Below are 57,170 nucleotides of genomic sequence, written 5' to 3'. Positions count from 1 at the left end.
GTTCGGGCAGATCTACCGCGCCCTGCAGCGGGCCGTCGAGCAGTCCGCGTAACCCTTAGGATTTCGGGCATGGTCGCCCTGGGTGTGGACTTCGGCACGTCGCACACCGTGGCCGTCGCCCGCTGGCCCGACGGCCGGGCCCGCCCGCTGCTCTTCGACGGCACGCCGCTGCTGCCCTCCGCGACGTTCTGGGACGACGGCGCGGTGGTCGTCGGCCGCGACGCCGTGCACAGCGCCCGCCGCGCGCCGGCCAGCTTCGAACCCAACCCGAAGCGCCGCATCGACGACGGTCACGTCTTCCTCGGCGACCGCGAGGTGCCCGTCCACGACCTGCTCGTCGCCGTCTTCCAGCGGGTCCGCGCCGAGTTCGTCCGCACCGCGGGCGGGCCGCCGGCGAGCATCACCGTGACGCACCCGGCCAACTGGGCCTCCACCCGCCGCAAGGCGCTCGCGGCGGCGGTGCGCGACGCCGAGCTGCCCGACGCGACCCTGGTGCCCGAGCCCGTGGCGGCCGCGACCTACTTCGTGCGCGTCCTGCGCCACCTGGTGCCCGTCGGCTCCGCCGTGGTGGTGTACGACCTGGGCGCCGGCACCTTCGACGGCAGCGTCGTCGCGCGGACCCCGGAGGGCTTCGAGGTGCTCGCCGTCGACGGCCGCGACGACCTGGGCGGCCTCGACTTCGACGAGGTGGTCCTCGCCATGATCGGCCGGACCCTGCCGGCGGAGCGCTGGCAGCGGCTGCTGGCCCCCTCGACCGTCGAGGAGGCCAGGGCCGCGCGGGCCCTGCGCGACGAGGTCCGCGAGGCCAAGGAGCGGCTCTCGCGCACCTCCTCCGTCACGGTCCTGGTGCCCCTGCTCGACGTCGACGTGCAGCTCACCCGGGAGGAGTTCGACACGGCGGCCCGGCCGCTCGTGGAGCGCTCCGTGCGGGTGCTGACCGAGACGGTCCGGCTGTCGCGGGTCACGCCCGAGCGGGTCGCGGGGATCTTCCTGGTCGGCGGGGCGAGCCAGATCCCGCTGGTCGCCACCGAGCTGCACCGGGCGTTCGGCACGCCGCCGGTGACGATCGAGCAGCCGGAGATGGTGGTCGCCGAGGGCAGCGTCCTGGTCGGCGCGCGGGTCGACAGACCCGCGGTCCCGGCGGCCCGGCCGCGGTCCTCGGGCGGCGCCGCCGGGCGGGCCGTGGTGCCGGCGGTCGCCGAGCCGGTCCCCAGGCCTTCCGGGGCGGTGCCGGCCGTGCCGCTTCTGGCTGCCGCGCCGGCGTTGTCTGCGGCCGCCCCGCCGGTCGTGGCTCCCGGGCCTGCGGTGGTGCCTGGCGCGCCGCCCGGGTCACCGGCCGGGCCGCCGGTGTCGCCCGCCGCCGGGCCGGCCGGGGTCGCGCCGGTCTCCGGCGGCCGGGCGCCGGTGTCGCCGGGTGCGGTGCCCGTCAGCCCCGTGCCGTTCAGCCCCGCGCCGCCGGCACGCCGGATGCCGCCGCCGCTGCCGTATCCGCCGCCGCCCCGGCCCGTGTACTACCAGCCGCCGCCACCGGCCGTGGTCTACGTGCCGCAGTACGTGCCGTTCGTGCCGCCCCCGCCGCGGCGGATCGCGCCCGGGACGGTCCGCTGGCCCGCGGGCTTCCTGACGCTGTACGGCGTACTGATGTACATCTCGACCGCCATCGCCGGCGTCGTGCTGATCGCCGCGAAGCTGCCCCGGTCGGACCTGCGGATGCCGGAGCGGGACTGGAACATCGCGCTGTACGGCACGCTGGCCACCCTCACGCTCGCGGTGCTGTTCACGCACGGCGCCCGGCGGCTGCGCCGGGGTGGCAACGGGCACCTCTGGTACCCGATGGCGCTGTGCCTGCTCGTCGCGGCGGGCGCGGCGTTCACCGCCTCCGAGTCGCACCAGCCGGCCTGGTTCCTGCTCGCCCTGGTCTATCTCGGCTCGGCGCTGCTGCTCCTGCTGCCCGGCGCGCGGGCCTGGGTCAGCCCGCCGCGCGTTCCGGCCCCGCCGAGCCCGTCAGTCGGCAACGCGACCGGAGCCGCCGAGGCGTGAGAAGAGTCGTACCCGGCGCCTAGACTTCGGGGCATGCCAACGCCAGGGATCCGGCTCGGTGTCGACTTCGGCACCTCCAACACCGTCGCCGTGGTGCGGTGGCCGGACGGGCGGTCCCGGGCGCTGCTCTTCGACGGCTCGCCGCTGCTGCCCTCCGCCGTCTATGCCGAGCCCGGCGGCACCGTCATCGTCGGCCGCGACGCCGTGCACAGTGCCCGGCTGGAGCCGGCCCGCTTCGAGCCCAACCCGAAGCGCCGCATCGACGACCGCACCGTGCTGCTCGGCGACCGCGAGATCCCGGTCAACGACCTGGTGGCCACGGTCCTGCGGCGGGTCCGCGACGAGTGGACGCGCACCGTCGGCGACGTCGCCTCCGAGGTGACGGTGACGTTCCCGGCGTCGTGGGGCGCGACCCGCCGGCTCGCCGTCGCCGACGCCGCGGCCGCCGCCGGTCTGGGCCGGGTGCGGCTGGTGCCGGAGCCGGTCGCGGCCGCCGCCTACTTCACCCAGGTCCTCGGCAAGGACGTGCCGGTCGGCTCGGTCGTCGTCGTGCACGACTTCGGCGCCGGCACGTTCGACGCCAGCGTCGTGGCCCGCACCCGCGACGGCTTCGAGGTCCTCGCGGTCGACGGCCGCGACGACATCGGCGGCATCGACCTCGACAACGCGATCGTCGCGCACATCGGCGCGATCTGCGAGCCGCAGGCGCCGCAGGAGTGGCAGCGGCTGATGAGCCCGCAGACGATCGAGGACCGCCGGGCGCGGCGGCTGCTGTTCGACGACGCCAGGGTGGCGAAGGAGCGCCTGTCCCGCCAGCCCGCGTCCGACCTGACCGTGCCGCTGCTCAACATCGACGTGCACCTCACCCGCGACGAGCTGGAGCGCCTCGCGCAGCCGCTGCTGGAGCAGACGGTCCGCGTCACGCAGGGCGTCATGCGCTGGGCGCAGCTGAGTGAGGGCAGCGTCGCCGGCGTCTTCCTGGTCGGTGGCTCCAGCCGGATGCCGCTGGTCGGCACGCTGCTGCACCGCGCCCTGGGCACGGCGCCCGTGGTCATCGAGCAGCCCGAGCTGGTGGTCGCCGAGGGCAGCATGCTGACCGGCTCGACGGAGATCCAGGCGACGGCCGAGCCGGCCCCGGGCCCGGCGACCGGCGTGATGCCGCGGGTGCCGGGCTTCGACTGGCAGCCGTCGGCGCCGACCTCGGGCGCGGGTCCGGCAGGTGCCGGGCCGTCGGGCGCCGGGGCACCGGGCGGCGGACCGGGTGGGGCCGGGCAGTTCGGCGCGGCGGCGGGTGGGGCCGGGCAGTTCGGCGCGGCGCCTGGCGGTGCTGGGCAGTTCGGTGCGGCGCCGGGTGGTGCGGGGCAGTTCGGCGCGGCGGCGGCCGGGGGACAGGTCGGTGCGGCGCAGCCTGGGGCGGGTTCTTCCGGGGCGGGTTCTGCCGGGGCGGGGCAGCCGGCCGGTGGGGGCGCCGCGGGGCAGTCGGGTGCGGGCGGGGCGGCGGATGCGCCGCTGTGGCCCGAGGCGGGCACGTTCGCCACGGAGCCGGCCGCGCCGATGTCCGGGGTGCCCATGTCCGGGCCGCCGGTCTCGGCGCCGCCGGCGGGCGGGTTCTCGACCTATCCGGCGTCCGCGCCGCCCGGCAACTACGCCGGCAGCCAGGCGTCGGCCCCGCCGGGCAGCTACGGCGTGCCGACCTCCGGGCCACCGGTCAACTACGGGCCGCCCGGCCACCAGCCGACGTCGGCCCCGCCGGCCTCGACGGGCTACGGCCAGCCGGGGCCGGGTCAGCAGGGTCACCGCCAGCCCGCCTCCACCCCGCCGGCCGGCTACCACCAGCCTTCGTCGGCGCCGCCCGCCAATTACCACCAGCCTTCCTCCGCGCCGCCGGCCGGCTACCACCAGCCGATGTCGGCGCCGCCGGCACACAACCAGCCGATGTCGGGGCCGCCGGCCGGCTACAACCAGCCCATGTCGGGGCCGCCCGCGCACAACCAGCCGATGTCCGGGCCGCCGGTGTCGGCGCCGCCGAACCGGGCCGGGGGGCGGGTGTTCGTGTCGGGTGGCGGGGTGCCGGTGGGCCCGGGCGCGCCGGCCGAGCCCGCGACCCGCTATGACGAGTACGGCACCCCGATCCGCCAGCAGCCGTCCGTCGAGCAGCAGCGCGTCCGGCAGCAGCGGGTCCAGCAGGGGCCGGCGTACCAGGACCGGCGGCCCGCCGAGCGGAGACCGGCCGAGCCGGTCCGGCGGCGGGGGCCGTTCGCCCGTGCGATGCTCACCTTGCTGGTGCTGGTGCTGCTGATCGCGACCCCGGTCGTCGCCGGGTATGTCTCCTTCTACCTGACCGCCGACCACTGGCCGCCGCCGGCGGACGCGTGGTTCGACTCCAACGGGCCCTGACACCGCGCCGGCACGGTGCGTGGTGCCGGCCCCGCGAGCCGGTGAAAGTGAGTAACATTCGCGTCGGTCAGAGCTGATCGAGGAGGGTGCATGACGCAGATCGACGGGCACGGCGGGGACCTGGCCCTCGCGGCGTTGCGGGGGTTCGGGGTCGAGGAGCTGTTCACGCTCTCCGGCGCCCACGTCTTCCCCCTGTACGACGCCGCCCACAAGACCGGCGTGCGGATCGTCGACGTGCGGCACGAGCAGTCGGCCGTCTTCGCCGCGGAGGCCGTCGCCAAGCTGCAGCGCCGCCCCGGCCTCGCCGTGCTCACCGCCGGCCCGGGCGTCACCAACGGCGTGTCGGGGCTGACCAGTGCCTCGTTCAACGGCGCGCCGGTCGTGGTGATCGGCGGGCGGGCGCCGCAGTTCCGCTGGGGCTCGGGCAGCCTGCAGGAGATGGATCACCTGCCGATCGTCCGGGCGGTGACCAAGCACGCGGAGACGATCTTCAGCACCGACGAGGTGTACGCCAGGATGCAGGCGGCGGCGCTGGCCGCGCTCACCCCCCACCGGGGTCCGGTCTTCGTCGACCTGCCGCTGGAGGTGGTGTTCTCCCAGGCGGACGGCGTCGAGGCGGCCGACGCTCCGGTGGTGCCGCACGAGGAGGCCGACCCCGAGGAGGTCGCGCGGGCGGTCCAGCTGCTCGCCGCCGCGCAGCGGCCCGTGATCATCGCGGGTTCCGACGTGTGGGCCGGTCACGCCACCGCGGCGCTGCGGGAGGCGGCCGAGGCGCTGCGCGTGCCCGTGTTCGCCAACGGCATGGGCCGCGGCACGCTGCCGCCGTCGCACCCGCTCGCGTTCTCCCGGGCCCGCAAGGCGGCGTTCGGCGGCGCGGACGTGATCGCCGTCGTCGGCACCCCGCTGGACTTCCGGCTCGGGTTCGGCGACTTCGGCGGGGCCCAGGTCGTGCACGTCACCGACGCGCCGTCGCAGCGGGCCGGGCACGTCACGCCGGCCGCCGCGCCGTCGGGTGACCTGCGCACGATCCTGGCGGCGTTCGCGTCGTACGGCGGGCTCGTCGCCGACCACGAGGAGTGGATCGAGGCGCTGCGGGCCGCGGAGGACGCCGGCCGGGCCCGGGAACAGCAGGCCCTGGAGGCCGACACCGACCCGATCAAGCCGAGCCGCGTCTACGGTGAGCTGCGCAAGGTCCTCGCCGACGACGCCGTCACGATCGGCGACGGCGGCGACTTCGTGTCCTACGCCGGCAAGTATCTCGAGCCGTCGCAGCCGGGCACCTGGCTCGACCCCGGTCCGTATGGCTGCCTCGGCACCGGCATGGGCTACGCCATGGGGGCCCGGGTGACGTACCCGGACCGCCAGATCTGCGTGCTCATGGGCGACGGCGCCGCGGGCTTCTCGCTGATGGACGTCGAGTCCCTGGTCCGCCAGCAGCTGCCGGTCGTGATCGTGGTCGGCAACAACGGCATCTGGGGCCTGGAGAAGCACCCGATGCGCAACATCTACGGCTATGACGTCGCCGCCGACCTGCAGCCGGGCCTGCGCTACGACGACGTGGTCAAGGCCCTCGGCGGCGCCGGCGAGACCGTGGAGAAGCCGGCCGACCTGGCGGGGGCGTTCGAGCGGGCGTTCGCCTCGGGCGTGCCGTACCTGGTCAACGTGCTCACCGACCCCGAGGACGCGTACCCGAGGTCGTCCAACCTGGCGTAGCGCCCTGACCGACATCCGGCCGCGGTGCCGGCGCCTGAGGAGGCGGCCGGCCCCGCGTGCCGCGGTGCGCGGTGGCCGGGTCAGGGCGGCGACCGCGTGCCCGCCGTGGGTTCCCACGACGGGCGTTGTCCGCGCGGACCTCACGGGCGGGAAACGGCCTTCCGGCGGAGCCGGGCAGTGCCGCGGAAGCCGAGCTGGTGTGCTGCGGTGTCGGCCCGTGGGGTCAGGTCACTCCAGGCCCAGGAGCCGGGGCAGCGACCCGATCGACCCGATCACCTCGTGCGCCCCCGCGGCCTGCAGCGCCTGGCGGTCCCCGGCGCCGGTCAGCACGCCGACGAGGAGGCCGGCGCCGGCGCGCTGGCCGGCGATCAGGTCCAGGGGGGTGTCGCCGACGACGAGCACGCGGCGGACGTCCTCGACGCCCAGCTTCAGCGCGGCGACCAGCATGAAGTCGGGGAACGGGCGGCCCCGGCCGGCGTCGGCGGGGGACAGCACCAGGTCGACCTGGCCCCACCAGCCCAGGGCGTCCATGATGGCTTCCTGGGTGGCGCGGGCGAAGCCCGTGGTCAGGGCGACCTTGATCCCCGCCGTGCGCAGCGTCTTGATGGCCTCGAGGGCACCGGGGATGGGCAGGACCGCGCCTTCGTCGACGAGCAGGCCGTACGCCTCCTCGAAGGTCTCGTTGGCGGCCTGGGCGCGCCGTTCGTCGCCGTCCAGCAGCAGGCGGAAGACCTCGATGCGGCTCTGGCCCATCGTCTTGCGCACGACGGCGAGCATCCGGTCGTGCTGCGGGGTGCCGGGCGCCACGCCCTCACCCGCGAAAGCGACCGTGAAGGCCTGCTCGACCAGGCCGTCGTCCCGCACCGTCGTCCCCGCCATGTCGATGCAGGCGAGCTGCCACGCTGTCATCGCGCCATATGAGCACGCCGATACGACAGGTTGGTGAACGGCGCAAAACGCTCAGAAGGCACCCTCCCGGCGCAGCTGCCGTGGCCTGCCGTCCGGGTCGTGGAGCGTGTTGTAGACCACACGCGCCCAGGTGGCGGTACGCGGGGGTACCCGCGGCGGGCGGTACGGCAGCAGACGGCCGGGCGGGCGGGGGCCGATACGGCCGCTGTCGTGCCACGCCTGCAGCGCCTTGGCGGAGGCGTCGAAGATCTCCTCGATCGGCCCGTCGGGCAGCTCGTCGAGCTCCAGGTGCTCCTTGCAGAGCCGTTCGCGCAGGCCGCGGGCGTAGTTGCCGGAGGGGTCCAGGACGGCGCAGGTGAGCTCCGAGTCGTGGGTCCACGAGCGCAGGGACACGTTGTCGGAGCCGGTCGTGACCCAGGTGTCGTCCACGACGCAGACCTTGGCGTGCACGTAGATCGGGACGCCCGCGGCGTTCTCCGGGCTGAACACGTGCAGCCGGTCGCCGCCCGCCTCGCGCAGGATCGACAGGGCGCGTTCCCGGCCGTACAGCTGCGGCATGCTGCCGATCTTGTCCGGCCGGTCCGGATGGCGCGGCACCACGGCGACGAGGTGCAGGCCAGGGTTCTCCCGCAGCGCGTCGGCGAAGCAGCCGGCGACCTTCGGCGACCACAGGTACTGGTCCTCCAGGTAGATCAGCCGCCGGGCCTTCCGGACCGCCTTGCGGTACCCGCGCGCGACGCTGAACTCGCCGTCCGGGGCGAACGGGTACCCGCCGCGCCGGTACGGGTACGTGCGCAGCAGCTGCACGCTGAGCTCGCCGGCCGGCGCGGGGTCGGGCAGCTGCGGCGGCAGCCGGTCGGGGTCGAGGTTCTCGTCCTCGACCTTGCCCTGGAACCAGTGCAGCGGGTTGCGCGACAGCGCCGACGGGTCCTCCCAGCGCTCCCGGAACGTGGTCTCGACCTGGCCGACCACCGGGCCGCGCAGCTCCAGCTGCACGTCGTGCCAGGGTGGCCGCTTGCCGTACTTCGGCGTGATCTCGATCGCCTGCGGGTCGCCCTCGTGGGCGGTGGTGTCCCGCCGGCCGTGACAGAGGTCGATGCCGCCGACGTACGCCCGGTCCAGCTCGGGCCGGCCGGGGTGGCGCAGGACGACCAGCTTCTGGTGGTGCGAGCCGCCGACGCGCACGCGCATGTCGCGCAGGCACTCGCCGCCCGCGGCCTCGATCTTGCGGGCGAAGCGCCGGTTCTCCGCCGCGCTGAACTGCAGCGCGTTCCAGTGCGACCGCCAGATCAGGCCCTTGACGCGCACCCCGCGGCGGGCCGCGTCGCACAGCACCTCGCCGATCGACGGGCCGTTGCGGCTCACCTTCTGGCTGGCGTCGCCGCGCCAGTCGGTGAACAGCAGCAGGTCCCCGCGTTCCATCCGTTCGATCGCGGCGTACAGCTCGGCGAAGTACTCCTTGCCGTCGATCAGCGGCCGGACGGCGTTGCCGTCGGTCCACGCGGTGATCCTGGTGTGCGGGTTGCCCCGCTCCTCGTCCGTGAGGAACCAGTCCTGGCTCATCGTGCGGCCTTCGCGTCCTCGAGGTCGCTGACGGGCTCCGGCGCGTCCTCCTCGCACGGCTGCTCCGCCAGGTCACAGTTGGGCTTGACCAGCCAGTACGCGGCACCGAGCCACAGCGCGGACAGCAGCGCGCTGCCGACGATGTCGGTCGGATGGTGCATGCCGCGGTACATGCGCGACACGGCGACCCACGCCGGCATCGCCACCGCCAGGGCGAGGAACGCCCACCGCCACCAGGCCCGGGTCCTCGGCATGACCAGCACGGCCGCGGTCGCCCAGATGAGGATCGTGGCGGCGACGTGGCCGGAGGGGAAGCTCGACGTCGGCATCGGCCCGTCCATGTTCTCCACGTCGGGCCGGGCCCGGTCGACGATCGCGGCGCTGGCCAGGAACAGGCTCAGCTCGCCGAACATGACCGTGAGCAGGAAGATCACCGGGCGCCAGCGGCGGATCGCGGCGAGGGACACCGCACCGATGGCCAGGCCGATCGCGAGGATCGCGTGGGTGTTGCCGACCTCGCTGCCGACGATGCTCACGTGCCCGAGCACGTCGCTGCGATTGGCGGCGAACCAGTGCGGGATCGTGGTGTCCCACAGGATGTTGCCGTTGCCGTCCTCGTACCGCGCCAGGGGCAGACCGACCACGACCAGCGCGCCGAACGTGAAGACCCAGGCGACGGCGCCGAGCGCGAGAGCGCGGGCGGTGCCGGACCGGTGCTCGTGCGGCTCGGTGGGGCGCAGGTCGTCGGCGGCCTCCGGCTCCAGACCCTCCTCGAGCGGCTCGGTGACGCGCCGGCCCTCGTGGGCCCGCAGCAGCTCGAACGCGGTGGCGCACAGGCCGATCCAGGCGATGCCCAGCGACCAGCCGCCGATCACGTCGGACAGGAAGTGCACGCCGAGCGCCAGGCGGCTGAAGCCGACCAGCAGGACGATCGCGCCGACGCCGATCACGGCCGCCCGGCGCCAGCGGGGGCGCAGCGCCGGCAGGAACACCAGCAGCAGCGCCGTGTAGCAGATCAGTGAGTTGAGCGAGTGGCCGCTGGGGAAGCTGTTGCCGCCGCCGTGCGCGACGGGCTGCTCGACGACCGGCCGCAGCCGGCCCACCGCCAGCTTGAGCGTCGGGTCGAGGATGAGCCCGCCGACGGTCGTCGCGACCAGGAACCCGGCGAGCTTGTACTGCTTGCGGACCAGCACCAGGGTGGTGCCGATCACGACCAGCCAGGCCATGACGCCGAAGCTGCCGAGCCGGCTGATGCCACCCATCAGCGTCACCAGGAAGTCACTCGGCGCGACGGCCTCGTTGAGCTCCTCGGCGATGCCCCGGTCGACGGACTCCAGGGGCACCCAGCGGACCCGTACCGCAATGATCAAAATGCTGAACAGCAGCGCTGCGCCGCCGAAGCCGGCCATGCGCCACAGGGCGGATCTCTGCGTCCTCACGTTTGCCAACATGCCCAGTCGGGGGAAAACGAGAAACATGACCCCCGCCGATACAGCGCACCGCGCCACGCAGAGCGACCTGTTCAGAACGTTGACCAAGGTCGGGTTCATCGGATACGGACTGCTGCACCTCGCGCTCGCCTGGGTGGCGGCGCAGATCGCGCTCGGCGAGGGCGCCCAGGAGGGTGACCAGTCGGGTGCCTTCCAGAAGCTCGCTGAGCAGCCGTTCGGCAAGGCCCTGCTCTGGTTCACCCTGGTCTGCCTGGTGGCGCTGGCCCTGTGGCAGGCGGCGCTGGCGATCTGGGGCCACCGCGACGTGCAGGGCAAGGAGCGGGTCTGGGAGCGGGTCGCCTCGGCCGCCCGGGTCGTCATCTACGCCGCCCTGGCCTGGACCGCCGGCCGGGTCCTCACCGGCTCGCCGTCCTCCAGCGCCGACAAGCAGCAGGAGGCCACCGCGGGGCTCATGGCCAAGCCGGCCGGCGCCTGGCTGGTCGGGCTGATCGGCCTGGGCGTCCTCGCGTTCGGCATCGGGATGATCTGGTACGGCTGGAAGCGCAAGTTCGAGCGCAAGCTGAACTTCGGCACGGCGGAGCCCAAGACCCGCAAGACCGCGATCAGGGCGGGGCAGATCGGGTACGTCGCCAAGGGCATCGCGTTCGGCATCGTCGGCGTCCTGCTGGTGCAGGCCGCGGTCACCAACGACCCGGGCAAGTCCCGCGGCCTGGACGCGGCGCTGCACACCCTCGCCGCCCAGCCGTACGGCAAGTTCCTGCTGCTCGCCGTCGCCCTCGGCGTCGCGGCGTTCGGCGTGTACTGCTTCTTCCAGGCCCGGTACCGCAAGGTGGGTACGTGAACGTTCCACAGCGCGCGGCGGTGATCGTCAACCCGTCGAAGGTCATCGACCTCGACGAGCGGCGCAAGGAGATCTGCGAGCTGCTCGCGGAGGCGGACTGGCCCGAGCCGCTCTGGCTCACCACGACCCCGGAGGACCCGGGGTGCGGCATGGCGGTGCAGGCGGTCGACGCGGGCGTCGACGTGGTCCTGACCTGCGGCGGCGACGGTACCGTGATGGCCGTCGCCTCCGTGCTCGCCGGCACCGACGTGGCCCTGGCGCTCGTGCCGTCCGGCACCGGCAACCTGCTGGCCACGAACCTCGGCGTCACCCGCGACGTGCGGGCCGCCGTCGAGGTGGCGATCCACGGCGACCGGCGCCGCATCGACGTCGGCATCGTCGACGGCGCCGACACCAGCACCGGCCACCCGGGCACGTTCACCGTGATGGCGGGCATGGGGTTCGACGCGGAGATGCTGGAGGCCACCCCCGACACGGCGAAGCGCAGGTTCGGCTGGCTCGCCTACGTCGCGGCCGGCGCGCGGAAGCTGCGCAGCAACCGGGTGCCGATGCGGATCCGGCTGGACGGCGGTCGCTGGATCCGCCGCCGGGCCCGCAGCGTGCTCGTCGCCAACGTCGGCCGCCTGCAGGGCGGGATCCCGTTGCTGCCGGACGCCGCGCCCGACGACGGCTGGCTGGACGTGGCGGTGCTGACGCCCCACGACATCACCGACTGGGTGAGGCTCGGGTGGGGCGTGATCATGCGCCGGGGCGGGAGCCCACAGCTGGAGACGTTCCGGGCGAAGAAGGTCGAGGTGCACACCGACCGCGAGCAGCCCCGGGAGCTCGACGGCGACGTCGTGGCCCCGGCCCGCCTGCTCGTGGCCCGGATATCACCCGCCGCGCTCCTGCTCTGCGTGCCGCCGGCTACCCCTCGTCCTCCCGCCGTTTGAGGTCCTCTTCCCAGCGGCGCAGCAGCTCGGCGTCGTCGCGGGCACGGCTGGTGTCGATGCCCCGCAGGAACTCGGGGTCGTCGTCGGGTGCGAGCGGCTTCGCCGGCCGGCGGCGCGGGCCGGCCGAGGCGACCCCCGCGTGCTGCTCGGTCGTGAGCGGCCGCCCCGCGAAGAACCAGGCGATCACGCCGACGACGGGCAGCAGCAGGATGACGAGGCACCAGAGGACCTTCGGCAGCCCTCGGACGTCGTCGCGGTCCGTGGACAGGCAGTCGATCAACGCGACCAGCGTTGCGACCAGCACGATGAGAAAGGGCAGTGCACGTCCCATGGCGCCATCATGACGCAGTGGAGCACCCTATGACACCAGCAAGAGGGTGCCCGTCACGCAGTACAGGAGGATGAGCCCGACGACGAGCGGCAGCGTGCGGCGCATCGGTCGGGTGAGCGAGCGGATTCTCACCCGGGTGAGGTGAACCGCGCCGGCCCACGTGAGACCGACCGCCGCGACCGCGGCGGGCGCGAAGGGCCGCGGCGCCTCGACCGCCGCCAGCCTGGCCAGCAGCAGCGCCAGCACGGTGAAGGAGACGCCGGTGCGCCGCCACGCCAGCATGGTCCGCTCCAGCTGCGCGCCGGGCGGGTCGTCGCGGGCCGGCGTCACAGGAACGTCGCCACGAGCAGGGCGACCGCGCCGATCGCGACGATGAGCGCGAGGATGCCGGGGAAGCGGGACGGCGGCAGCGCCTCACCCAGCCGCATCGCCCGTTCGCTGCGCGCCCAGTGGTCGATCGCGCGGACCGCGACCAGGCCACCGAGTGCGAACAGCGACACCGCGATCACCACCCGCAGCCGGTGCCCGGGCAGGAACTGCGCGACCGCGAGCCCGCCGCCGACCAGGGCGAGCGCGGTGCGCAGCCAGGCCAGGAACGTGCGCTCGTTGGCGAGGGAGAAGCGGTAGTCGGGCGTGGTGCCGACGGAGCGCACCTCCTGCGGATCGAACCAGCGTCGGATGATTGCCCACATCGACTTCATTGTCAGACTCCCTAGGTACAGTCGCGGCCGATGCTGCGAACAACTCTCGCCGGGCTGCGTGCCCACAAGCTTCGGCTGCTGCTGACCGCGACCGCCATCATGATCGGTGTCGGGTTCCTGGCCGGCACGCTGGTGTACGGCGACACGGCGAAGGCCGCGTTCTACGACGACCTGGCCAGGGCCGCGAAGCACGTCGACGTCTCCGTCGGCTCGTCCGGCTTCAGCGAGTCCGGCCAGCGGTTCGACCCCGGCATCGTGGCGCAGATCAAGGCCGTGCCCGGCGTGGCGCACGCCGACGGCCGGATGGCCGAGCGGCTGCCGATGCTCGACCGCGACGGCCGGCTGATCTCCTACCTGGGCCGCATCGGCTGGGCGCTGTCCACGCCCGGCGACGACTACCTGTCGATGTACGACATCGGCACCGGCCGGCAGCCGCAGCGCCTCGGCGAGATCGCGGTCGACGACACCACCGCGCGGATCTACGGGTTCCAGGTCGGCGGGAAGGTCTCCGTCGTCGGCCCCGACCAGAAGCCGGTCACGCTCGACCTCGTCGGGATCATGGACCTGGGCGCCAACAAGCGCTTCGCGGGCTTCACGGTCGCCGCGCTCACCCCCGAGGACATGCGCACGCTGACCGGCGCCGACGGTTACGCCCAGGTCGTGGTGTCCGCGCAGCCCGGCGTCTCGCAGCGGCAGCTCGCCGACCGGCTGGAGGCGCACCTGGCCGGCCGGGCCTGGGTGACCACGGGGGAGGAGCTGCGCGCCGACTACGCCGTCGCCGCCGCCAAGTACGTCGACGGCTTCCTGATCGTCATCTTCGGCTTCGGGCTGATCGCGCTCGCGGTGTCGGTCTTCGTCATCTACAACACGTTCGCGATCCTGGTCGCCCAGCGGATCCGGGAGCTGGCGCTGCTGCGCTGCGTCGGGGCGTCCCGGCGGCAGCTGTTCGGCTCGGTGATCCTGGAGGCCGTCGTCGTCGGCGTCGTGGCCTCCCTCGGCGGCCTGCTGGTCAGCGCCGTCGTCGGTGAGGGGCTGCTCATCGGCCGCAACGCGGTCGGCAGCGGCGTGCGGGTCGACCGGCTGATCATCACCCCCACCACGGTGCTGGTCGGCGTCTTCGCCGGCACGCTCTTCACGGTGGTCGCGTCGCTGCTGCCGGCCGCCACGGCCAGCCGGATCCCGCCGATCGCCGCGCTGCGCACGACCGCCCTGTCGGAGGTGGCGCCCGGTCGGCGGCTGCTGCGGATCGTGCTCGCCGCGGTGCCCGCCGCGGCAGGTGGGCTGCTCATGCTCGCCGGGACGCGGGTGCCGGGGTTCAGCGGCGTGCCGATCGTGTTCCTCGGCGCGATCGCGGTCTTCACCGGCATCGTGATCGCGGCGCCGCTGATCGTGTCGCGGCTGACCGCCTGGGCGGGCTGGCTGCCGGCGAAGCTGTTCGGCGCCGCCGGCCGGCTCGCCTTCACCAACGCGCTGCGCAACCCGAAGCGGGTCGCGGCGACCACCAGCGCACTCATGGTCGGCCTGGCCCTGATGAGCGTCTTCAGCGTGCTGCTGGCGACCGCCCGGGCCCAGGCCGAGCAGGAGCTGGACGAGAACTTCGCCGTCGACTACATCATCAGCGGCGTCTACACCCCGAACGGGCAGAGCCGGAAGGTGCCCCTCGCGGTGACGGCGACCCTGCGCGCCCGCGGCGAGCTGGCCGCGGTCGCCGCCGCCCGCAGCCGCGACGGCGACGTCGACGGGCGCAGCGCCGAGATCTGGTCGATGGAGCCGGGTGCGCTGGACACCGTCCTGCGCCCCGAGATCACCGCGGGTTCGGCGGGCGCGCTCAAGCCCGGCACCGTCGCCCTCAACCGGTTCTTCGCCGACGCGATCGGCGCGCGGGTCGGCTCCGAGGTGCGGGTCAGGTCGCTGACCCTCACCGTCGCCGCCCTGTACGACGACGCGCCCACCGACGGCCAGGCGCTGCTGGACTGGAGCGACTACAGCACCGTGTTCGGCCCCGGCGATCCCGACCAGGTGCTGGTCAAGGCCGCGGAGGGGGTCGCGCCGGAGGACTCGCGGGCGGCGGTCGACGCCTCGCTCAAGGAGGCGCCGCTCACCCAGGTCAGCAGCCAGGCCGAATGGCGGGCCCGGATCACCGGCACCCTCGACGAGCAGCTCGGCGTCTTCTCCGCGCTGCTGGGCATGTCGATCGTGATCGGGCTGACCGGCATCGCCAACACCCTGGCCCTGTCGGTGCTGGAGCGCACCCGCGAGTCGGCGCTGCTGCGGGCGCTCGGGCTGTCCCGGGGCCAGCTGCGCGGGATGCTGATGCTGGAGGCGATGCTGATGGCCCTCGTCGGCGCGGTCGTCGGCGTCGGCTTCGGCGTGCTCGTCGGCGTCTCGGCGTCGGTCGGGCTGATCCGCCAGTTCGGCCACGGGCATCCCGTGGTGCCGTTCGGGCAGCTGCTGCTCTACGTGGTCATCGCGGCCGTCGCCGGCGCGGTCGCCGCGGTGCTCCCGGCCCGCCGGGCGGCCCGCACGCAGGTCGCCGCGGTCATGGTGGACGACTAGTCGCCGGCGTCCGGCTACACGGGCATGTGCCAGAGGTCGCGGACGGTCTCGGTCACGCAGTGCTCGCGGGCGCGGCCGCAGGTGCACAGGTGCCCGTCCGGCTCCTCGCAGGGCCGGTGTGTGACCTTTTCCGCAGCGTGCCGGGCGACCGCCGCGGAGAGCGGCCGCGCGGGCTCGACGAGTCCGGTGTTCTGTGACATTTCCCCCACCCCCGCCTTCAGGGTGAACCGCCGGGTGACACTTTTCACGGCGCTCCGGAACCTACTCTTGAGTAACATCGCAGAGGCGAACCGGTTACCGCCTGGGATGAGCCGTAACGTGGGGCGCAAGTCGGCCGCGAAGGCGCGGCGACTGTCAAGCAGGAGGACCTCGGACCACGATGAAGATCGTCGTACTCGTCAAGCAGGTGCCGGACTCCGGCGCGGACCGCAACCTGCGCAGTGATGACAACACCGTCGACCGCGCGTCGGCCAGCAACGTGATCAACGAGATGGACGAATACGCCATCGAGGAGGCGCTGCGCCTCCAGGAGGCGCACGGCGGCGAGGTGGTCGTCCTGACCGTCGGCCCCGACCGTGCCACGGAGTCGATCCGCAAGGCCCTGTCGATGGGCCCCGACTCCGCCGTCCACGTCGTCGACGACGCGCTGCACGGCTCGTGCGCCGTCGCCACCTCGAAGGTGCTGGCCGCCGCCATCGCCCAGCAGGGTGCCGACCTGGTCATCTGCGGCGCGGAGTCGACCGACGGCCGAGTGCAGGTGATGCCGCACATGATCGCCGAGCGGTTGGGCATCGCGGCGCTGACCGGCGCCCGCAAGGTGACCGTCGAGAACAGCTCGGTCACCATCGAGCGGCAGACCGACGAGGGCTACGAGGTCGTCACCGCGTCGACCCCCGCCCTGATCAGCGTGTGGGACACGATCAACGACCCGCGCTACCCGTCGTTCAAGGGCATCATGGCGGCCAAGAAGAAGCCGCTGCAGACCCTGTCGCTGGGCGACCTGGGCATCGCCGCGGGCGAGGTCGGCTTCGACGGCGCGACCAGTGCCGTGGTCGAGCACAGCAAGCGGCCGCCGCGCCAGGCCGGCAACAAGATCGACGCGGGTGACGACGGCGGCAGCAAGCTCGTCGAGTACCTGGCCTCCGAGAAGTTCGTCTAAGGGAGATCGGAACCATGGCTGAAGTACTGGTCGTCGTCGAGGCCTCCCAGGGTGCCGCCAAGAAGGTCACCCTCGAGATGCTGACCCTGGCCCGGACGCTGGGTGACGTCTCCGCCGTCGTGCTCGGCGGGTCGGCGTCGGCGCTCGCCGACAAGCTCGGCGAGTTCGGCGCCACGAAGATCTACGCCGCCGAGGGCGAGGACCTCGACGGGTACCTCGTGGCCCCCAAAGCCACCGTGCTCGCGTCGCTGATCCAGCGGGTGTCGCCCGCCGCGGTCCTCATCGCCTCCAGCCAGGAGGGCAAGGAGATCGCCGGCCGGGTCGCCGTCAAGCTCGACAACGGGCTGCTCACCGACGTCGTCTCGCTGGACGCCGACGGGACCGCCACGCAGGTCGTCTTCGCCGGCTCGACCATCGTGAAGTCGAAGGTCACCAAGGGCCTGCCGATCGTGACGGTCCGGCCCAACTCGCTCACCCCGACCCCGGCGCCGGCCACCCCGTCGGTCGAGCAGGTCGAGGTCGCGCTGACCGACAAGGACAAGCTGGCCCAGGTCGTCGAGCGCAAGGTCGAGGCGAAGGGTGCCCGCCCCGAGCTGGCCGAGGCCTCGATCGTCGTCTCTGGCGGTCGCGGCGTGGGCAGCGCCGACAACTTCAAGCTGGTCGAGGAGCTCGCCGACCTGCTCGGCGGCGCCGTCGGCGCGTCCCGCGCGGCCGTCGACTCGGGCTTCTACCCGCACCAGTTCCAGGTCGGGCAGACCGGCAAGACGGTGTCCCCGCAGCTGTACGTGGCGCTCGGCATCTCCGGCGCCATCCAGCACCGGGCCGGCATGCAGACCTCGAAGACGATCGTCGCGGTGAACAAGGACCCCGAGGCGCCGATCTTCGAGCTGGCCGACTTCGGCGTGGTGGGCGACCTGTTCAAGGTGGTCCCGCAGGCCGCCGAGGAGATCCGCAAGCGCAAGTAGCACCCGGACCGCGATGAGGGCCGCCCACCAGCCGGTGGGCGGCCCTCAGCCTGTGCGGTGGGCCCGCGCCTGTGCGCGGGCCGCTGTCACGGCAGGGTGCCGCGCAGCAGGCTCTTGCCGGAGTGGGTCGCGTCGCCGTCGTGCGGCTCGGCGGAGATGTCGACGATGTTGAACTTGCGCAGGTCGAGCGAGCCGGGCACGGTCAGCTCCTGGTCGGCCTTCGCGCCCATCACGCCGAGCGCCTGCATCCGCAGGCCCGGGCCCTGCAGGCTGGTCGAGTCCAGCAGCCACGCCTCGTAGTCGCCGTCGGCCTGCGCCGGCATGCCCTCGGCGTGCACGACCAGCTTCCGCTCGCCGTCCACGGTCACCAGGCAGGCGAACCCTCCCGCGCCCGCGGGTGCGCCCGGCAGCGCCTCCAGGGACACCCGGGGCGCGCCGGCCGGGCAGGACGCCACGGTCGTCGCCGGCCGGTCGTCCCGCAGCACCAGCGCGGTGCCGGCCGCGGCGGCGATCCCGGCGACGGCGGCGGCGATCGCGGCGACGACGGCGGTGGCGCCCCAGCCGGGTGCCCGCCGTCCTGCCGCCTTTCGGGCACGCCGCCGCCCGACCTCGTCGATGCCGCCGTTCACGGCACCGTCCCCGGCCGGTGCCGGGCGCCCACCGTCCGTGGTCCTCGCCGGTGGATCGGTGTGCAGGGTCACCGCCGGCGGCGGGGTGCCCCGGTCGGTCGCCGCCAGCTCCGCCCTGATCCGCTGCCACACGTGCTCCGGCGGTGGAGGCAGCTCCCGCAGCCGCTGCGTCTGCCGGGCCAGGCCGGCCACGTCGCGCAGCTCGTCCATCTCGGTGCGGCACTGCCCGCACGCGTCGAGGTGGCCGGTCTCGTGCTGGTCGAGGGTGCCATCACCGAGCGCCAGAAGTACCAGCCGCTCGGGCTCCAAATGTGACACCGTCCACCTCCCATCGGCTGCGTAGTCTCGCCATCCCGCGGCGCAGGTGACTCTTCACCGTGCCCAGGGGCAGGCCCGTCACCGCCGCGATCTGCGGGTGGGTGAGGTCGTCGTAGAACGCCAGCTCCAGCACCCGCCGCTGCTCGCCGGGCAGCTGGGCCATCTCGTCGGCGACGACCAGGCGGTCCACCACCCGGTCCGGCGGCGCCTCCACGTCCTCGGCGGGTGCCATGCGGCGCACCGAGTCGGTGATCCGGTCGTCGCGGGCCATCGCGCGGATCTGGTCGACGACCTTGCGCCGGGCGATCCCCAGCAGCCAGCCGAGCATGGAGCCGCGCGCCGGGTCGAAGCCCTCCCGGCCGAGCCAGGCCGCCACGAACGTGGCCTGCGTGACGTCCTCGGCGTCCGTCGTGCTGGCCAGCCCGCGCGCGGCGAGGTGGAACACGGCGGGGCCGTAGCGCTCGTACGCCTGCCGCAGCGCACGCTCGTCACCGGCGCGGAACAGCGTGGTGAAGCCGTCGTCGCCGTCGGTCGAATGCTCGACGCTCGTCGAGCTCACGGTGGTTGCCGCCATCGCACAGGCACGTCCTGAAGCTATCGCATCTGACAGGGGACTTGCGCATACGTGTTCGGCGCGGACGGGTCCGGCGGATGCACTTCGTGGTCATTTCCACTCGGCGCATCCGCTTTCCGGACGGCCGGCGAATCCCTGGCCGTCAACACCACTTCCGACCAGGAGGAGCTCCAAAGATGCGCATTCGCAGGACGCTTGCCGGGCTCGCGGTCGCCGCGGCGGCCACGATCGGCGCCGGTGCGGTGGCCGCCACGCCGGCGCACGCGGCGGGGCCGTCGAAGGTCTCGGTCGTGCACGGCATCCCCGGCCAGCCGGTCGACGTGTACGTCAACGGCAAGAAGACCCTGGACAACTTCCAGCCCTCCACGGTCGCCGGCCCGCTGGACCTGCCGGCCGGCAAGTACGACATCGTGCTGGTGAAGCCGGGTGACCCGGTGAGCAGCCCGATCCTCAAGGTCGACCAGGCCGCGGTCCCCGCGGACGCCAACATCACCCTGGCGGCCCACCTGACCGCCGACGGCAAGCCGACCCTGACGCCGTTCGTCAACGACGTGAGCAAGATCGCAGCCGGCAAGGCCCGCCTGGTCGTGCGGCACACCGCGGCGGCGCCCGCGGTCGACGTGCGCGCCAGCGGCCAGCCCGTGTTCAAGAACCTGACCAACCCCAACGAGGCGAAGGCCGACCTGGCCGCCGGCTCGGTCAGCGCCGACGTCGTGCTCGCCGGCACCACCACCGTCGCGATCCCCGCGGCGAACCTGACCCTGGCCGAGGGCACCTCGACCATCGTCTACGCGGTCGGCTCCGCCGAGGGCAAGACGCTCGGGGTCGTCGCGCAGAAGATCGAGGGCCTGCACTCGACGCCGGGTGGCGTGCCGAGCGGCACCGGTGGCCTGCTCGAGCAGCCGACGCCGTGGGGCTGGTACGCGGTTGCCGCCGCCGCCCTGGTCGCCCTCGCGGGTGCCGGGACGGTCGCGATCCGCCGCCGGGCGCACGCCTGATGCACGGCAGGACGGGCGCGCCCCGGGGCCACGGCCCCGGGGCGCGCCGGGCGCTGGTCGTGCCGGCGGCGGCCCTGCTGCTGGCGCTGACGGCCTGCTCGCAGGACCCGCCGCCGAGCGTCGGCGGCGCGGCCGCGTCGGCGCTGGCGAGCTCTTCGGCGGCGCCGACCGGCGGGGTCCCGGTGCAGGCCGGGGCGCTGCCGAGCGCGGCGGCCACCGTCGCGCCGACGCGGCTGCGGATCGACCGGCTGAAGCTGGCCGCCCGGGTCGACGCGGTCGGCATCGACGCCGCGACGGGTGACTTCGCGGTCCCCCCGAGCGTGGACGAGGTCGGCTGGTACCGCTTCGGGCCGGGCCTGGAGGCGACCGCCGGCTCGATCGTGATCGCCGGGCACGTCGACAGCGCCGAACAGGGCAAGGGGGCATTTTTCAGACTGCGCGAATTGACGCCGGGGGATGCGCTGGTGGTGACGGGCAGTGACGGGGTGAGCCATACGTTCACGGTCGTGGCCAGGGAGATCTTCGCCAAGACGGCCGTCCCGCTGGAGCGATACTTCGCCCGGGACGGTGCGCCGAGGCTCACACTGATCACGTGCGGTGGTCCGTTCGACGCCAGGACCCGCCACTACCGTGACAACGTGGTGATCACCGCGCAACCGGCAGCGCGGTAAGGAGCGGGCGGCCGTTAGGCTTGGGTCCGATGTCGTACCTCGACCATGCCGCCACCACGCCGATGCTCCCGGAGGCGCTCGACGCCTTCGTGGCCGCGGCGCGTGCAGTCGGCAACGCCTCGTCGCTGCACGCTCCCGGCCGCCAGGCCCGCCGCCGGGTGGAGGAGTCGCGCGAGCAGATCGCCGACGCGCTCACCGCCCGCCCGTCCGAGGTGATCTTCACCGGTGGCGGCACCGAGAGCGACAACCTGGCCACCAAGGGCATCTTCTGGGCCCGCCGGGCCGCGGACCCGCGCCGCAACCGGATCGTCGCGAGCTCCGTCGAGCACCACGCGGTGCTCGACGCGGTCACCTGGCTGGAGCAGCACGAGGGCGCGGCGGTGACCTGGCTGCCCGTCGACGCGCACGGCCGGGTCTCCGCCGCCGACCTCGCCGCCGCCCTGGAGGGCGACGACGTGGCCGTCGCCACCGTCATGTGGGCCAACAACGAGGTCGGCACGATCCAGCCGGTCACGGAGCTGGCGGCCGTGGCGGCCGAGGCCGGGGTGCCGTTCCACACCGACGCCGTGCAGGCGGTGGGGCAGGTGCCGGTCGACTTCGGCGCCAGCGGCGCCGCCGCGCTCACCGTCAGCGGGCACAAGCTCGGCGGCCCGATCGGCGTCGGCGCGCTGCTGCTGGGCCGCGAGGTGGCCTGCACGCCGCTGCTGCACGGCGGCGGCCAGGAGCGCGACGTGCGCTCCGGGACCCTCGACGTGCCGGGGATCGTCGCCCTCGCCGTGGCCGTCGAGCTGTCGGTGCGGACCCAGAAGGAGACCGCCGAGCGCATCGGCCGGCTGCGTGACGACCTGGTCGCCCGGGTCGCCGCCGCGGTGCCCGGCGCGATCCTCAACGGTGACCCGGTCGGCCGGCTGCCCGGCAACGCGCACTTCTCGTTCCCGGGCTGCGAGGGCGACGCGCTGCTGCTCCTGCTCGACGCGCAGGGCATCGCGTGCTCGACCGGCTCCGCCTGCTCGGCCGGGGTGGCGCAGCCGTCGCACGTACTGATCGCGATGGGTGCCGGCGACGCCGAGGCGCGCTCGTCGCTGCGCTTCACCCTCGGGCACACCTCGACCGTCGCCGACGTCGACGCGCTCGTGGCGGCGCTGCCGGGCGCGGTGGAGCGGGCGCGGCGGGCGGGGGCGGTCAAGTCCCGCCTCTAGGTAGGCTTGCTCCGTGAGAGTGCTTGCGGCGATGTCGGGCGGGGTCGACTCGGCGGTGGCGGCCGCGCGGGCGGCCGAGGCCGGCCACGACGTGACCGGGGTGCACCTCGCCCTGGCCCGCAACCCGCAGACGTACCGCAGCGGCGCCCGCGGCTGCTGCACGCTGGAGGACGCCCGCGACGCGCGGCGCGCCGCCGACGTGATCGGCATCCCGTTCTACGTGTGGGACATGGCCGAGCAGTTCCACGAGTCGGTGGTCGACGACTTCGTCGCCGAGTACGCGGCCGGCCGCACGCCGAACCCGTGCCTGCGGTGCAACGAGAAGATCAAGTTCGCGGCGGTGCTGGACCGCGCGGTCGCCCTCGGCTTCGACGCGGTGGTCACCGGCCACCACGCCCGGCTCGGCGCCGACGGGCTGCTGCGCCGCAGCGTCGACTACGCCAAGGACCAGTCCTACGTGCTGGCGGTCCTGACCGCCGCGCAGCTGTCCCGGGCGATGTTCCCGCTGGGCGGCTCGACGAAGGCCGAGGTGCGCGCGGAGGCCGCCGCGCGCGGGCTCGCGGTCGCCGACAAGCCCGACAGCCACGACATCTGCTTCATCGCCGACGGCGACACCCGCAAGTTCCTCGCCGACCGGCTCGGCGACCGGCCCGGCGACATCGTCGAGGCCACCACCGGCGCGGTCATCGGGCAGCACAGCGGGGCGTATGCCTACACGGTCGGCCAGCGCCGCGGGCTGGACCTGCGCGTCTCGGCGCCCGACCGCAACCCCCGCTACGTGCTGTCGATCTCGCCGGCGACCAACACGGTGACCGTCGGGCCGTCCTCGGCGCTGGAAGTGTCCACCGTGGTCGGCTCGCGACCGGTGTGGCACGCGTCGTCGGGGTCGGTCGACTGTTCCGTACAGTTGCGGGCGCACGGCTCCGTGTTCCCGGCCTCGGTCGTGTACGACGGATCGTCGCTGACCGCGTCGTTGTCCTCCCCGGCGCGCGGGGTCGCCACCGGGCAGGCGCTGGTCTGCTACCAGCCGTCGCCCGACGGCGACATCGTGCTCGGGTCCGCCACCATCTCGGAAACCTCATGACATTTCCCTGGCCGGTGGGGTCCGCCACCGGGATCGGCTCCATGCCCGGCACCGACATCGCCGAGGCCCAGCGGATCGTGCTCGGCGAGCTGCCCGACCTGCCGCACCTGCCGGAGCTGCCGGCCCGCGGCCCCGGCGCCGACATGATCGGCCGGGGCGGCGCGCTGCTCACCGAGCTGCCCGTCGAGCTGTACGCCGGCCGCTGGCGCGTCGCCGCCCGGCCCGGCCACGACCTGCGGGTCGCCCGGGACTTCCTGGAGCGCGACCTCGACACGATGACCGAGCAGGCGGCGGAGTTCACCGGCACGTTCAAGATCCAGGTGCCGGGGCCGTGGACCCTGGCCGCCTCGCTGCAGCTGCCGATCGGCGGCGCGGTCCTGCGCGACCACGGCGCCAGCCGCGACCTCGCCGAGTCCCTCGCCGACGGCGTCACGGCGCACGTCGCGTCGGTGCGCGCCCGGCTGCCGCACGCCACGATCCTGCTGCAGGTCGACGAGCCGTCGCTGCCCGCGGTGCTGGCCGGCCAGGTGCCCTCGGAGAGCGGGTATGCGACCCTGCGCTCCGTCGACGTCTCCGTGGCGCGGGCCGCGCTCTCCACGGTCTTCTCCGCCGCCGGCGTGCCGGTCGTCGCGCACTGCTGCGCCCCGGACGTGCCGCTGGACCTGCTGCGCACCGCCGGCGCCACGGCGGTCGCGCTGGACCTGTCGCTGGTGACCTCGCCGGAGCAGCTGGACGCGCTCGGGCAGCAGCTCGACGAGAAGGTCGGGCTCTTCGCCGGGGTGTCCGGCCGGTCGCCCGCCACGGCCGTGCGGGACCTGTGGCGCAAGCTCGGCTTCCCGCTCACCTCGATGGCGGTGCAGGTCGTCGTCACGCCGCCGTGCGGGCTGTCCGTGCCGCCGGTGCCCGTCCTGCGCGCGCTCCGCGACGCCGGGCGGCGGCTCACCGACGATCTCTGAGCGGTTTTGTCGTACCCGGACGGTAAGTTCGGGGCATGAGCGACGCAGGGACCGAGCCCACCCTCGAAGCACGTGAGCGGCACGCCGAGCTGGCCCGCGAGCTGGACGAGCATCAGTATCGGTATTACATCCTGCAGTCGCCGGCCGTCGACGACTCGGTCTATGACCGGCTCATGCGCGAGCTGGAGGCGATCGAGGCCGAGTTCCCGGCGCTCGTCACCCCCGACTCGCCGAGCCAGCGCGTCGGCGGCACGTTCTCCACCGACTTCGCCGCCGTCCAGCACGCCGAGCGCATGCTCAGCCTCGACAACGCGCTCGACGACGACGAGCTGGCCGCCTGGGCCCAGCGCACCGAGCGCGACGCCGGCAGCCAGCCGCGCTACCTGTGCGAGCTGAAGATCGACGGCCTCGCCATCAACCTCACCTACGAGCGCGGCCGCCTGGTCCGCGCCGCCACCCGCGGCGACGGCCGCACCGGCGAGGACGTCACGCTCAACGTGCGCACCATCGCCGACGTCCCGGAGCGCCTCACCGGCACCGACCTGCCCGACCTGCTCGAGGTCCGCGGCGAGGTGTTCTTCACCCTCGCCGGCTTCGAGGAGGTCAACGCCGCCCAGGTCGCCGCCGGGGAGCGCCCGTTCGCCAACCCGCGCAACGCCGCCAGCGGCAGCCTGCGCCAGAAGGACCCGCGCATCACCGCGTCCCGCCCGATGCGCATGCTCGTGCACGGCTTCGGTGCCCGCGAGGGGTTCAACCCGGCGAGCCAGTCCGAGGCCTATGAGCTGATGCACGCCTGGGGCCTGCCGACCTCGTCGCGCTGGCAGGTCTTCGACGACCTCGCCGGCGTGCGCTCCTACATCGCCGACTACGGCGACCGCCGGCACACCATCGAGCACGAGATCGACGGCGTCGTGGTCAAGGTCGACCAGATGTCCATCCAGCGCCGCCTCGGCTCCACCAGCAAGGCACCCCGCTGGGCGATCGCGTTCAAGTATCCGCCCGAGGAGGCGATGACCAAGCTGCTCAGCATCGAGGTCAACGTCGGGCGCACCGGCCGCGTCACCCCGTTCGCCGTGATGGAGCCCGTCTTCGTCGGCGGTGTCACCGTCGAGCAGGCCACCCTGCACAACGCGCAGGAGGTCGTCCGCAAGGGCGTCCTCATCGGCGACACGGTCGTCATCCGCCGCGCCGGCGAGGTCATCCCCGAGGTCCTCGGCCCGGTCGCCGACCGGCGCGACGGCACCGAGGTCCCCTTCGTCATGCCGACGCACTGCCCGTCCTGCGGCACGGCCCTCGCTCCCGAGAAGGAGAGCGACGTCGACATCCGCTGCCCCAACGCCCGCTCCTGCCCGGCGCAGCTGCGCGAGCGGCTCTTCGCCCTCGCCAGCCGCAGCGCCCTGGACATCGAGGCACTCGGCTGGAAGTCCGCGGCCGCCCTGCTCGGCTCCGTCATCACCAACGAGGCCGAGCTGTTCGACATCGACGCCAAGCAGCTCGCCAAGGCCCCGTTCTTCGTCAACAAGGACGGTTCGCTCAGCAGCACCGCCCACCAGCTGCTCGCCAACCTCCAGGAGGTCAAGCAGCGCCCTCTCTGGCGGGTCATCGTCGCGCTGTCCATCCGCCACGTCGGCCCGACCGCCGCCCAGGCCCTGGCCAACGCCATCGGCTCGATGGAGACCATCGCCAAGGCCACCCCCGAGGAGCTCGCCGCCGTCGAGGGCGTCGGCCCCACGATCGCCCGCGCCGTCCACGACTGGTTCGCCGTCGACTGGCACCGCGAGGTCGTCGACCGCTGGGCCGCCGCCGGCGTGCGCATGGTCGAGGACCAGATCGCCTCCGGCCCCCGCCCGCTCGACGGCATCACGGTCGTCGTCACCGGCTCCCTCGAGCGCTACTCCCGCGACCAGGCCACCGAGGCCGTCACCTCCCGCGGCGGCAAGGTCTCCGGCTCCGTGTCGAAGAAGACCCACTTCGTCGTGGTGGGCGAGTCCCCGGGCTCCAAGGCCGACAAGGCGGCCACCCTGAAGGTCCCGATCCTCGACGAGGCCGCCTTCGAGGTCCTCCTCACCGATGGCCCGGACGCCGCCCGCGCCCTGGTCCAGCCCGCCGCGGAGCCGTCCGCGGAGCCGTCCGCGGAGGCTTCGGTGGAGCCGTCCGCGGGGCTGGCCGAGGGGGCTTCAGCGGAGCCGTCCGCGGCGGCTTTCGTGGAGGAGCCTTCGGCTGGGGAGCCTGCGCCGGAGCCGGCCGCCTGACCGCTCGGCTCCGGGGTAGCTGAGCTCGCCGGCGCGTTTCCAGCGGCATGCCGGGCTCGGGTTGTTGGCGGTCGCGCGTGTTGCGCGGTCTGCCGCACCCGCCGTCCGGCCGGGCTTCGCGGTTGCCCGCTCTGTGGTTGCCGGGCTCTGCGGTTGCTCGCCCTGTGGTTGCCGGGGTCTGTGGTTGCCGGGCTCTGTGGTTGCCGGGCTCTGCTGGTGCGCCCTGCGCCGGTTGGCGACTATCGGCGAGTCCTGTGCCGCCACCGGCGACTGTCACCGTTGCCGACTGCCGCCGACCACTTCCGCCCACCACCGACTGCTGGCGGCCGCCGACCGTCGCCGACCGCTGGCCGCCGCCGCATCGCTGACCGTCGCCGACTGCTGCGCCCGCCAACCGCCGCAGTTGCTGACCGCTGCCGTCCACCTCCGGCTGCCGTCCACCTCCGGCCGTCCACCGCCGGCCGTCCACCGCCGGCCGTCCACCTCCGGCCGTCCACCTCCGGCCGTCCACCTCCGGCCGTCCACCTCCGGCCGCCGACCGCCGACCGTCCGGCCGCCGACCCTCCGGCCGCCGACCCTCCGGCCGCCGCAGTTGCTGATCGTTGCTACCTGCCGCCGTCGTCGACTGCCTCAGTCGCTGACTGCTGCCGTTGCCGATCGTCGCCGACCGCCGCTGGCCGCTGGCGAGTCATGTGCCGTTGGCCGGTCGTCGGCGCGCGTGTCCGGGCGCCAGCGTGCGTATCCGGTCGGACCGTCGCTGGGCGTTGTCCGGTTCCTTGGGTTCGCGTCTGCCCGGGCCGTCGGCTGCATCGGGCGTTGGGGCAGGTGCCGGCGGCCGCTGACGTTCGGTTCCGCAGTGGCGAGGTTCGCGGACGAGCCCGTTCGACGGGCCGTCGTCATTCCCGGTCCCGGGTCTGCTGTCTGATCTCCTCGCCTGGGACCGCCCGGCTGCCCGAGGATGCACCGTCGACCGCCGCAGTTGCTGACCGTTGCCGACTGCCGCTGTTGCCGGCCGCCGCTGGTCGCTGGTGAGCGCTGTGCCGTTGCGGTCGTTGGCGAGCGCGTCTGGGCATCGGCGCGCGTATCCGGTTGGACCGTCGCTGGGCCGTCGTCATTCCCGGTCCCGGGTCTGCTGTCTGATCTCCCAGCCCGGGACCGCCCGGCTGCCCGAGGATGCACCGTCGACCGCCGCAGTTGCTGACCGCCGCTGTTGCCGGCCGCTGGTGAGCGCTGTGCCGTTGCGGTCGTTGGCGAGCGCGTCTGGGCATCGGCGCGCGTATCCGGTCGGGCCGTCGCTGGGCCGTCGTCATTTCCGGTCCCGGGCCGGCTGCGCTTGATGCGAAGAATCGCCGTCGTCGAACCTCGCTCGTCCTTTCGAAGGCCGCCCAAAGCTGCCCTGTGACCCGGGTGCTTTCCGTTAGGAAATCGACGCTCAACGTAACGGATGGGCGGTGACGGAACGTTTGGGAATCGCTACGCAGGGGGTGGACACGGCGGTGGGGACGATGGGATGGTCGCCCGGACGGACGAATGGCGGGCGTTTTGTGCATCGATTCAGCATCCTTTCCGGTTTCGGTGGCCGTTCAGGGTGCAGGCTCGCAGGGCGTCTCGACGGAGTGGTCGGCTGCACCCGAGCGGGGGAGTGGATGGAGCAGAGCGCGCTGCGCAACATCGCGCCGCCTCGGCACGCTCATCGGTTCTTCGCGTACGTGGCGGTGGTGGTCGGCACCGGGGCGGTGCTGCTCGCGGTACACCTGCCGGGAGGATTTCCGGACAGTCTGCCGGTGGCGTTCTGGGTCCTCGCCGGCTGCGCCGTGGTCGCCGACACCAGGCCGTTCGTGCAGGTGGGGCGGGACGACGCGCTGCTGACGTTTCCGTCGGTGTGCTTCACGTTCGCGATCCTGCTGGCGTTCGGGTTCGCGCCCGCGGTGCTGGTGCAGCTGGCGGCGGTGGTGGTCACCGCGGGCTGGTTGCGGCACACGGTGTGGCGGGCCGCGTTCAACGCCGCGCAGTACTTCGTCTCGTTCGCGGTGGCCGACCTGATCGTCGAACGGTCGCACCACGTGGGCTGGATCATCGTGGCCGCGGTGGCGTGGTTCGTGGCGAACAACCTGCTGGTGTCGACGGCGGTGTGGCTGCGGTTCGGCAAGGGGTGGCGGGCGCGGTTCGTGCAGGCGGTGCGGGTGGACGCGCTGGCCACCGGGGCGCTGCTGCTGGCGGCGCCGGGGCTGGTCGCGGCCGCGGCGGTCGACGTGCTGATCATCCCGTTGGCGCTGGTGACGCTGTACGCGGTACGCCGGATGAGCGTCCTGTCGGCGCAGCGGGCCCTGGAGGCGCGGCGGGACCCGCTGACCGGGCTGGCGAACCGGGCGGGGCTGGAGCGGGCCGTCGCGCACCGGCTGCAGGAGCACGCGGAGCGGGCGGCGAACCAGGAGACGGCCCGGCGGCTGGCGCTGCTGCTGCTCGACCTCGACGGGTTCAAGCAGGTCAACGACTCGCTCGGGCACGAGGTCGGGGACCGGCTGCTGGTCGAGGTGGCGCGGCGGCTCGGGCAGCGCGCCGACGCGGAGGTCGGGCGGCTGGGCGGCGACGAGTTCGCGGTGGTCGTGCCGCACCTGCGCGACGTGGCCGAGGCCAGGGCGCACGCGGAGCGGATCATGGACGTGCTGCGGGAGCCGGTGCTGCTGGACGGGCTGCCGATCGACGTCGGCGGGTCGGTGGGCGTCGCGGTGTACCCGGAGCACGGCACCGACTTCGCGGAGCTCATGCAGCACGCCGACGTCGCCATGTACGACGCGAAGGGCCGCGGCGACAATCTCGCCGTCTACGCGCCCGAGGCGGACCACAACTCCCCGGAGCGGCTCAGCCTGCTCGCGGATCTGCGCAGGGCGCTGGAGAACCCGCAGGACGAGGGCATCGCGCTGTACTACCAGCCGCAGGTGGAGCTGGCGACCGGCGAGGTCGTCGGGCTGGAGGCGCTGCTGCGCTGGGAGCACCCGGCGCGCGGGCTCGTGGACCCGGAGGAGCTGATCAAGGTCGCCGAGCACAGCTCGGTGATGCGGCTGCTGACGTTCCGGGTGATCGAGGACGTGATCGACCAGCTCGCCGCGTGGGGTGAGGCCGCCGGGCGGGTCCGGGTCGCGGTCAACGTGAGTGTCCGCGACCTGCACACCGGCGAGATCGCCGACCTGATCGCGGAGAAGCTGCGGCAGACGGGGATCGAGCCGGAGCGGCTGGAGCTGGAGATCACGGAGAGCGCGCTGATGGCGGACCCGCGGCGGGTCCTCGCCACGCTCGCCCGGCTGGAGCGGCTCGGGATCGCGATCGCGCTGGACGACTTCGGCACCGGGTACTCCTCGATGCTGCACCTGCGCCGGCTGCCGCTCAAGGAGGTGAAGATCGACCGGTCGTTCGTGCTGGGGGTGGCGAGCGACCCCGACGACGCGGCGATCGTGCGGTCCATGATCGACCTGGCGCGGGCGCTCGGGCTGCGGATCGTGGCCGAGGGCGTCGAGGACGAGCGCACCTGGCGGATGCTCGTCGAGGCGGGCTGCGACCTGGCCCAGGGCTGGTACTTCGCCCGGCCGATGCCGCCGGCGCGCCTCCTCGACTGGCTGACGCGGCACCGCCGGTCGACCGTCGCGCACAGCAACTGACGGGGACGAAATAGACTGCGTCGAGCCGACAGTTGAAGGAGCATTGCGCCCATGGCCACCATTTCCCGCGAAGAGGTGGCGCATCTCGCGCGCCTCGCGCGGCTTGCAGTCACCGATGACGAGCTGGACACCTTCGCCGGGCAGCTCGACGTGATCCTGCAGGCCGTCGCCCAGGTGGGCGAGGTCGCCGCGGTTGACGTGCCGCCGACGTCGCACTCCGTCCCGCTGACCAACGTGTTCCGCGACGACGTGGTCGTGCCGGGGTTGACGCGCGACGAGGCGCTGTCCGGCGCGCCCGACGCCGAGGAGCACCGCTTCCGCGTTCCGCGGATCCTGGACGAGGAGGCCTGAGCGATGTCTGACGTCACCAAGCTGACCGCGGCCGAGCTCGGCCGCAAGCTCGCCGCGAAGGAGCTGTCCGCGGTCGAGGTCGCCACCGCGCACCTGGACCGCATCGACGCGGTCGAGGGCAAGGTCCACGCGTTCCTGCACGTCGACCGGGCCGGCGCGCTCGCCGACGCGAAGAAGGTCGACGACGCCCGCGCCAAGGGCGACGAGGTCGGCCCGCTCGCCGGGGTGCCGATCGCGGTCAAGGACGTGATCACCACCAAGGGCATGCCGACGACGGCCGGGTCGAAGATCCTCGAGGGCTGGCGCCCGCCGTACGACGCGACGATCACCACCCGGATGCGCGAGGCCGGGCTGGTCATGCTCGGCAAGACCAACATGGACGAGTTCGCGATGGGCTCGTCCACCGAGTACTCGGCCTACGGCCCCACGTACAACCCGTGGGACACCAGCCGCATCCCGGGCGGGTCCGGTGGTGGCTCGGCCGCCGCCGTCGCCGCCTACGAGGCGCCCCTGGCGATCGGCACCGACACCGGCGGCTCGATCCGCCAGCCGGCTGCCGTCACCGGCACCGTCGGCGCGAAACCGACGTACGGTGGCACGTCCCGCTACGGGCTGATCGCCTTCTCCAGCTCGCTGGACACCCCTGGGCCGTGCGCCCGGACGGTCGAGGACGCGGCGCTGCTGCACGCGATCATCGGCGGCCACGACCCGCGGGACTCCACGTCGATCCCGCAGCCGGTGCCCGACGTCGTGGCCGCGGCCCGGCTCGGCGCGACCGGCGACCTCAGCGGGGTCCGGCTCGGCCTGGTCAAGGAGTTCGCCGGTGACGGCGCCGAGCCCGGCGTCGCCGCCGCCTACCGCGAGTCCGTCGACGCCCTGGTCAAGCTGGGCGCCGAGGTCGTCGAGGTGTCGTGCCCGAACTTCAAGTTCGCGCTGCCGGCGTACTACCTGATCGCGCCGAGCGAGTGCTCGTCCAACCTGGCCCGCTTCGACGGGGTCCGGTTCGGGCTGCGCAGCGGCGACGACGGCAACCGCTCGCTCGAAGAGGTCATGCAGCTGACCCGGGAGGCGGGGTTCGGCCCCGAGGTCAAGCGCCGGATCATCCTGGGCACCTACGCGCTGTCCGCGGGCTACTACGACGCCTACTACGGGCAGGCGCAGAAGGTGCGGACGCTGATCACCCGGGACTTCGAGAAGGCGTTCGAGGCGGCCGACGTGCTGGTCGCGCCGACCACGCCGTTCGTGGCGTTCCCGCTCGGCTCGCGCACGTCGGACCCGTACCAGATGTATCTCGCGGACCTGTACACGATCCCGTCGAACCTCTACGGCGGGCCCGCGATCTCGGTGCCGGCCGGACTGTCCGAGGGGCTGCCGGTGGGGCTGCAGATCATGGCGCCGACGATGGCCGACGACCGGATGTACCGGGTCGCCGCGGCCCTCGAGTCGGCGCTGCCGACGCTCACCCCGCCCGCGCTGTAGGTACGCGTGAGGGGGCGGGAAACTCCCGCCCCCTCAACGAGCAACCGTCAGCCCCGGCTGCCCTGGCGCCACGAGAACGGGCCGGGAAGGTCGACGCGGTTCTTCTTGCTACGCGAGTTCCACGACCAGGGGCCCAGCTTGAAACTCCAGGACGAGAAACCGTCCTGGGTGAAGTGGAAAATGAACGGGCCGAACTTCTTGCTCTTCCGAAACTGCACCGGCATGACGTTTCTCCTCTCCAGGTGGACTGGTGATACCCAATGCCGCGCGTGGATACACCAGAGGCTGAAAGTAGGCGTTAGATGAGCACCGTGACCCAGCTGTCGTATGACGAGGCGGTGGCCCGCTTCGAGCCGGTCATCGGCCTGGAGACCCACGTCGAGCTCGGCACCAACACCAAGATGTTCTGCGGCTGCCCGACCGAGTTCGGCGCCGAGCCCAACACCCAGGTGTGCCCGGTGTGCCTCGGGCTGCCCGGCGCGCTGCCGGTGGCCAACCGCGCCGCGATCGAGGCGACCATCCGCATCGGGCTGGCGCTCAACTGCTCGATCGCGCCGTGGGGCCGGTTCGCCCGCAAGAACTACTTCTACCCGGACATGCCGAAGAACTTCCAGATCAGCCAGTACGACGAGCCGCTGTGCGTCGACGGCTACCTGGAGGTCGAGGTCGACGGCGAGCTGGTCCGCATCGGCATCGAGCGGGTCCACCTGGAGGAGGACACCGGCAAGACGCTGCACGTGGGCGGCGCCACCGGCCGCATCCACGGCGCGACCGAGTCCCTGGTGGACTACAACCGGGCCGGCATCCCGCTGGTGGAGATCGTGACCAAGCCCGTGCCGGGCACCGGCGCCCGGGCGCCGCAGATCGCCAAGGCGTACGTGACGGAGCTGCGCGACGTCATCCGCTCGCTCGGCGTCTCGGACGTGCGCATGGAGCAGGGCTCGATGCGCTGCGACGTCAACACGTCGCTGAACCGGCCCGGCGAGGAGTGGGGCACGCGGACCGAGACGAAGAACGTCAACTCGCTGCGCAGCGTCGAGCGGGCCGTCCGCTCCGAGATCATCCGGCAGGCCGGGGTCCTGGAGTCCGGCGGCACGATCGTCCAGGAGACCCGGCACTTCCACGAGAACACCGGCGAGACCACGTCGGGCCGCAGCAAGGAGACGGCGACCGACTACCGGTACTTCCCGGAGCCGGACCTCGTGCCGCTCGCCCCGGCGGCGGAGTGGATCGCCGAGCTCAAGGCGGCCCTGCCGGAGCTGCCCCGGGTACGCCGGCAGCGGCAGCAGGCCGAGTGGGGCTTCTCCGACCTGGACATGCAGTCCGTGCTCAACGCCGGCGCGTGGGAGCTGATCGAGGCGACCGTCGCCGCCGGCACCACGGCCGCCGCCGCCCGCAAGTGGTGGCTGGGCGAGCTGGCCCGGCACGCCAACGAGACCGACACCGAGCTCGACGCGCTCGGCGTGAGTCCGGAGGCGGTCGCGCAGCTGCAGGGGCTCGTCGACGCCGGCAAGATCAACGACAAGCTGGCCCGGGTGGTGCTCGAAGGCGTCATCGCCGGCGAGGGCACGCCCGCGGAGGTCGTCGCGGCCCGCGGCCTGGAGGTCGTGTCCGACGAGGGCGCGCTGACGAAGGCGGTCGACGAGGCCATCGTGGCCAACCCCGACATCGCCGCGAAGGTCCGCGACGGCAAGGTCGCCGCCGCCGGCGCGCTGGTCGGCGCGGTCATGAAGGCCACCGGCGGCAAGGCGGACGCGAAGACGGTCCGCGAGCTGGTCATCGCCCGCTTGTCGTAACCGAGGGGCTCACCGACGACGGCGTCGGCACCGCGGACACCGACGGTGCCGGCGCCGCCTTGTCGGCGGCCACGATGTGCCGCTGCAGCGACACCTCGGTCAGGCCGGTCCCGCCCACCTGGATGTCGTCGTACGCGGACAGGTGCCGGTCCTCGTCGAAGTACAGGATCGACAGCGCGAGCGGCAGCGGCTTGGCGCTCTCCAGCCCGCGCAGCCCGGCACCGCCCGTCGAACCCTCGACCATCAGCAGCGTGCGCTCCTGCTGCGCCGGCGGCGACGCGCCGTCGGACGGCAGCACGACCGGCGTGTCCGGGTCGAGCCGGGAGATCGACCGGGCGTGCCGGTGCCCGGCCAGCACCAGCGGGCAGATCCCGGCGAGGGGCTGCGCGGCCACCGGGTCGTGCACCAGGGCGACGTCGACCGGCATCGGGCTGGCCAGGATCTTCTCGGCGAGCCGTTCACCGGAGGCGACGACCGCGGCGTGCTGCTCGGCGTCGGTGGCGTCGGTCGACTTGTCCGGGGTGAAGCGCGGGTCGCCGATCCCGGCGAACGTCAGCCCCTCGACGGTCACGATCGAGTTGTCCAGCACCGTGGCGTTCGGCTGCTTCGCCACCGCCGCCGCGGTGACCGCCGAGTCGTGGTTGCCGCGCACGTACAGGTAGGGCACGCGCAGCTTGCTGATCTCCCCGACGTACGACGACTCCGGCTCGCTGCCCCAGTCGTTGATGTCGCCGGTGTCCACGACGACGTCGACGCTGAACTGGTCGGCGACGGTGCGCACCACGCCCCACGCCGCCGGGTTCAGGTGCATGTCGGAGATGTGCAGCACCTTCGTCGCGCTGGTGTTCGGCTCGTACACCGGCAGCGCGGAGATCGTGCCGTACAGCTTCGACACGTTGAGCACGATCTTCTGCAGCTGCGCCCGGTACTCCTCGTAGCGGTCGGAGATCCGGCGGGCGTCGCCGATGATGGCGGGCGCGTTGACGAGCAGGCCGCGGTACGTCGGCTCCTGGATCGCGGCGGGCTTGAACGACAGCGCGGTCGCGCCGCCGACCGAGGCGAGCACCGCGACGACCACGAGCCCGGCGATCGCCGTGTCCCGCCGGGCCCGGAACGTCAGCCCGACGAGGATCATCGCGCCCAGCAGCCCGGAGCCGGCGGTCTGCAGCGCCAGCCGGCGCACGCCCAGGTTGAGCTGGTCGACGGCGTCGTGGCTGACCTGCTCCAGGTTGCCGCTGTCGGCGACGACCGCCCTGGTCCTGGCCTCGTCCAGCGACTCCAGGCGGATCTGCAGGTGGGCCGGGCCGTCGTGGCTGTCCAGCTCCAGCGAGCCCAGCGGCGGGATCTCCACCGACGTGTCGCCGTGCAGCGAGGGCGTCAGCGACAGCTGCGCCTGGAACGGGCCGATGTCCTGGGTCGTGTGCCCGCCGAGCTGCACGCCGATCAGCATGCCGATGATCGCGACGACGCCGAGCAGGACGCCGTGCAGCACCTGCCTGGTGCGCCGCCACCGCGTGGGGGCCGGGCGGAACGGACGGCGCCGGCCGGCGGCCATCACGATCGCCCGGCGCTGGATCCGGCGGGCGGCGACCGCGGCCCGCCGGTGAAACGGCGAGGTCAACTCTTGCCGGCTCCGCCCACGTTGCTGATCACGATCCGCAGGACCTTGTCGTCATCGGCCTTGGGGGTGCCGCGGCCGTCCTTGTTGGAGGTGGAGACCCAGATGCTGTTGTCCGGGGCCACCACCGCGGCGCGCAGCCGCCCGTGCGCGTCCTTCAGCAGCGGGCTCGGCGCCCCGAAGATCCCACCCTGTTCGGTGAGCTGCATCACGTACAGCCGGGCGCCCTTCAGGCAGGAGGTGATGAGGTACCCCTCCATGGCGGCCAAGCCGGAGCACGACGCCTCGGACGTCTTGAACACCTGGACGGGGTCGACGAACTTCGCGTCGCCGGCCTTGCCCTCATGCGTGGGCCAGCCGTAGTTCTTGCCCGCCTCGATCACGTTGATCTCGTCCCATTCGCCCGAGCCGAACTCCACGGCGTACATCCGCTTGTTCTTGTCCCAGGCGAAGCCTTGCACGTTGCGATGTCCGTAGGAGTACACGGCGGTACCGAACGGGTTACCGGGCGCGGGCTTGCCGTCCGGCTGGATGCGCAGGATCTTGCCGCCGAGGCTGGTGAGGTCCGGCGCGTTCTCCGGCTTGGACGCGTCGCCGGTCGACACGTAGAGCATGCCGTCGGGGCCGAAGTGGAGCTGGCCGCCGTTGTGGATCGAGGACTTCGGGATGCCGGTCAGGATCGGGACCGGCGCCGAGCCGAGGGTGAGCTTCGCGACCCGGTTGTCGTCCTTGGCGGTGTAGTAGATGAACACCGTCTGGTCGGTGTCGTACGTCGGTGACACGGCGATGCCCATCAGGCCGCCCTCGCCGCCGGGCACCACCTCGTTGACCGTCTGCACGGTCGTCACCGCGCGGCCGTCGGAGGTCGACTCCTTGCCGATCTTCAGGATCTTCTTGCTGTCACGCTCGGTGACCAGTGCGGTGCCGTCCGGCAGGAACGCGATGGCCCACGGCACGGCGAGCCCTTTGGCCACCACGTTCGTGGCGACCTGCGTCTGGCCCTCGTCCTGGCTGCCGGAGGTCGAGACGCTCGGGTACGGCGACAGCTTCGGCGGCGAACCGAGCTCGTCGGGCGGCGGGGGGCCGAACGAGCAGCCCGCGAGGGCCAGCATCGCCGCGGCGGACGCCGCCACGCTCTTCGCGGCCGTCAGGCTCTTCGGGTAGGTCCGGGCGCTCACCCGGCCAAGACTAGCGTTGCCAGACATCATCTTCCTTTCAACCTTTACCGGCGGGGTGGCGTCTGCCCGGGTGACGGACATTCCGACTCGTGCAAGAGGAGCCACATGGCGGCCGGGGAGTTCCAGGACTTCGTGGAGGTCCGGTACGGCGACCTGCTGCGCACCGCCTATCTGCTGACCGGCAGCCGGCACGCCGCCGAGGACCTGGTGCAGAGCAGCCTGCTGCGGGTCATGCGGCACTGGGACCGGGTCGACGAGCCGCTCGCGTACGTGCGCCGCGTCATGGTCAACCAGCGGACCAGCCTCTGGCGGCGGCTGCGCAACGCCGAGGTGCTCACCGACGACCCGCCGGACCGTCCCGGACCCGACCCCACCGACCGCATCCTGCAACGGCGGTCGCTGCTGGAGGCCCTCGACCGCATCCCGGCGCGGATGCGGGCCGTGCTCGTCCTGCGGTACTGGGAGGACCTGTCGGAGACGGACACCGCCGAGCTGCTGAACATCTCGGTCGGATCGGTGAAGAGCCAGGCGTCGCGCGGGCTGGCCCGGCTGCGCGACGTCCTGGGTGTGGACGAGCTGACCCGGAGGACGCCGTGAGCACCGACCTCGAACACGCCCTGCGCCGGGCGTTGCGGGACGCGGCCGAGACCGTCGTCCCCCGGCCCGACCCGATGCGCCGGCTGCTGCAGCGCCGCCGGCGCCGGTGGGCCGGGCTCGGCGCGTTCTTCGCCGCGATCGCGGTCGCCGCCGGCGCTGCGCTGATCCCGGCGCTGCAGGCCGGCCCGGCCCAGCGCGCCGACGGGGGCGACGGCTACCGGATCACGCCCTGGGCCCGCACCCTGCTCGACTCGCCGACCCGCGGCTCGCTGGCCGGCACGCCGCTGCTGGCCGAGGTCGAGCGCGGGATCGGGGACCGCGCCGGCGGCTCCGGCCTCGACCGGGTCAAGGTGCTGTTCCTCGGCGACGTGGCCGGGCGGCGGTTCGTCGCGTACGCCCGCTTCGACGACACCCGCGCGGCGCTGTACTTCAACGACACCGCCGCCGGTGACAGCGTCGCGCGGCTGGTGACCGGTGGGTCCGGCGACCTGCCGCTCACCCCGCTGGTCAGGATCACCGGCTCGGCCACGCCCGCCCTGGTCGGGCTGGCGCCGACCGACTGCCGCATCGCCACCTCCGCCACCGGGACCGTCTCCGGCAACGGCGTCGTGGCCCGCGAATGGACCGACTCGCCGCAGGGCAGCTGGGTGGCGCGGGACTCGTCGCGGCCGGCCGAGCGCTGGCGGGTGACCTGCGGGTCGACCGTGCGCTTCGAGGGCCCGGCCGTGCCCGTCGACGAGGTCGCGCTGGGGACCGACCTCGTCGCGGCCGGCGGGCTGGTCCACGGCGCGGTCGTGCAGCGCTGGGGCGGATCCATCGACGGCCTGAACTGGACCCTGACGACCACGCTGCTGTCCGGCGGCGGGATCGCGGCGGTGCTCACCTCCGGCGCGGGCGCCGGCGTCGGCCGGGCCGCCGTCGCGACCGGCTTCCCGCCACCCGTCGCCGGATCCGCCACCGCGGACCGGGACGGGTGGGCGCTGATCTCCACGGCGGTCAGCGCCGACCCCGACGTGATCGCGATCCGGGTCCCGCAGCGGACGGGCGCCTTCACGTACTACAGCGAGCGGGTGCTCGTCGTCGCCACGGCGACCGGTGCGTGGTCGGTGAGCGCGCCCGCGTCGCCCGGCAGCACGGAGACGGCGCTCGACAACGGTGTGAAGGTCATCTCCACGGACGGCGGCCCCGTCAGGATCACGAACGTCGAGGGTGTCGACCTCGGCGGGGCCTACGTCGCGCGGGAGCGGGACGCGCCCGAGCTCCTGGGCGAGAAGCTCGTGTCGGACTGGTAGCGGCGGTGGCTACTGTGCTCCGGTGAAGGTTTGCATCCCGGACGAGGCCGGACTGCCCCTGCTCGGCCCGGTGCCGGCGGGCGTCTCCGTCTGCGTGTCCGCCGCCCCCGCCGACGCCGACTTCTGGGTGCCGCCGTTCCTCGCCCCGCAGGACGTGGTCGCCCACGCCGCGGCCATGCCGAGCCTCGCGGTCGTGCAGCTCATGAGCGCCGGCGCCGACCGCTGGGCGGGGCGGCTGCGGCCCGGCGTGCAGCTGTGCGACGCGCGCGGGGTGCACGACTCCTCCACGTCGGAGTGGGTGCTCGCCGCGATCCTCGCGTACCTGCGCGACTTCCCGTACTTCGTGCGCACGGGGCGGCGGTGGGCGTACCGGCAGACCGACGAGCTCGCCGGCAAGCGGATCCTGATCGTCGGGGCCGGCTCGATCGGCGCCGCGGTCGCGGCCCGCCTGGCGCCTTTCGAGGTCGCCGTCACCGCCGTGGCCCGCCGGGCCCGGCCCGGCGAGGGCGTGCACGGCATCGACGAGCTGCCGTCGCTGCTGCCGTCCGCCGACGTGGTGGTGGTCCTGGTGCCGCTCACGCCCGCCACGACCGGGCTGGTGTCGGCGTCGTTCCTGGCCGCGATGCCCGACGGCGCGCTGCTGGTCAACGCGGCGCGGGGACCCGTCGTGGACACCGGCGCCATCCTGGCCGAGACGGCGTCCGGGCGCCTCGGCTACGCGACCGACGTCACCGAGCCCGAGCCGCTGCCGGCGGAGCATCCCCTGTGGGACCTGCCGAACGTGCTGATCACGCCGCATGTCGCCGGTTCTGTACGGGGGCTGCTGCGCCGGGCCTACGGGCTGGCCGGCGAGCAGCTGCGCCGGTTCGCCGCCGGTGAGCCGCTCATCAACGTGGTGGTCGACGGTTACTGATCGCTGCCGGCGAACGCGGTGACCCTCTCCAGGTCGGCGGGGCGGACCGCGTCGAGCCGCACGAAGTGACCGTTGGCGAGGCGGGCCTGCACGGCACCGTCCTGGGCGACGAGGCCGTCGACGGCGGCCCACGGCACCCGGCGGCTGCCCAGCAGCGCACGCACGGTGAACCCGTCGCCGTCGACGTCGGTGCCGGCCCGCCACGCCCAGACCGCGATCGCGATCGGCACCAGCAGGACGGGCAGGAACCAGGCGCCGCCGGCGAGCAGCGGGACGGCGCCGACGGTGGCGATGCCGGCCGCCACGGCGAGCGCCGCGCTGCGACGGAACCGGACGGTGGGGCGCTTGGTACGGGTGGTCACCGCACAAGTCTCGCACCTTTCGTGGAACTGCTTCTTGTCGGTGGGTCGGGGCATACTGGCGCGGTGGGGGATCACGATCGGGACGGGCGGCTCTCGCTCGGCACGACGCGCGGGGTTACGCTCGGTGCCGTGTTCGACGTGATCGCGACCTGGCGGCGTGCCGGCGGTCGCGGCGGTTCGCGTCGAAATGTATGGATCTGCCTGGAGGCTGGGACTTGACCGGCAACTCGTGGCACTCCGGCGTCAAGAGCAGCCGCCGGGTCGGCGTCCGCCCGACCGGGGTGCTCGCGGGCGCCCTCCTCGTCGCCGCCGTCCTGCTCGCCCTAGCCGTCGCCGGCTGGGGGGTCATGCAGCTCAGTTTCCTCTGGAGCGCCGCCGCGATCCTGGCGCTCGCCGGTGTGCTCGTGCTCACCCTGCGCGGTTTCCCGCTCTTCGCGATCCTCGCCGCGGCCGCCGGCGCCGTCACGTGGGGCGCCGCCACCCGCGGCTGGCTGCCCACCGGCTGGACCGACATCCTCGGCCTGCTCAGGTTCATCGGGACCAACCTGGCCTTCGACGTGCCGCTCATCGGCGCGTTCCTGTCCGCCCTGATGCTCGACGCCCGCCGGCTGTCCCGGGCCGCGATCGACGAGGCGGTCAGCGGCCGCCGCTGGTGGGGCGAGCCCGACGACCACCTGCCCCGGCTCAAGGAGCTCGAGGCGCTGCCCTCGGCCCGCTTCTTCGCCCTCGGCGAGGGCGGCTGCACCCACCTCGTCGTCGCCGGGCGGCGCGTCGCGCTGTTCCTGCCGACCGTCTGGCCGCACGGCGAGTTCACCATGGACGCCTCCGGCCAGGTCCTGCGCGGCGGCCGCCTCTTCGTCCCCGGCTCGGAGGACGTCGACGGCCTCGCCGCCGAGGTGCACACCTGGCGCGAGCAGCTCGGCAAGGTCGGCGGCTCGGTCCGTGGCTATCTCGTCGTCGCCCCCTCCCGCGGCGACGTCAGCGAGGACCTCGTCATCTCCGTCGCGCCCGGCGAGCACCTCCACCTCGTCCACGCGCACGAGATGGTCGAGGCCGCCGGCCGGTGGCTGGCCGCCGAGCCGTACCGCGTGGAACTTTCCGTCATGGAGCGCCTCCTGGTGATCGCCTCGGGCAACAAGCTGCCCGAGCCGTCGCCGCTGGCGCGCTCCTTCGCCCGGCCCGCCCCGGCGCCCGCCGCCACCCCGGCCGACGCCTCACTCACCGTGGCCGACGCGGCCTTCGCGGCGGTGGCCAGCACCGACGCGCCCGAGTCCCCGTCGCTGCGCGGCCGCCTCACCCGCGGCCGCTTCGGCCGTTCCACCGGCGGTGCCGACCCGGCCCCCGCCGACGACCGCTGGGACGGCCCCGCGCCCAGCTCCCCTGCCCACCAGGAGGACGACATCCCCACCGGCCGTCGCGACGGCGACTTCGATGATGACGGCGCGGCCCGCGGCGCCGACCCGGCCGTTCCCAACGACTCCTGGGAGTCCAGGGCCACCCGCGAGCTGGTCGGCTCCTGGGACAGCGAGTCGGCCAACAAGCTGGCCGCCTGGGCCGCCGACACCGACTCCCGCGACCCTGCACCGCGCGAGGACCGGCCCTCCGACGACTTCGCCGGCGGCCCGTCGTCGGACCGCTGGTCCTCGATCCGCGCCTCGCTGGACGCGCCCGCGTCCCGCGGTGACCGGTTCACGTCGTCCGACGAGGACGCAGCCGCCCGGCCAGCGTGGTCGTCCGGCCTCGACGGGACCCCGGCGCCGCTCGACGAGGCGCCGCGGCGGGTGGGCCGCCGGCGCGCCGAGCCTGACGAGGGGCCCGCGGCCGGCTGGCGCGCGGAGCCGTTCGCCGCCTCGCCCGGCGAGCGGTCCTCGTCTTCCCGGCCGTCCTCCCCGCCGCCGCCGGAATGGCCGGCGCCGTCGTCTTCGTCTTCGTCGTCGTTCTCGTCTTCGTCTTCGCTGTCGGGGACGTCGTCGCTGTTCGGTTCCACGGCGTCGTCGGGCAGCTCGCCGGGCGGCGACGCGGCGGACGAGCCGGAGGACCGGTTCGCGTCGCTCATGTCGGAGTTCGACCGGCTCGCCAGCGACCCGGACAGGTTCGGGTTCGCGCTCGACGGCTCCACGTTCTCCCTCGACACGTCCCCGACCACCGAGCCGTCCCGCGATGCCGGCGCCTCCACCGGGCGCAGCTGGTCGTCGGAGGCGCCCCGGGCAACCGACCGCGGCGCTGCACCGGACTTCGACGGCCGCGCCACGGACCGCGACGGCGCGTCGCCCTTCGGCGCCCGGTCCGCGGAGGCCGACAGGACGTCGGGCTTCGGCGCCGACCGGCCCGCGGACCGCGGCGCGGCGTCGGGCTTCGGCGGTCGTTCCACGGAGGTCGGCGGGACGTCGGCGTTCGGCGGTGACCGGTCCGCGGACCGCGGCAGGACGTCCGGCTTCGGTGGCGGCAGCACGGACGCCGAGCCAGGCCGTCCGCCGGCCGGCGCCGGCCGGTTCGGTGGCGGGGCCGCCGACCGCTCCGCGCGCCGCCCGGGCGAGCGCCCCGCCTGGACCGGCAGCCTGTTCGACGGCGAGACGCCCGAGCTCGTCGCCGAACCTCTCGAACTGCGCCGCTCGTGGGAGTCCGACCCGGAGGCCCGCTCGATGCGCCGCCGCGACCGCCAGCACGGCGACTCCAGCGCCCCGACGTCGGGCGCCCCGATCTCGGGCGCTCCCACGTCCGGCGGCCCGACCTCGGGCAGCCCGTTCGCCGGCACCTCCCGCCCCGGCGGCCTGTTCTCCGACGACTCCTTCTCCAGCGGCTCGTTCCCGGACGGCCCGCGCCCCGGCGACCTGCCGTCCGGTGGCTCCTCCCGCCCGGACGCCTGGGGCTCCGGCGGCTCCCGCCCGGACGACGCGGTCACCGGCGGTTCCCGCTCGACCGCCTGGGATTCCGGCGCGGGCGACCTGTCCTTCAGCAGCCCTCGTTCGGGCGACCCGGTCGCGGGCAGTTTCCGCTCGGACGACCCGGTCGCGGGCGGTTCCCGTTCAGGTGATCCGGTAGCGGGGAGTTTCCGCTCGGATGACCTGGTCGGGGGTGGCTTCCGCTCGGATGACCTGGTCGGGGGTGGTTTCCGCTCGGATGACCCGGTCGCGGGCGGTTCTCGCTCGGGTGATCCGGTCGGGGGTGGGTTCCGTTCCGATGATCCGGTCGCGGGCGGTTCCCGCTCGGATGACCCGGTCGCGGGCGGATTCCGCGCCGACGGTCCGTCCGGCGCGTGGCCGGTCTCGGCCGCGCCCGGCTCCGGCGCCGCTTCGAGCGCTCCGGGCTCCGGGCCGTCGCCCTACCGGCTCGACAGCACGTCCGAGACGGCGCGGTCGAGGTTCGCGGGCGGGCCGCCGCCCCGTGTGGAGTCCACCTGGTCCAACCAGTCACGGGTGGACGCCGCCCGCGCCGAGGCCTCGCGCGTCGAGCCGTCCTGGTCCGACCGGTCCCAGGGTGGGGCGTCGTGGTCGGGCCCGTCGCAGCCAGCGCCGTCGCGGGACGGAGCGTCGTGGTCGGACCAGTCGCGGCTTGAGCCGTCGCGGGACGGAGCGTCGTGGTCGGGCCCGTCGCGGACCGAGTCGTCGCGGGACGGGGCGTCGCGGGACGGAGCGTCGTGGTCGGGCCAGTCGCGGACCGAGTCGTCGCGGGACGGGGCGTCGCGGGATGGGGCTTCGTGGGCCGCGAACTCGCGGGACGAGGCGTCGTCGGCCGGGGATTCGCGGGATGAGCGGCGCTGGGGCGGCGCCGCCGAGGCGCAGCCGGGCAACTGGGGCGCGGCGCCGGCCGGAGGCGGCGATGCCTGGTGGGACGCCGACGCGGCACCGAGTCCGGCGCCGGGCGCGGCGGCACCGGTCGACGAGCAGCCGGCGGAGCAGCCGGGGCGCACGAAGCGTTCGCTGTTCGGGCGTTCCAAGGGCAAGGGCCGGAAGGGCCAGTCCGCCCCGGCGGCACCCGCTGCCAACCAGCCCGCGCCCGACCGCGCCGCCATGACCGACCGACCCTTTGACGACCGACCCTTTGACGATCGGCCCTTTGACGACCGACGGTTTGACGAGCGTCCCGGAAACGACCGCCCCGGCGCTGACCGCCCCGGCGCTGACCGTTCGGGAGCGGGGCGCTCGTTCAACGAAGGGTTCGCCGGGACGCCGGCGAACGACGACGACTGGGCGTCCGGGGCGACCACGGCCTGGGACCGCAGCGCCGGCCGTCGACCGGCAGCATCCGACCGACCGGCAGCATCCGACCGTCCGGCCGCGTCCGACCGTCCGGCCGCGTCCGACCGGGCGGGTGCGGACCGGGTGGGTGGCTCCGGGCGGCCGGCGTGGGCGACCGATCCGACGTCAGGGTTCGAGAGTGACCCGAGTGGCGAGTTCACCTCAGAGCACCGGTCCAACATCGCGTCGGCCGCTGCCGGTCGGGCGCCGAGCGACCCGTGGTCGGGCGGGGACCGCGGCTCCGCGCGGGGCGACCGGGACCCGGCGCGCGGCGGTGGCGCGGTGCCGGGGCAGCGGCAGCGGGCGCGGGACATGCTGTTCGACGACGACGTGGCGCCGCTGGAGCTGAACCTCGACGAGGAGCCGAAGAACCCGGACCAGCGTTCCCGGCGCTTCCTGCGCCGCAAGTAGTCCTCGCCTCTGCGGGCCGGAGTCAACGCACCCGGCCCGCAGAGAAAACGCAGAGGCGCGCCGCGGACCGTCATCCAGAAGTTCGACACGCTGACAAATCAGCGGGAACCGCCCGAACAGACCTTCGGCGCGAAAAGCGCATCCCGGCCATCCGGGGCGGAACCGCCCGGCGGGAACCATGCGTCCCGCCGGGCGGCGGTGAATGTCAGTGCCAGCCGGGCATCGGGTACGCGGACAGCAGCTCGCGCACCTCGGCGGCGATCGTGTCCAGGGCCTGGTCGTCGTCCTTGAGCGCGGCGTCGAGGGCGCGGGAGATCCAGTCGGCGACCTGGGGCATCTGCGCCTCGGTGAGGCCGCGGGTGGTGAGGGCGGGCGTGCCGATGCGCAGGCCGGACGGGTCGAAGGGCTTGCGGGTGTCGTACGGCACGGTGTTGTAGTTGGTCTCGATGCCGGCGCGGTCGAGGGCCCGGGCCGCGGGCTTGCCGCCGATGTTCTTGCCGGTGAGGTCGATCAGGATGAGGTGGTTGTCGGTGCCGCCGGAGACCAGGTCGAAGCCGCGCTCGAGGAGGGCGGTGGCCAGGGCGCGGGCGTTGGCGACGATCTGGTGGGCGTACGCGCGGAACGACGGCTGAGCGGCCTCGCGCAGCGCGACGGCGATGCCCGCGGTGGTGTGGTTGTGCGGGCCGCCCTGCAGGCCGGGGAAGACGGCCTTGTCGACCGCCTTCGCGTACTGCGAGGAGGACAGGATCATGGCGCCGCGCGGGCCGCGGAGGGTCTTGTGCGTGGTGGTGGTGATGATGGAGGCGTGGCCGACCGGCGACGGGTGGGCGCCGCCGGCGACGAGGCCGGCGATGTGCGCGATGTCGGCGACCAGGACCGCGTCGACCTCGCGGGCGATCTCGGCGAAGCGGGCGAAGTCGATGGTGCGGGGGATCGCTGTGCCGCCGGAGAAGATGAGCTTCGGGCGCTCGCGCAGGGCGATGTCACGGACCTCGTCGAAGTCGATCAGGCCGTCGGACCTGCGGACGGTGTACTGCACGGGCCGGAACCACGCGCCGGTCGCCGACACGGACCAGCCGTGGGTGAGGTGGCCGCCCATCGGCAGGGCCATGCCCATGACGGTGTCGCCGGGCGCGGCCAGGGCCATGTAGACGGCGAGGTTCGCGGGGGAGCCGGAGTAGGGCTGCACGTTGGCGTGGTCCGCGCCGAAGAGCGAGGTGGCGCGGGCGATCGCCAGCTCCTCGATCGGGTCGATGAACCGTTGGCCCTCGTAGTACCGCTTGCCGGGGTAGCCCTCGGAGTACTTGTTCGTCAGGACCGTGCCGGTGGCCTCGAGCACGGCCTGGGAGACGTAGTTCTCCGAGGCGATCATGCGCAGCGTGTCGTGCTGGCGGGAGGCCTCACGCTGGATCAGGTCCGCGAGGTCCGGGTCGGCCGAGGTGATGGCGGGCAGGGCTGGAACATGCATGGGCGCTTCCTCGTGACGAGGTGACCGCGGCACCCAGGCGCGCGGTGCCAGCGATGCAGGAAGCTCCCCGGTGGTCGGTTCCACCTTGATGTGCGCCAGTCGCGGGTTCACCGTCGATGCTAGTGCACGACGGACGACGGCTCCCAGGCCAATCGCGGATGATTGGCCCGGGAGCACGGAGATCTACGGCACCTTGCGGTAGGCGCCGTCGCTCGCCGCGGTGGCCATCGAGGCGTACGCGCGCAGCGCCGCGGACACGGGACGCTGCCGGTCCAGCGGCGTGTACGGCCGCTCGCGCTTCTCCTGCGCGACCCGGCGAGCGGTCAGCACGTCGTCGTCGACGACCAGGCTGATCGAGCGGTGCGGGATGTCGATCTCGATCCGGTCGCCGTCCTCGACGAGGGCGATGAGGCCGCCGCCGGCCGCCTCGGGCGAGATGTGGCCGATGGACAGGCCGGAGGTGCCGCCGGAGAAGCGGCCGTCGGTGATGAGCGCGCAGGCGCGGCCCAGGCCCCGGCCCTTCAGGAACGAGGTCGGGTAGAGCATCTCCTGCATGCCCGGCCCGCCCTTCGGGCCCTCGTACCGGATGACCACGACGTCACCCGGGACGACCTCCTTGGCCAGGATGCCGTCGACCGCGGACTCCTGCGACTCGAAGACCCGGGCGGTGCCGTGGAAGACGAGGTTCTCCTCCGGGACGCCGGCGGTCTTGACGACGCAGCCGTCGGGGGCGATGTTGCCGAAGAGGATCGCGAGGCCGCCGTCGGCGGTGTACGCGTGCTCCAGGTCCCGGATGCAGCCCTCGGCGGCGTCGGTGTCGAGGGTCGCCCAGCGGTTGGACGTGGAGAACGGCTCGACGGTGCGGACCCCGCCGGGCGCGGCGTGGAACAGCTCGACCGCGGCCTCGGAGGCGCTCCCGGACCGGATGTCCCATTCGGCCAGCCAGCCGGTCAGGTCGGGGGAGTGGACGCTGCGCACGCCGGTGTTGAGCAGCCCGGCGCGGTTGAGCTCGCCGAGGATGGCGGGGATGCCGCCGGCGCGGTGCACGTCCTCCATGTGGTACTTCGGGCTGTTCGGCGCGACCTTCGACAGGCACGGCACCCGGCGGGAGATGCCGTCGATGTCGGCGACGCTGAAGTCGACCTCGGCCTCGCGGGCGGCGGCGAGCAGGTGCAGCACGGTGTTGGTGGAGCCGCCCATGGCGACGTCGAGGGCGACCGCGTTCTCGAACGCCTCCCGGGTGGCGATCGCGCGCGGCAGCACGGACGCGTCGTCGCCCTCGTAGTACTGCTTGCACAGCTCGACGACCAGGGAACCGGCGCGCTCGAAGAGGGCCTTGCGGGCGCTGTGCGTGGCGAGGGTGGAGCCGTTGCCGGGCAGGGCCAGGCCGATCGCCTCGGTGAGGCAGTTCATCGAGTTGGCGGTGAACATGCCGGAGCAGGAGCCGCAGGTCGGGCAGGCGGAGCGCTCGATCTGGCCCAGCTGCTCGTCGGTGACGGCCTCGTTGGCGGAGGCGATCATCGCGTCGATCAGGTCGAGCTTGGCGTGCACGACCCCCTCGATCGCGACGGTCTTGCCGGCTTCCATGGGGCCGCCGGAGACGAAGACGGTGGGGATGTTCAGGCGGAGGGCGGCGAGCAGCATGCCGGGCGTGATCTTGTCGCAGTTGGAGATGCACACGAGCGCGTCGGCGCAGTGCGCCTGCACCATGTACTCGACGGCGTCGGCGATGAGCTCGCGACTGGGCAGCGAGTAGAGCATCCCGCCGTGGCCCATGGCGATGCCGTCGTCGACGGCGATGGTGTTGAACTCCTTGGCGACCCCACCCGCCTCGGCGACCGCGTCAGCGACGATGATCCCGAGGTTGCGCAGGTGGACATGGCCCGGCACGAACTGCGTGAAGCTGTTGGCGATGGCGACGATGGGCTTACCGAAATCTGCGTCGGTCATGCCGGTGGCGCGCCAGAGGGCGCGTGCGCCGGCCATGTTGCGACCAGAAGTGGAGGTTTTGGACCGCAGCTCGGGCATACTTGTGAGTCTGACACGTTCCAGATCGTGGGACCGGTTGACTCGGGCCGTGAGATGCGCCAGAGTGGGTTCATGTCGTCGAGGTCGCTGCGAGTACTTATCATCTAGCGCGCCGACGCCTGCCGTCAGCGCGCTAGCCCCTCGTGCATCGCACGGAGGGGTTTTTTCATGTCCGAGCGAGTGCTGAGCAGTGACCTGGACACCTTCGAGCGAAAGTGCGAAATGCGATGACGAGACCCACGCCTGAAGTCCTCGCCCACCGAGCGCACCCGACCGCACCGGCCGCGCCGGCCGGTTCGTCGGCGCCCGCCGACAAGTCGGACCGGGCGGCCGTAGAGCGCAAGCCGGAGCTCCTGACCGGTGCGCAGGTGCTGGTGCGTTCGCTCGAAGCGCTCGGTGCGGACGTCGTCTTCGGCATCCCGGGCGGGGCGATCCTGCCCGCGTACGACCCGCTGTTCGACTCCGAGTCCGTCCGGCACATCCTGGTCCGCCACGAGCAGGGCGCCGGGCACGCCGCGACCGGCTACGCGCAGGCCACCGGCAAGGTCGGCGTCTGCATGGCGACGTCCGGGCCCGGCGCGACCAACCTGGTCACGCCGATCGCCGACGCGTACATGGACTCCGTCGCCATGGTCGCGATCACCGGCCAGGTCGCGTCGGCGTCCATCGGGACCGACGCGTTCCAGGAGGCCGACATCGCCGGCATCACCCTGCCGATCACCAAGCACAACTACCTGGTGAAGTCGGGCGAGGAGCTGCCGCGGGTCCTGGCCGAGGCGTTCCACCTGGCCTCGACCGGCCGCCCCGGCCCCGTCCTGGTCGACATCCCGAAGGACGTGCTGCAGAAGCAGACGACGTTCAAGTGGCCGCCGACGCTGGACCTGCCCGGCTACCACCCGACGCTGCACCCGCACGGCAAGCAGATCCGCGAGGCGGCCCGGCTCATCGCCGCCGCGAAGCGGCCCGTGCTGTACGTCGGCGGCGGCGTCATCAAGGCGCAGGCCTCCGAGGTGCTGCGCAAGCTGGCCGAGCTGACCGGCGCGCCGGTCGTCACGACGCTGATGGCCCGCGGCGCGTTCCCCGACTCGCACCCGCAGCACCTGGGCATGCCCGGGATGCACGGCACCGTCGGCGCCGTCTACGCGCTGCAGAAGGCCGACCTGCTCATCACCCTCGGCGCCCGCTTCGACGACCGGGTCACCGGCGACCTGACCACGTTCGCGCCGAACGCGCAGGTCATCCACGCCGACATCGACCCGGCCGAGATCGGCAAGAACCGGGTCGCGGACGTGCCGATCGTCGGTGACGCCAAGCACGTCATCGAGGAGCTGATCGGCGCGGTCACCACCGAGCACGGCGCCGGGCACAAGACGGACCTCAAGGACTGGTGGGCCACGCTGGACGACATCCGCGGCCGCTACCCGCTGGGCTACGAGGAGCCGTCCGACGGCACGCTGGCGCCCCAGTACGTCATCGAACGCATCGGCAAGCTCGTCGGACCCGACGCGATCTACACCGCCGGCGTCGGTCAGCACCAGATGTGGGCGGCGCAGTTCGTGCAGTACGAGCACCCCGCGACCTGGCTGAACTCCGGCGGTCTCGGCACGATGGGGTACGCGGTCCCGGCCGCCATGGGCGCCAAGGTCGGCCGCCCCGACAAGGTGGTCTGGGCGATCGACGGCGACGGCTGCTTCCAGATGACCAACCAGGAGCTGGCCACCTGCGCCCTGGAGGGCATCCCGATCAAGGTCGCCGTCATCAACAACGGCAACCTCGGCATGGTCCGGCAGTGGCAGACGCTGTTCTACGACCAGCGCTACTCCAACACCGAGCTGGGCACCCACAAGCACCGCATCCCGGACTTCGTGAAGCTCGCCGACGCGCTCGGCTGCGTCGGGCTGCGCTGCGAGACCAAGCGCGACGTCGACGCCACGATCGAGGCCGCGATGAAGGTCACCGACCAGCCGGTCGTCATCGACTTCGTGGTCGGCAAGGACGCCATGGTGTGGCCGATGGTCGCCGCCGGCACCAGCAACGACGAGATCATGTTCGCCCGCGGGGTCGCGCCCAAGTTCGATAAGGACGACGTCTGAGATGACCACACACACCCTGTCGGTCCTGGTGGAGAACAAGCCCGGCATCCTCGCGCGGGTCGCCGGCCTGTTCGCCCGCCGCGGCTTCAACATCGACTCCCTCGCGGTGGGTGAGACCGAACACCCCGAGGTCTCCCGCATGACGATCGTCGTCAACGCCGAGGACAGCCCGCTCGAGCAGGTCACCAAGCAGCTCAACAAGCTGGTGCAGGTCCTGAAGATCGTCGAGCTCGACAGCAACGCCAGCGTCCAGCGCGAGCTGCTGCTGGTGAAGGTGCGCGCCGAGCGGCCGGTCCGCTCTCAGGTCCTGGAGACGGTGAACCTGTTCCGGGCCCGCGTGGTCGACGTCTCGCCGGACGCCCTCACGATCGAGGCCACCGGCACGTCGGAAAAACTGGACGCGTTGCTCCGTGACCTGGAGCCGTTCGGTATCAAGGAAATGGTCCAGTCCGGCGTCGTGGCCATCGGCCGTGGCTCCCGCTCCATCACCACGGGCCCGGCGCTCCGCGCCGCGTCCTGAAGCTCCAAGCACTCTGTTGAAGGGAAACACAATGTCCGCCGAGGTGTTCTACGACGACGACGCCGACCTGTCGTTGATCCAGGGCCGCAAGGTTGCGGTCCTCGGGTACGGCAGCCAGGGTCACGCCCACGCGCTGTCCCTGCGTGACTCCGGTGTCGACGTCCGCGTCGGCCTTCCGGAGGGCTCCAAGAGCCGCGCGAAGGCCGAGGAGCAGGGCCTGCGGGTCCTCTCGCCGGCCGAGGCCTCCGCCGAGGCGGACGTCATCATGATCCTGGCGCCCGACACGGCGCAGCGCTCCCTCTACGCCGAGTCGGTGGAGCCGCACCTCACCGCCGGCAAGGCGCTGTTCTTCGGGCACGGCCTCAACATCCGGTACGGCTTCATCACGCCCCCGGCCGACGTCGACGTCGCCATGGTCGCCCCGAAGGGCCCGGGCCACCTGGTCCGCCGCCAGTTCGTGGACGGCAAGGGCGTGCCGTGCCTCGTCGCGGTCGAGCAGGACGCGACCGGCAACGCGTTCGCCCTGGCCCTCGCGTACGCGGCGGGCATCGGCGGCACCCGTGCCGGCGCGATCAAGACCACGTTCAAGGAGGAGACCGAGACCGACCTGTTCGGCGAGCAGGCGGTCCTCTGCGGCGGCGCCTCCGCGCTCGTGCAGACCGGCTTCGAGGTGCTCACCGAGGCGGGCTACGCCCCGGAGATCGCCTACTTCGAGTGCCTCCACGAGCTCAAGCTGATCGTGGACCTCATGTACGAGGGCGGCATCGCCCGGATGCGCTACAGCGTGTCCGACACCGCCGAGTACGGCGACTACTCCCGCGGCCCGCGCGTCGTCGACGCCCGGGTCAAGGAGGAGATGAAGAAGATCCTCGCCGAGATCCAGTCCGGCGAGTTCGCCCGCGAGTGGATCGCCGAGGACGACGCCGGCCGTCCCAACTTCACCAAGCTCCGCGAGCAGGGTGCCGCGCACCCGATCGAGGAGACCGGGCAGAAGCTGCGCTCGATGATGAGCTGGGTCGACCGGCCCATCACCGAGACCGCCTGATCACTGCCGTGACGAAGGGGGCTTCCGCGGAAGCCCCCTTCGTTCGTTACGCGCGCGCCGCGTTCGCGTGGATCGCGTCGCGGATGAACTGCGCCAGGCCCGGGTGGTCCGTGTCGTAGTTCGCCGTGAACCGCGGGTCGTCGACGTACATGTCGCCGAGGCCGCGGTGGATCTCGCTGGAGCAGTCGTAGAACCACCGGCTGATGTGCTGCCGGTGCGCCTCGGCGAGGTCCATCGCCCGCTCGCCCTGCGCCGGCTCGCCGTCGACGAACGCCCGCGTGAACGCCGCGGTGTTCTCGGCCGCCTCGGCCTTGATGCGTTCCCAGTCCTGCGGGGTGTACTTCGCGGTCCGCTCGGCGGACTGCCGGTAGGCCTCGGTCTGGCCCCACCGCTGCTCGGCCTCGGCCGCGTATGGATTCTCCACGGTTCGCTCCTTGTCTCGCTGGTACGACCAGCGTCAGGTCTCCAGCGACGGGAGAGTCAAGCGGCGCGCTCCGGCGACGAGCACGGCCCCGGCGCGGGGGTCCACGCCGGGGCCGTCCCGGTTCCCTGACCGCTGCGATCAGGAGCGCACGTAGTCGGTCTGGTATTCGTCGGCCTGGTGCTCTTCGGCCTGGTGCTCTTCGGCCTGGTGCTCTTCGGCCTGGTGGTTTTCGGCCTGGTAGCCCTCGTACGCCTCGCGCGCGTCGTGCTCGATGCCGTCGATCTTCTCGCCGATCAGCTCGATCACGTGGTGGACCTGCTCCTGGTAGTCCGCGTACTGGCCACCGTGCTCCTCGCCCTGGTAGGCGTCGTGGCCGTCGTAGGTCGCGTGGTCGGCGGCGCCGTCGTAGTACTCGCTCATCGTGGTGTCTCCTGTGCGTCGGTGGGAGGCCGTGCCGTTGCCAGCCGACACGGACGGGCGGCCCCAAAGGGTTCAGAAACGGGCAGGTCGGGTCCCCGACAGCCGGTCACCCGAACGGGCGGCTGTGATCGCGCTCACGTCCGAGCGGGGACGGGCCGTCGTGACGGCGGGCCTACCATCGGCGGAAGAGGCCGCCCGCCCGGCCCCGTCGCCGTTTCCTGCGCGTGGCGTGCAGTGCCGCGCGCCCCGCGTATCGACGCCAGCCGAAGCCCGAGAGTCGAGGACCGCATGACCCTCCCTCCTGAACGCCCGGTGGTGCTGATCGCCGAGGAGCTAGCCCCCTCCGCCCTTGAGGTCCTCGCCGACGACTACGAGGTCCGTCACATCGACGGCACCGACCGACCGGCACTGCTCGCGTCCCTTGCCGACGCCAGCGCGATCATCGTCCGCAGCGCCACGCAGGTCGACGCCGAGGCCGTCGCGGCCGCGCCGCGGCTCAAGGTCGTCGCACGCGCCGGCGTCGGCCTCGACAACGTCGACGTCCCCGCCGCCACCGCCCGCGGCGTCATGGTCGTCAACGCGCCGACGTCCAACATCGTCTCCGCCGCCGAGCAGGCCGTCGCGTTGCTGCTCGCGGTCGCCCGCAACACCGCCGCCGCCTCCGCCGCGCTGAAGGCCGGGGAGTGGAAGCGGTCCAAGTACACCGGCGTCGAGCTGTCCGGCAAGGTCGTCGGGGTCGTCGGCCTGGGCCGCATCGGCGTGCTGTTCGCGCAGCGGATGGCGGCGTTCGGGGTGCGGCTCGTCGCGTACGACCCCTACATCCAACCGGCCAGGGCGGCCGCCCTCGGCGTGCGCCTGCTCGGCCTGGACGAGCTGCTGCGCGAGAGCGACTTCATCTCGATCCACCTGCCGAAGACCCCGGAGACGGTCGGCCTCATCGGCGCCCGCGAGCTGGGCATCGTCAAGCCCGGCGTGCGGATCATCAACGCGGCCCGCGGCGGCCTCGTCGACGAGCAGGCCCTCGCCGACGCGATCGCCGACGGCCGGGTCGCCGGCGCCGGCATCGACGTGTTCAGCAAGGAGCCGTGCGTCGCCTCGCCGCTGTTCGCGTTCGACAACGTGGTCGCGACCCCGCACCTGGGCGCCTCCACGGTCGAGGCGCAGGACAAGGCCGGCCTGGCCGTGGCCCGCAGCGTGAAGCTGGCGCTCGACGGCGAGTTCGTCCCCGACGCGGTCAACGTCCAGGTCGGCGGCGTCGTCGCGGAGGAGGTACGCCCGCTGCTGCCCCTCGCGGAGAAGCTCGGGCGCGTGTTCACCGCCGTCGCGGGCGGTATCGCCTCCGCCGTCACCGTCGAGGTGCACGGCGAGATCGCCACCCACGACGTCTCGGTGTTGAAGCTCGCCGCCACGAAGGGCCTGTTCAGTAGCGTGGTGGCAGAGCAGGTCACCTATGTCAACGCCCCGCACCTGGCAGCCGATCGGGGTGTCGAGGTGGCCCTGGCGGTGTTCACCGAGTCCGCCGATCAGACCAACCTGGTGACCGTGCGCGGTGCGCTGCCGGACGGCAGGGTAGCCTCCGTGTCCGGCACCTATGTCGCGGGACCGCGCGAGGCGCTGAAGCTGACCGAGATCGACGGCTTCAGCCTCGAGCTGACCGCGGAGGGCGTGCTGCTGTTCTTCCGATATGCCGACCGCCCCGGCGTCGTCGGACTGGTTGGGTCGATACTGGGGACTGCGGGGGTCAACATCGCGGCGATGCAGGTCGCCCGGCGCGAGGCCGGGGGCGAGGCGCTGATGACGCTGACCGTCGACACGTCCGTCCACGCGGACCTGCTCAACGAGGCCCAGCAGGCCGTCGGCGCCACCGCGGCGAGCACGGTCGACCTGTCGGGCGAGTAAGACGTTCCTCCTAGGGGGCGGGGAGAGTGGCGGCTCTCCCTGCCCCCGTCTTCTTTTCCATTCCTTGAGATGACGGTCCACGCGGTGGGACGAACGCGTACCGTGGGCAGGTCCGAGGAAAGGGGCGCAGTGGTGGCGAAGATCGCGGTCGTGGCCGGGGACGGTATCGGGACCGAAGTGGTGGCCCAGGCACTCAAGGTGCTCCGGGTCGTCCTGCCGGGCGTCGAGACGACCGACTACGACCTTGGCGCCGCCCGCTACCACCGCACCGGCGAGGTGCTGCCCGGCAGCGTGATCGAGGAGCTGCGCGGGCACGACGCGATCCTGCTCGGCGCCGTCGGCGACCCGAGCGTCCCGCCGGGTGTGCTCGAGCGCGGCCTGCTGCTCAAGCTGCGCTTCGACTTCGACCAGTACGTGAACCTGCGCCCGTCCCGGCTGTGGCCCGGCACGACCAGCCCCCTCGCCGGCCTGAAGCCCGGCGAGATCGACCTCGTCGTCGTCCGCGAGGGCACCGAGGGCCTCTACGTCGGCGCCGGCGGCAACCTGCACCCGGGCACCGCCGCCGAGGTCGCCACCGAGGAGAGCCTCAACACCCGCCACGGCGTCGAGCGCGTCATCCGCGACGCGTTCGCCCGGGCCGCGAAGCGCGAGCGGCGCAAGGTGACCCTGGTGCACAAGACCAACGTGCTCACCCACGCCGGCGGCCTGTGGGCCCGCACCTTCAACGAGGTCAAGGCCGAGTTCCCGGACATCGAGACCGAGTACCAGCACGTCGACGCCGCCGCCATGTTCCTGGTGAGCAACCCGCAGCGCTACGACGTGGTGGTCACCGACAACCTCTTCGGCGACATCCTCACCGACATCGCGGCCGCGGTCACCGGCGGCATCGGCCTGGCGGCCAGCGGCTCGATCAACCCCGAGCGCGCCTTCCCGTCCATGTTCGAGCCGGTGCACGGCTCCGCCCCGGACATCGCCGGCAAGGGCATCGCCGACCCGGCCGCCGCGGTGCTCTCCGCCGCGCTGCTGCTGGACCACCTCGGCCACCCCGAGGCCGCGGCGAAGGTCACCGACGCGGTCGGCGCGGAGGTCGCCGCGCGCACCCCCGGCTCGGCCCTGTCGACCGAGGCGGTCGGCGACCGGCTCGCCGAAGCCGTCGCCTGACCCTTGCTGCGGTTGAACGACCGTTCGGGGTAAGTTGCAGACACGACGCGCAACTGGAGGCACGCCATGAACGGCGGTGACACGCTCGACTTCGAGGTCCGTCCCAACCCGGCGCCGGTCAGCGCCGCGGAGCGGTCCGCGATGCTCGCCAACCCCGGCTTCGGACGGATCTTCACCGACCACATGGTCACGGTCCGCTACGCCGAGGGCAAAGGCTGGTATGACGCCCGTGTCGAGGCCCGCGCGCCGATCCCGATGGACCCGGCGACCGCCGTCCTGCACTACGCCCAGGAGATCTTCGAAGGGCTGAAGGCCTACCGCGCGGCCGACGGCGGCGTCACCCTGTTCCGCCCCGACGCCAACGCCGCCCGCTTCCGCGAGTCCGCCGCCCGGATGGCCATGGCGCCGGTGCCGCAGCAGCTGTTCCTGGACGCCCTCGCCGAGCTGATCCGGGTCGACCGCGACTGGGTCCCCTCCGACCCCGAGGGCAGCCTGTACCTGCGCCCGTTCCAGTACGCGAGCGAGGTCTTCCTCGGCGTCAAGCCCTCCTCGGAGTACCTCTTCCTGGTCATCGCCTCCCCGGTCGGCAGCTACTTCAAGGGTGGCGTGAAGCCGGTCAGCGTCTGGGTCTCCCGCGACTACACCCGCGCCGCCCCGGGCGGCACCGGCGCCGCCAAGTGCGGCGGCAACTACGCCGCGAGCCTCGTCGCCCAGGCCGAGGCCATCGAGCACGGCTGCGACCAGGTGGTCTTCCTCGACGCCGTCGAGCAGCGCTACGTCGACGAGCTCGGCGGGATGAACGTGTTCTACGTCTTCGACGACGGCACCATGCTCACCCCGCCCTTGACCGGCACGATCCTGCCCGGCATCACCCGCGAGTCGGTGCTGCGCCTCGCCGCCGACCAGGGCATCACGGTCCGCGAGGAGCTGTACTCCTACGAGCAGTGGCAGGCCGACGCGCGCAGCGGCCGGCTGCGGGAGGCGTTCGCCTGCGGCACGGCGGCCGTCATCACCCCGATCGGCGTGGTGCGGGACCGGTCCGGGGAGTTCACGATCGGCGACGGCACGGCGGGCAAGGTCACCATGGACCTGCGCGAGCGCCTCGTCGGCATCCAGCGGGGCACGGCACCCGACCCGCACGGCTGGGTCCGCCGCGTGCTGTAACCAGCGCCGCGGTTTCGCGCGGGGTGGTGTGGGTCCCGTCTCAGGCGGACCAGCGGCCGAGGTTGGAGGCCCGGCCGTAGCCGGGCCTGATGCCGCGCGGGGCCGGCCGTTCATACGCCAGTAACAATGCCTCCTCCGCGAGCTGCGCGTCGGGGCACGGCCAGAACGCCTTGCACTCGCAGAAGTTGTCGGTGCGTGGCTTGTGCGCGTCGTGCAGTGCCCGGGCGACCCGCCACAGCATCGGATCAGCACAGCCGAACGGTGGCTCGATCGGCGGCTCACCTCCCGGCTCGGCACCGGACCCTGGTGCAGCACCGTCGTCGATCATGCCCGTCGCCCCCCAGATCCCGAGTCCCACCGCCGCGACCGGTCCCGGCGATGTGCTGACGAAAACGGTAGCCGCCGATGCCGCCGCGCCGCAGACACGCTGTGCGCAACTTGCACGACCGAGTGACACCACGACCGGCCGTACCGCCGGTGAACAGGATCAACCCGCCGGGAACCGCCAGCAGCCCCACCCGAACGGGCGACCGACAGCAGCCGAACGGCCACCTGCCCGACCATCAGCGTCCGGAAAGTGTCATACCTGGGGGATAGGTTTCAGGTATGGCGGTCGCGGCCGGACCGTTGGGGGCAAAGGGCACAGCCGGCGGGGGAGCGTGCGATCGGGGGAGTTTTCGACGAGGGCGGACATAGCGGCAAAACGGGCGGGCGAGCGGACCTGGGGCGGTGCCGGGTGGCTGGGGCGGTGCCGGGTGGCTGGGGCGGTGCCGGGTGGCTGGGGCGGTGCCGGGTGGCTGGGGCGGTGCCGGGTGGCT

The 57,170-nt window shown here is 73.1% G+C and carries 47 protein-coding genes and 1 riboswitch (1 of these 48 running past the window's edge); of the genes, 29 read left to right on the top strand and 18 right to left on the bottom strand.

Translation table 11 applies throughout. The annotated features are described in order from the left end of the window. The 4 genes from OP18_RS40950 to OP18_RS40935 form a co-directional block, all read left to right on the top strand. A protein-coding gene (locus OP18_RS40950; protein WP_033364588.1) for a DUF6232 family protein crosses the window boundary here: on the top strand, positions 1-52 show its end. 419 nt of this gene lie to the left of the window's left edge; only the last 52 of its 471 coding nucleotides appear in the window; its start codon lies beyond the left edge, outside the window; it ends in the stop codon at positions 50-52. 17 nt (positions 53-69) lie between these two features. Next, complete coding sequence (locus OP18_RS61315; RefSeq protein WP_052388090.1) at positions 70-2,040, top strand: Hsp70 family protein; 1,971 nt, start codon at positions 70-72, stop codon at positions 2,038-2,040. A 33-nt stretch (positions 2,041-2,073) separates the two neighbouring features. Then, entirely contained in the window at positions 2,074-4,437 is a 2,364-nt protein-coding gene (locus OP18_RS62120) for an Hsp70 family protein (RefSeq protein WP_052388089.1), read from the top strand. 90 nt (positions 4,438-4,527) lie between these two features. Further along, positions 4,528-6,150 carry an acetolactate synthase gene (locus OP18_RS40935; protein WP_033364587.1) on the top strand — a complete coding sequence of 541 codons (1,623 nt, stop codon included), beginning with the start codon at positions 4,528-4,530 and terminating at the stop codon, positions 6,148-6,150. Between the two features lie 228 nt (positions 6,151-6,378). Here the strand turns inward: OP18_RS40935 and OP18_RS40930 are convergent, their stop codons facing one another. Genes OP18_RS40930 through OP18_RS40920 form a run of 3 tightly spaced genes read right to left on the bottom strand, consistent with a single transcriptional unit; the run spans position 6,379 to position 10,061 of the window. Then, complete coding sequence (locus OP18_RS40930) at positions 6,379-7,059, bottom strand: phosphonatase-like hydrolase (protein WP_033364586.1); 681 nt, start codon at positions 7,057-7,059, stop codon at positions 6,379-6,381. A gap of 51 nt (positions 7,060-7,110) precedes the next feature. Continuing rightward, positions 7,111-8,622, bottom strand: a complete 1,512-nt coding sequence (locus OP18_RS40925) for a phospholipase D family protein (RefSeq protein WP_033364585.1) — start codon at positions 8,620-8,622, stop codon at positions 7,111-7,113. Then, positions 8,619-10,061, bottom strand: coding sequence for a phosphatase PAP2 family protein (locus tag OP18_RS40920; RefSeq protein ID WP_162189895.1), 1,443 nt, complete (start codon positions 10,059-10,061; stop codon positions 8,619-8,621). Before OP18_RS40920 ends, OP18_RS40925 begins: the two co-directional genes overlap by 4 nt. A gap of 37 nt (positions 10,062-10,098) precedes the next feature. Here OP18_RS40920 and OP18_RS58880 point away from each other — a divergent pair, with 37 nt between their 5' ends. Together OP18_RS58880 and OP18_RS58875 are read left to right on the top strand one after the other, a co-directional pair. Beyond that, on the top strand, positions 10,099-10,914 hold the full coding sequence (locus OP18_RS58880) for a DUF1206 domain-containing protein (RefSeq protein WP_033364584.1): 816 nt from the start codon (positions 10,099-10,101) through the stop codon (positions 10,912-10,914). Beyond that, positions 10,911-11,846 (top strand): diacylglycerol/lipid kinase family protein, encoded by a 936-nt coding sequence (locus OP18_RS58875; protein WP_162189894.1) that lies wholly within the window; start codon positions 10,911-10,913, stop codon positions 11,844-11,846. Before OP18_RS58880 ends, OP18_RS58875 begins: the two co-directional genes overlap by 4 nt. Here OP18_RS58875 and OP18_RS40905 read toward each other — a convergent pair. The 3 genes from OP18_RS40905 to OP18_RS40895 are packed head-to-tail and all read right to left on the bottom strand — an operon-like array spanning position 11,821 to position 12,869. After that, complete coding sequence (locus OP18_RS40905) at positions 11,821-12,177, bottom strand: PLD nuclease N-terminal domain-containing protein (RefSeq protein WP_033364600.1); 357 nt, start codon at positions 12,175-12,177, stop codon at positions 11,821-11,823. The genes OP18_RS58875 and OP18_RS40905 overlap by 26 nt on opposite strands. 27 nt (positions 12,178-12,204) lie before the next feature. Continuing rightward, positions 12,205-12,507: a DUF202 domain-containing protein gene (locus OP18_RS53790; RefSeq protein WP_052388086.1), complete on the bottom strand. Its 303-nt coding sequence runs from the start codon at positions 12,505-12,507 to the stop codon at positions 12,205-12,207. Then, a complete protein-coding gene (locus tag OP18_RS40895; protein ID WP_033364583.1) occupies positions 12,504-12,869 on the bottom strand; it encodes a YidH family protein in 366 nt (121 codons plus the stop codon). Before OP18_RS40895 ends, OP18_RS53790 begins: the two co-directional genes overlap by 4 nt. Before the next feature lie 39 nt (positions 12,870-12,908). Here OP18_RS40895 and OP18_RS40890 point away from each other — a divergent pair, with 39 nt between their 5' ends. Beyond that, entirely contained in the window at positions 12,909-15,434 is a 2,526-nt protein-coding gene (locus OP18_RS40890; protein WP_033364582.1) for an ABC transporter permease, read from the top strand. Positions 15,435-15,448: 14 nt separating this feature from the next. Here the strand turns inward: OP18_RS40890 and OP18_RS40885 are convergent, their stop codons facing one another. Continuing rightward, a complete protein-coding gene (locus OP18_RS40885) occupies positions 15,449-15,634 on the bottom strand; it encodes a hypothetical protein (RefSeq protein ID WP_156090140.1) in 186 nt (61 codons plus the stop codon). Positions 15,635-15,813: 179 nt separating this feature from the next. On the opposite strand from OP18_RS40885, the gene OP18_RS40880 reads away from it, so the two are divergent. Together OP18_RS40880 and OP18_RS40875 are read left to right on the top strand one after the other, a co-directional pair. Continuing rightward, positions 15,814-16,593 (top strand): electron transfer flavoprotein subunit beta/FixA family protein, encoded by a 780-nt coding sequence (locus tag OP18_RS40880; protein WP_033364580.1) that lies wholly within the window; start codon positions 15,814-15,816, stop codon positions 16,591-16,593. 14 nt (positions 16,594-16,607) lie between these two features. Further along, positions 16,608-17,558, top strand: coding sequence for an electron transfer flavoprotein subunit alpha/FixB family protein (locus OP18_RS40875; protein ID WP_033364579.1), 951 nt, complete (start codon positions 16,608-16,610; stop codon positions 17,556-17,558). A gap of 86 nt (positions 17,559-17,644) precedes the next feature. Here OP18_RS40875 and OP18_RS40870 read toward each other — a convergent pair whose 3' ends face one another. Together OP18_RS40870 and OP18_RS40865 are read right to left on the bottom strand one after the other, a co-directional pair. Further along, positions 17,645-18,505, bottom strand: coding sequence for an anti-sigma factor (locus OP18_RS40870; protein ID WP_033364578.1), 861 nt, complete (start codon positions 18,503-18,505; stop codon positions 17,645-17,647). Next, on the bottom strand, positions 18,459-19,079 hold the full coding sequence (locus OP18_RS40865) for an RNA polymerase sigma factor (RefSeq protein ID WP_052388084.1): 621 nt from the start codon (positions 19,077-19,079) through the stop codon (positions 18,459-18,461). Before OP18_RS40865 ends, OP18_RS40870 begins: the two co-directional genes overlap by 47 nt. Before the next feature lie 176 nt (positions 19,080-19,255). Between OP18_RS40865 and OP18_RS40860 the strand changes: the two genes are divergently transcribed. The 9 genes from OP18_RS40860 to gatA all read left to right on the top strand — a co-directional run bounded on the left by OP18_RS40860 (position 19,256) and on the right by gatA (position 31,725). Then, on the top strand, positions 19,256-20,077 hold the full coding sequence (locus OP18_RS40860) for a DUF4397 domain-containing protein (RefSeq protein ID WP_033364577.1): 822 nt from the start codon (positions 19,256-19,258) through the stop codon (positions 20,075-20,077). Next, entirely contained in the window at positions 20,077-20,748 is a 672-nt protein-coding gene (locus tag OP18_RS40855; RefSeq protein ID WP_052388083.1) for a class F sortase, read from the top strand. Before OP18_RS40860 ends, OP18_RS40855 begins: the two co-directional genes overlap by 1 nt. A gap of 29 nt (positions 20,749-20,777) precedes the next feature. Next, positions 20,778-21,947 carry a cysteine desulfurase family protein gene (locus tag OP18_RS40850; RefSeq protein WP_033364576.1) on the top strand — a complete coding sequence of 390 codons (1,170 nt, stop codon included), beginning with the start codon at positions 20,778-20,780 and terminating at the stop codon, positions 21,945-21,947. 13 nt (positions 21,948-21,960) lie between these two features. Then, positions 21,961-23,031 carry a tRNA 2-thiouridine(34) synthase MnmA gene (gene mnmA, locus OP18_RS40845; RefSeq protein ID WP_033364575.1) on the top strand — a complete coding sequence of 357 codons (1,071 nt, stop codon included), beginning with the start codon at positions 21,961-21,963 and terminating at the stop codon, positions 23,029-23,031. Continuing rightward, complete coding sequence (locus OP18_RS40840) at positions 23,028-23,987, top strand: uroporphyrinogen decarboxylase/cobalamine-independent methonine synthase family protein (RefSeq protein ID WP_033364574.1); 960 nt, start codon at positions 23,028-23,030, stop codon at positions 23,985-23,987. Before mnmA ends, OP18_RS40840 begins: the two co-directional genes overlap by 4 nt. Positions 23,988-24,022: 35 nt before the next feature. Continuing rightward, complete coding sequence (ligA, locus tag OP18_RS40835) at positions 24,023-26,239, top strand: NAD-dependent DNA ligase LigA (protein ID WP_081971545.1); 2,217 nt, start codon at positions 24,023-24,025, stop codon at positions 26,237-26,239. Positions 26,240-27,885: 1,646 nt separating this feature from the next. Further along, positions 27,886-29,895 (top strand): putative bifunctional diguanylate cyclase/phosphodiesterase, encoded by a 2,010-nt coding sequence (locus tag OP18_RS40830; protein ID WP_033364573.1) that lies wholly within the window; start codon positions 27,886-27,888, stop codon positions 29,893-29,895. Between the two features lie 51 nt (positions 29,896-29,946). Continuing rightward, complete coding sequence (gatC, locus tag OP18_RS40825) at positions 29,947-30,246, top strand: Asp-tRNA(Asn)/Glu-tRNA(Gln) amidotransferase subunit GatC (protein ID WP_033364572.1); 300 nt, start codon at positions 29,947-29,949, stop codon at positions 30,244-30,246. Positions 30,247-30,249: 3 nt separating this feature from the next. Then, positions 30,250-31,725, top strand: coding sequence for an Asp-tRNA(Asn)/Glu-tRNA(Gln) amidotransferase subunit GatA (gatA, locus tag OP18_RS40820; protein ID WP_033364571.1), 1,476 nt, complete (start codon positions 30,250-30,252; stop codon positions 31,723-31,725). A 47-nt stretch (positions 31,726-31,772) separates the two neighbouring features. On the opposite strand, the gene OP18_RS56065 is transcribed toward gatA, so the two are convergent. Continuing rightward, the gene (locus tag OP18_RS56065; protein WP_081971544.1) at positions 31,773-31,949 is read right to left on the bottom strand and encodes a DUF4236 domain-containing protein; all 177 of its coding nucleotides are present in this window, start codon (positions 31,947-31,949) and stop codon (positions 31,773-31,775) included. 78 nt (positions 31,950-32,027) lie between these two features. Between OP18_RS56065 and gatB the strand changes: the two genes are divergently transcribed. Further along, positions 32,028-33,521 carry an Asp-tRNA(Asn)/Glu-tRNA(Gln) amidotransferase subunit GatB gene (gene gatB / locus OP18_RS40815; RefSeq protein WP_033364570.1) on the top strand — a complete coding sequence of 498 codons (1,494 nt, stop codon included), beginning with the start codon at positions 32,028-32,030 and terminating at the stop codon, positions 33,519-33,521. Here the strand turns inward: gatB and OP18_RS40810 are convergent. Together OP18_RS40810 and OP18_RS40805 are read right to left on the bottom strand one after the other, a co-directional pair. Further along, positions 33,502-35,142: a metallophosphoesterase gene (locus OP18_RS40810; RefSeq protein WP_245635699.1), complete on the bottom strand. Its 1,641-nt coding sequence runs from the start codon at positions 35,140-35,142 to the stop codon at positions 33,502-33,504. The genes gatB and OP18_RS40810 overlap by 20 nt on opposite strands. Continuing rightward, positions 35,139-36,317, bottom strand: a complete 1,179-nt coding sequence (locus OP18_RS40805; RefSeq protein WP_033364569.1) for a PQQ-dependent sugar dehydrogenase — start codon at positions 36,315-36,317, stop codon at positions 35,139-35,141. Before OP18_RS40805 ends, OP18_RS40810 begins: the two co-directional genes overlap by 4 nt. Positions 36,318-36,422: 105 nt before the next feature. Between OP18_RS40805 and OP18_RS40800 the strand changes: the two genes are divergently transcribed. From OP18_RS40800 to OP18_RS40790, 3 genes are read left to right on the top strand one after another with little or no spacing between them, the layout of a single operon-like run. After that, positions 36,423-36,914, top strand: a complete 492-nt coding sequence (locus OP18_RS40800; RefSeq protein ID WP_033364568.1) for a SigE family RNA polymerase sigma factor — start codon at positions 36,423-36,425, stop codon at positions 36,912-36,914. Further along, complete coding sequence (locus OP18_RS40795) at positions 36,911-38,206, top strand: hypothetical protein (RefSeq protein WP_033364567.1); 1,296 nt, start codon at positions 36,911-36,913, stop codon at positions 38,204-38,206. The genes OP18_RS40800 and OP18_RS40795 overlap by 4 nt, the downstream gene beginning before the upstream one ends. A gap of 22 nt (positions 38,207-38,228) precedes the next feature. Next, positions 38,229-39,119 (top strand): 2-hydroxyacid dehydrogenase, encoded by an 891-nt coding sequence (locus tag OP18_RS40790; RefSeq protein ID WP_033364566.1) that lies wholly within the window; start codon positions 38,229-38,231, stop codon positions 39,117-39,119. Here OP18_RS40790 and OP18_RS40785 read toward each other — a convergent pair. After that, on the bottom strand, positions 39,113-39,481 hold the full coding sequence (locus OP18_RS40785) for a PH domain-containing protein (protein ID WP_033364565.1): 369 nt from the start codon (positions 39,479-39,481) through the stop codon (positions 39,113-39,115). The genes OP18_RS40790 and OP18_RS40785 overlap by 7 nt on opposite strands. A 191-nt stretch (positions 39,482-39,672) precedes the next feature. Between OP18_RS40785 and OP18_RS40780 the strand changes: the two genes are divergently transcribed. Further along, the gene (locus tag OP18_RS40780) at positions 39,673-44,130 is read left to right on the top strand and encodes a hypothetical protein (protein ID WP_156090138.1); all 4,458 of its coding nucleotides are present in this window, start codon (positions 39,673-39,675) and stop codon (positions 44,128-44,130) included. A gap of 205 nt (positions 44,131-44,335) precedes the next feature. On the opposite strand, the gene OP18_RS40775 is transcribed toward OP18_RS40780, so the two are convergent. Continuing rightward, positions 44,336-45,598, bottom strand: a complete 1,263-nt coding sequence (locus OP18_RS40775; protein ID WP_033364563.1) for a serine hydroxymethyltransferase — start codon at positions 45,596-45,598, stop codon at positions 44,336-44,338. A gap of 24 nt (positions 45,599-45,622) precedes the next feature. Next, positions 45,623-45,711, bottom strand: a riboswitch (ZMP/ZTP riboswitch). A gap of 70 nt (positions 45,712-45,781) precedes the next feature. Beyond that, on the bottom strand, positions 45,782-47,626 hold the full coding sequence (ilvD, locus tag OP18_RS40770; protein WP_081971542.1) for a dihydroxy-acid dehydratase: 1,845 nt from the start codon (positions 47,624-47,626) through the stop codon (positions 45,782-45,784). 227 nt (positions 47,627-47,853) lie between these two features. On the opposite strand from ilvD, the gene OP18_RS40765 reads away from it, so the two are divergent. Genes OP18_RS40765 through ilvC form a run of 3 tightly spaced genes read left to right on the top strand, consistent with a single transcriptional unit; the run spans position 47,854 to position 51,284 of the window. After that, positions 47,854-49,719, top strand: a complete 1,866-nt coding sequence (locus OP18_RS40765) for an acetolactate synthase large subunit (protein WP_033364561.1) — start codon at positions 47,854-47,856, stop codon at positions 49,717-49,719. 1 nt (position 49,720) lies between these two features. Beyond that, positions 49,721-50,239 carry an acetolactate synthase small subunit gene (ilvN, locus tag OP18_RS40760; RefSeq protein ID WP_033364560.1) on the top strand — a complete coding sequence of 173 codons (519 nt, stop codon included), beginning with the start codon at positions 49,721-49,723 and terminating at the stop codon, positions 50,237-50,239. A gap of 31 nt (positions 50,240-50,270) precedes the next feature. Next, entirely contained in the window at positions 50,271-51,284 is a 1,014-nt protein-coding gene (gene ilvC / locus OP18_RS40755; protein ID WP_033364559.1) for a ketol-acid reductoisomerase, read from the top strand. Between the two features lie 46 nt (positions 51,285-51,330). Here the strand turns inward: ilvC and OP18_RS40750 are convergent, their stop codons facing one another. Beyond that, on the bottom strand, positions 51,331-51,708 hold the full coding sequence (locus OP18_RS40750; protein ID WP_052388082.1) for a TipAS antibiotic-recognition domain-containing protein: 378 nt from the start codon (positions 51,706-51,708) through the stop codon (positions 51,331-51,333). Between the two features lie 138 nt (positions 51,709-51,846). Beyond that, positions 51,847-52,128 (bottom strand): hypothetical protein, encoded by a 282-nt coding sequence (locus OP18_RS40745; protein ID WP_033364558.1) that lies wholly within the window; start codon positions 52,126-52,128, stop codon positions 51,847-51,849. A 288-nt stretch (positions 52,129-52,416) separates the two neighbouring features. On the opposite strand from OP18_RS40745, the gene serA reads away from it, so the two are divergent. The 3 genes from serA (at position 52,417) to OP18_RS40730 (ending at position 56,352) form a co-directional block, all read left to right on the top strand. Continuing rightward, positions 52,417-54,027, top strand: a complete 1,611-nt coding sequence (gene serA / locus OP18_RS40740) for a phosphoglycerate dehydrogenase (protein ID WP_033364557.1) — start codon at positions 52,417-52,419, stop codon at positions 54,025-54,027. Between the two features lie 132 nt (positions 54,028-54,159). Continuing rightward, complete coding sequence (locus tag OP18_RS40735) at positions 54,160-55,188, top strand: 3-isopropylmalate dehydrogenase (protein ID WP_033364593.1); 1,029 nt, start codon at positions 54,160-54,162, stop codon at positions 55,186-55,188. Between the two features lie 66 nt (positions 55,189-55,254). Then, positions 55,255-56,352, top strand: coding sequence for a branched-chain amino acid aminotransferase (locus tag OP18_RS40730; RefSeq protein WP_033364556.1), 1,098 nt, complete (start codon positions 55,255-55,257; stop codon positions 56,350-56,352). 40 nt (positions 56,353-56,392) lie between these two features. Here OP18_RS40730 and OP18_RS40725 read toward each other — a convergent pair whose 3' ends face one another. After that, entirely contained in the window at positions 56,393-56,593 is a 201-nt protein-coding gene (locus tag OP18_RS40725; RefSeq protein WP_052388081.1) for a hypothetical protein, read from the bottom strand. Positions 56,594-57,170: the final 577 nt, after the last annotated feature.

Source organism: Dactylosporangium aurantiacum (assembly GCF_000716715.1).
GTDB lineage: Bacteria > Actinomycetota > Actinomycetes > Mycobacteriales > Micromonosporaceae > Dactylosporangium > Dactylosporangium aurantiacum.
The sequence above is the reverse complement of the archived record's forward strand: the minus strand, read 5'-3'. Positions and strand labels throughout refer to the sequence as shown.

Bases quoted from the DNA above. Each gene is read 5' to 3' on its own strand.
- OP18_RS61315 (WP_052388090.1), top strand. From the start codon at position 70: ATGGTCGCCCTGGGTGTGGACTTCGGCACGTCGCACACCGTGGCCGTC.
- OP18_RS62120 (WP_052388089.1), top strand. From the start codon at position 2,074: ATGCCAACGCCAGGGATCCGGCTCGGTGTCGACTTCGGCACCTCCAAC.
- OP18_RS40935 (WP_033364587.1), top strand. From the start codon at position 4,528: ATGACGCAGATCGACGGGCACGGCGGGGACCTGGCCCTCGCGGCGTTG.
- OP18_RS40930 (WP_033364586.1), bottom strand. From the start codon at position 7,059: ATGACAGCGTGGCAGCTCGCCTGCATCGACATGGCGGGGACGACGGTG.
- OP18_RS40925 (WP_033364585.1), bottom strand. From the start codon at position 8,622: ATGAGCCAGGACTGGTTCCTCACGGACGAGGAGCGGGGCAACCCGCAC.
- OP18_RS58880 (WP_033364584.1), top strand. From the start codon at position 10,099: ATGACCCCCGCCGATACAGCGCACCGCGCCACGCAGAGCGACCTGTTC.
- OP18_RS40905 (WP_033364600.1), bottom strand. From the start codon at position 12,177: ATGGGACGTGCACTGCCCTTTCTCATCGTGCTGGTCGCAACGCTGGTC.
- OP18_RS40895 (WP_033364583.1), bottom strand. From the start codon at position 12,869: ATGTGGGCAATCATCCGACGCTGGTTCGATCCGCAGGAGGTGCGCTCC.
- OP18_RS40890 (WP_033364582.1), top strand. From the start codon at position 12,909: ATGCTGCGAACAACTCTCGCCGGGCTGCGTGCCCACAAGCTTCGGCTG.
- OP18_RS40885 (WP_156090140.1), bottom strand. From the start codon at position 15,634: ATGTCACAGAACACCGGACTCGTCGAGCCCGCGCGGCCGCTCTCCGCG.
- OP18_RS40880 (WP_033364580.1), top strand. From the start codon at position 15,814: ATGAAGATCGTCGTACTCGTCAAGCAGGTGCCGGACTCCGGCGCGGAC.
- OP18_RS40875 (WP_033364579.1), top strand. From the start codon at position 16,608: ATGGCTGAAGTACTGGTCGTCGTCGAGGCCTCCCAGGGTGCCGCCAAG.
- OP18_RS40865 (WP_052388084.1), bottom strand. From the start codon at position 19,079: ATGGCGGCAACCACCGTGAGCTCGACGAGCGTCGAGCATTCGACCGAC.
- OP18_RS40860 (WP_033364577.1), top strand. From the start codon at position 19,256: ATGCGCATTCGCAGGACGCTTGCCGGGCTCGCGGTCGCCGCGGCGGCC.
- OP18_RS40855 (WP_052388083.1), top strand. From the start codon at position 20,077: ATGCACGGCAGGACGGGCGCGCCCCGGGGCCACGGCCCCGGGGCGCGC.
- OP18_RS40850 (WP_033364576.1), top strand. From the start codon at position 20,778: ATGTCGTACCTCGACCATGCCGCCACCACGCCGATGCTCCCGGAGGCG.
- OP18_RS40840 (WP_033364574.1), top strand. From the start codon at position 23,028: ATGACATTTCCCTGGCCGGTGGGGTCCGCCACCGGGATCGGCTCCATG.
- ligA (WP_081971545.1), top strand. From the start codon at position 24,023: ATGAGCGACGCAGGGACCGAGCCCACCCTCGAAGCACGTGAGCGGCAC.
- OP18_RS40830 (WP_033364573.1), top strand. From the start codon at position 27,886: ATGGAGCAGAGCGCGCTGCGCAACATCGCGCCGCCTCGGCACGCTCAT.
- gatC (WP_033364572.1), top strand. From the start codon at position 29,947: ATGGCCACCATTTCCCGCGAAGAGGTGGCGCATCTCGCGCGCCTCGCG.
- gatA (WP_033364571.1), top strand. From the start codon at position 30,250: ATGTCTGACGTCACCAAGCTGACCGCGGCCGAGCTCGGCCGCAAGCTC.
- OP18_RS56065 (WP_081971544.1), bottom strand. From the start codon at position 31,949: ATGCCGGTGCAGTTTCGGAAGAGCAAGAAGTTCGGCCCGTTCATTTTC.
- gatB (WP_033364570.1), top strand. From the start codon at position 32,028: ATGAGCACCGTGACCCAGCTGTCGTATGACGAGGCGGTGGCCCGCTTC.
- OP18_RS40800 (WP_033364568.1), top strand. From the start codon at position 36,423: ATGGCGGCCGGGGAGTTCCAGGACTTCGTGGAGGTCCGGTACGGCGAC.
- OP18_RS40780 (WP_156090138.1), top strand. From the start codon at position 39,673: ATGGATCTGCCTGGAGGCTGGGACTTGACCGGCAACTCGTGGCACTCC.
- OP18_RS40775 (WP_033364563.1), bottom strand. From the start codon at position 45,598: ATGCATGTTCCAGCCCTGCCCGCCATCACCTCGGCCGACCCGGACCTC.
- ilvD (WP_081971542.1), bottom strand. From the start codon at position 47,626: ATGCCCGAGCTGCGGTCCAAAACCTCCACTTCTGGTCGCAACATGGCC.
- OP18_RS40765 (WP_033364561.1), top strand. From the start codon at position 47,854: ATGACGAGACCCACGCCTGAAGTCCTCGCCCACCGAGCGCACCCGACC.
- ilvN (WP_033364560.1), top strand. From the start codon at position 49,721: ATGACCACACACACCCTGTCGGTCCTGGTGGAGAACAAGCCCGGCATC.
- ilvC (WP_033364559.1), top strand. From the start codon at position 50,271: ATGTCCGCCGAGGTGTTCTACGACGACGACGCCGACCTGTCGTTGATC.
- OP18_RS40745 (WP_033364558.1), bottom strand. From the start codon at position 52,128: ATGAGCGAGTACTACGACGGCGCCGCCGACCACGCGACCTACGACGGC.
- serA (WP_033364557.1), top strand. From the start codon at position 52,417: ATGACCCTCCCTCCTGAACGCCCGGTGGTGCTGATCGCCGAGGAGCTA.
- OP18_RS40730 (WP_033364556.1), top strand. From the start codon at position 55,255: ATGAACGGCGGTGACACGCTCGACTTCGAGGTCCGTCCCAACCCGGCG.
- OP18_RS40725 (WP_052388081.1), bottom strand. From the start codon at position 56,593: ATGCTGTGGCGGGTCGCCCGGGCACTGCACGACGCGCACAAGCCACGC.